Here is a 56,893-nt window from a genome sequence, read left to right as displayed (position 1 = left end):
TCAAGATCGACCTGAATTAGTTGAAGAGTACAGGGACCGATTTAACTTGGTAATGGCATTCGTTGAACGCGTGTTCCCTCACGGATTCCGCAAAACTGAGAATGCAAACACCACCCCGAGAGTTCGTTTCGAAGCAATCGCCATCGGTAGCTATCTCGCCCTCAAGGATCATCCAGAAATTGCAAACGGAGACATACCAGATGTTTCCGTTTGGCTCGAAAGTGAAGGGTTCAAGGAAGTTACAACCTCTGATGCGGCTAATGTGAAATCCAAGCTGCTGAGACGCTTAGAATTCGTTCGCAATGCTCTTGTGGAGGGGTGATGCCAGACGAACTTTCCGAGCGTTTTGAGGAACGGTTCTCTGAAATACTTGCTTACTTGGATTTCTTGGAAAACGTTCAGACCGCAGTGCAATCTGGTGTTCCTCAACTAGGCGGTGAGGACGGTCTAGTGGTAACCACTCTGCAACAGCGGATTCTCTATTCGGGCGTGTACTTACAGCTATATAATCTTGTCGAGTCGACCATGACGGGATGTTTGGATGCAGTAAGCAAGGCTGCGATACAACAGGCCCACTGGGGCCCGGCGGATTTGAGCACCGAATTGAGACGTGAATGGGTCAAATATGTGGCTCGAACGCACGTTGAAATGGGTTCCGACAAAAGACTTGAAAAGGCCATCCTGCTTTGTGACCATCTGGTCTCGGCGTTGCCGGTCGGCCCGTTTGACATTGAGAAAGGTGGAGGAGGCAATTGGGATGATTCATCGCGTCGCTCTACGAATTGGTTTCGATCTAAAGGTCAGCAAACGCTCGTTCAAAGATGTGAAAAAGATCGTACGAGATGATCTTGGATCAATGGCGTTGATTGTTAGCCTTCGAAATAAATTGGCTCACGGTTCAATGTCTTTCGCGGAATGCGGCCGATTTGATACGGTCAACGATCTAAAGCAGATATCAAAACGCGTCGCGGCTTATCTAAGAGAGGTGGTGGAGGCATTCATCACATATATAAAGGAACACAAATATTTACGACCGGAAGTCAGGCCACAGCAAGAGATACCAGCAAACTGACTCAGTGGAGAATATAACTTCTCCAGAGCGATCTTTGCTTATGTCGCGAATAGCGCAACGTGACACCAAACCGGAAATGGTCGTGCGACGATTAATTCATTCGTTAGGTTACCGGTTTCGTCTGCAAAGACGAGAACTACCGGGTACCCCCGATCTCGTCCTCCCACGATTTCGCAAAGTGGTATTCGTTCATGGTTGCTTTTGGCATCGCCATCCTGGTTGCAAATTAGCTTCATTCCCAAAAACAAAGATTGATTTTTGGCGCGATAAATTTTCGCGAAATATTGAACGAGACAATAGGAAAGAAGCTGAACTAATCGCTCTTGGCTGGGATGTCTTAACCGTTTGGGAATGCCAAACTCGGAAACCCGAAGCGCTACGCGTTCGGCTCCGTGATTGGCTCTCGGATTCCATTAATTGCAATAACAGTAATAATTAGCTGCCCCAACCGCCTCCGCCGCACCAACTCCGCCTTGCTTTCTCGCTGTGTCCTAATCAGCTTCCAACGCCGGTGCGTCGTTTTACGGGCTGACCGTCCACGTGCCCTCGACGCGGTCGTGGCACCGCCACCGATTATGGTGCCGCCCGGCCTTGCGACCATCATCGATATTCTAATGACGTCCGTTTCCCGACACATCGGTGGAACTTGACAGCGATGCAGAGCGTTTTGCGGTGATACAACATTGCAGGAGGACGTCATGAACGCTCATGCCAAGCCAACGAAGAACGAGATCGTCAACCTTGAGAAATCCTACTGGGACGCGATGAAGGCGAAAGATGGCCGCCGCACTTCCGAACTCTCGGGGAAGACCGCGCTCGTCACCGGCGCACAGGGGGTCATGCGTATCGAGAAAGAGAAAATGGGTAAGATGACCGAGGAAGGAAATTGGAGCCTCGACTCCTATGCCCTTGAAGATGTCGAAGTATCCACGCCTTCGCCCGATATTGCGCTCATTGCATACACAGTTCGGCAGAGCGTCACGATGAACGGCAAGTCGCAAGATCTGCGGGCAGCCGACAGCTCTGTCTGGATACGCGGGTCGAAAGGATGGGAGTGTCACGCCCACAGCGAGACATTCTTAAAGTAATATAGCGGGGCCGCCAGCGTATATCCTTGCGTGCGGCCCGCCTTGAGACCAACGGAGTTGGCTTCGTCGTCGTGGGCCTTGGAGCAGACACCGCCAGTATTGGCGTCTGGAACATGAAGCTCGCCATGGGAGCACCAATTGAGTTAGATTGGTGCGCGTTTTGTTTTCGCTATCCTTCTGTAGGAATATTCATGAATAGACCATCAACGGCTCTTCTTCCTTTGGTCTTGACTATCGGTTTGCATTCCCCGCTTGCATTTGCCCAAGAGGACAGTGCAGCGCAGTATACAACCATCAACAAGATCATAAGAGGCGAGGGAAAGCCCGGTGAATCCGCTACGGCCAAGAACGGGGAAGTTATTTACACCGTTCTGGAAGGTGGCATCGTTGAAATCAGGAATATACGCTACAACACCGTGCAACGTTTCAGTACGATAAAGCCGAACGATAACTTCAAGTCAAAATAGCGGCGCTCATGTCTGCCATTCGCACCATGGCATTCTGATGCGTGTACGTCAAAGTCAGCGGGGAACGATGAAACTGGGTTTTGTAGGAACGGGTGCCATAACCGAGGCCGTCGTCACCGGGTTGATGAAATCGAGAACGAATATCAGTGCAGTTACTGTCTCGCCTCGTAGTGCGCACGTCGCCTCCCGGCTGGCGGGGAAGTTTCCGCTCGTGCGCGTCGGCGTTGACAATCAGGATGTCGTGGACAGCGCCGACATCGTGTTTCTTGCGGTCAGACCACAGATCGCCGAGGAAGTGGTCAAATCACTCAGATTTCGTGAGCAACAGCAGGTGGTGAGTTTTATTGCTGCTGTCCAGATCGAGGCGCTTGCCGGCTGGATTGGCGTGCCCGTAACCATCACCCGGACAATTCCCCTGCCATTTGTCGCTGAGTTGCGGGGAGTGACGGCAATCTATCCGCCCAATGAGCAGGTAGCTGGGCTGTTCTCATCGCTCGGGACTGCGGTGCAGGCGGAGAACCTCAAGCAATACGATCTTTTCGGCGCGGCGAGCGCGCTGATGGCAACATATTTCGGCCTGCTGGAAACAAGCGCCCGTTGGCTCGAAGCGGAAGGAATGTCCTATGATCAGGCGAGTGCGTATCTGAAAGGGCTGTTTGGCGGCCTGTCCCATGTCACGGACGCCTCGAAGGAGCAATCGTTTGAGGCAATGGCTTCCGAGTTTTCGACAAAGGGCGGCCTGAATGAGCAGGTCCTTACGGAGTTTACCGGGAATGGTGGAACAAAGGCGCTGACGCTCGCTCTCGAGATCCGTCCTCAAGCGTATCGAACAGAGCTGAATTACCGGGCACCAACATCCGGCTGCGTACGAAACAGCAGCCAATGCTCGTCAATTGGATGAATTTGCGCCGCCGCGTCTCACCATCTCGGCCATGGCCCGTGCTTCCGCGGTGTGCTGATCGGCTTCGAGGCCCTCCGCAACGCCGGTACGGTCACTTTCCGGGCGGTTCTGGCTGACCTTCCACTTGCCTTCGATCGCGGCGATTTCGATCTCGATGCCGATGATGCCTTTCAGCTGGGCGTCGATATAGCTTGGCGGGGCGTCATCGACCGTCCACGGCGTGGCGCGCGGCGCCTCGTTGTGGCCGGTGAGGCTCGCAACCTGGCCGGCAAGCCAGGTGCGGTCGTCGATAACCTTCGCCATGCCGCGCACCTGTACGATGGCATAGTTCCATGTGGGGACGACCTTGCCGGTCTCGCGTTTCGTCGCATACCAGGAGGGCGTCACATAGGTCTGGGCGCCCTGGAAGACGATGAGCACACGCCCGTCCTTTTCGAGATCGCGCCATTGCGGATTGGCGCGGGCGAGATGGCCGCGCAGCGTGCCCTTGGGCGAAGCTTCCGAGTCGATCAGGAATGGAATGGCATTGGCGACCGGGCCATCCGCGCCGGTCGAGATCAGCAGGCCGAGCGGATGCGCCCTGATCAGGCCGTGCTGGATTTCGAGCCTGTCCTCACGGAAATGCGGCGGCTGGTACATGCGGTTACTCCCTGCGGTTGCGGCGGGAGTTTGCCTTAAGGCCAGGTTTTGCACAAGGTTCAGGAGAAGAGAGCGAAGCGCGGCTCCCGCGCTTCGCTGCGCGCTCAGGCCGCCTGCTTGGCGTAGGCGAGAATGAAGGCGACAAGCGCGGCGATGTTGGCGAGGGTGCGCACATGGTTCCACGGCAGCCACTCGGCGAGATAGCGGGTCCATAGCGTTACGCCTTCCGGGCTCGACGGCGCAACGGCAGCCAGCGCATCATTGAGCGGAACGTTGAACACCATGGTGACGCCGATGGTGCCGGCGAGGAAGATGAGGCTGCCGATGAGCAACCATGCCGAGCCAGGCTCGGCCCATCGCAGAATGCTGACAACGCCGAGACCGAGGCAAAGCAGGGCCGTGCCGAAGAAGGCGAGGCCGAAGGTGGCGTTGAGGATCGTCACATTGATCGAGTTCATGGCGGCGATCCCCTGTTCGGGCGGCAGCTTTGCCAGCGCCGTCATGATGAAGCTGGAGAAGGCGAAGAACAGCCCGGCCATGAGACCGCTGCCGACCGCTGCGATCAGGGTGAAGAGCGGAATCAAGGCGATCATTTCGCGTTCTCCCAGATGCCGGTTGCGGCGGTCTCGCGGGCATAGTCGGCAAAATCGCGCGGTTTACGGCCGAGCGCCTTCTGCACGCCGTCGGTCACGTATTCGTTGCGCCCGTCGAGCACCACGGTGAAGAGCTCGTTGACGAGCGCGGCGATGTCGGCGGGAACCTGTTCCTGTTCGAGGCCTTGCATGAATTCCTCCGCGGTGATGGTGCGGTAGTCTATGGTGCGCCCGCTGGCCTTGGCAATCTCGGCTGTGGCCTCGGCGAAAGTCAGCATGCGCGGGCCGGTTACCTCGTAGAGCTGGCCGACATGGCGGTCATCGGTGAGGGCGGCGGTGACGATATCGGCGATGTCATCGGCATCGACGAAGGGTTCGCGCACACTGCTGACCGGCAGCGACATTTCACCGGCAAGGATCGGGCCGAGCAGCATGCTTTCGTTGAAGTTCTGCATGAACCAGCTGGCGCGGACAATGGTCCAGTCGGCACCGGAGGCCTGCAATGCCTGCTCGGCGCGCTGGGCTTCCGGTTCGCCGCGGCCCGAGAGGAGCACGAGGCGCTTGACGCCTTTGCGTACGGCAAGGCGGGCGAGATCGCCGACGGCATCGGAAGCGCCGGGAACGGCGAGGTCGGGATAATAAGTGATGTAGGCGGCCGAAACGCCTTCGAGCGCAATTGCCCAGCTTTCCGGATTCTCCCAGTCGAAGGCGGGGCTGGCGCGGCGCGATCCAATGCGGATGGGTACACCCCGCGCAATCAGCCGCTCGGCAACGCGGCGCCCGGTCTTGCCGGTACCGCCGACGATAAGGACAGGGAATTTCGAAGCGTGAAACGTCGTCATTTTCATCTCCTATTAAACGTGAGTAATTCTCATATTTGCAAATGTGATAAATCCTCATATTATAAGAGTCAAGGAAAATGTGAGGATTATTCATGAACAAGATTGCGGCGGTTGAGAGCGAAGCGGGAGCGGTGCGCCGTGAACCGATACAGAAGCGCAGCCGTGAGCGGGTGGAGCGCATTCTCGGCTGCGCCTCGACCTTGATCGAGAAGAGCGGCAGCGATGCCATGCGCATGAGCGACGTGGCAGAGATGGCGGGGATTTCGATCGGCTCGCTGTATCAATACTTTCCCGACAAGGGCGCGATCATCCGCACGCTGGCGGACCGCTACAATGTGGCCGGGCAGGTCTGCATTGCGGAGGGTCTGGCGGACGTACAGGACCGGGAAGGGTTGCGACGGGCGTTCGGCGAGCTGATCGACGTCTATTACGCAATGTTCCTTGCCGAACCGGTGATGCGCGACATCTGGTCGGGCACGCAGGCCGACAAGGCACTGCGCGACATCGATCTCGCCGACAGCCGCCTCAATGGCGCCGTGCTGGCTGCGGCACGGGAGCGGGTCGATCCCAAAGCGGACCGCGCGGAGCTGGAGACATCGAGCTTCCTGATCATGCAGCTTGGCGAAGCGACGATGCGCCTTGCAATCTCGGTGGAGCGCAAGGAGGGCGATGTGCTGGTGGAGCAATACAAACGCATGGTGCTGCGCGAAATGATGGAGGGGTAGTCATGACCAAGGCCACGATCGACACCTGCGCCGAAATTTTCCTCAATGGCGAGACGCTGGTCGAGACCATCCCGGAGACCTATCTTGCACCAGGCGCGGCGCAGGGGCAGGGCCTCCATACGCGGCGGCCGTGGGCGAGGGATGAGGTGCTGTGCGTGCTCGACGGGCAGGTGGTCGAGGCGCACCGCTATCCGGTGATTTTGACCGAGATGGAGTGGAATGCCTTGCCGGATGAGATGCTGCTGGTTCGGCCCTTGCGCACCAGCTACGGCTTTATCAATCACAGTTTTGAACCGAACCTCCAGATCGGCCCTGATTACCGGACGATCCGGGCTGTGCGTGCGATTGCTGCAGGCGAGGAACTGACGCTCGACTATGCGGCACAACCGGTGCCCACAGGCTATCTGGAGCGGGATGACACGCAGTTCATGCGTAGATCCTAGTCAGCCGCACTGGTGTTCGCGATCTCGCGGCCAAGGCGAATTGTTTCCCGGATCAGCAGCTCCAGGTCGTCGCGCCGGGTTCGGTGATTGTTGATTGCGACGCGCAGGCAATGCTGGCCATGAACAGTCGTATCCGAAATGGCTGCCGTGCCTTCTTCCTGCAGGCGCAGCATGATCTCGGTGTTGAGCGCCTTCAACATGTCGCCATCCATTCCTTCGAGGTGATAGCGGTAGCAGACGATATTGATATTTGTCGGCGCCACCAGTTCCAGCAGGGGTTCGGCCTGGATGAGCGTGGTGAGGTACCTGGCCTGCTCGATGTTCTGGTCGATCAAACGTCCGAACTTTTCGATGCCATGCTCCTTGAGCGCCATCCAGACCTTAAGGGCCCGGAAGCCGCGGGTGGTCTGCAGGCCGAAATCATGCAGCCAATTGGCCGAGGCGAGGCCGCGCGGCGTCATCTCCAGATATTCCGGCGTGACGGCAAATGTCGCGTGGTGCGCATCGGCATCCCGGATGAGTGCACAACCGGCCTCGAATGGAGCATGCAGCCATTTGTGCGGGTCAAGTGCAATGGAATCGGCAAGCTCGATTCCGGCGACGCGATATTTGTTCTCGGGAGCGATAGTGATGAGCGCGCCGATACAGCCATCGACATGAAACCACAGGTCTTCTTCCGCAGCCAGTTTCGCCAGACCTTGCAGATCGTCAATGGCCCCGGTGTTTACGGTTCCGGCCGTTCCGATCACGCAAGCTGGTTGAAATCCCCCAGCGCGATCCTCGGCGATTGCCGCACGCAATGCGGTGATGTCGATCCGCAGGCTTGCATCGGTTGAAATGCGCCGCAGAGCCCGATTCCCCAATCCCAGCGCCTCCATTGCCTTGCGGTGGCAACTGTGGATCTGATCGGAGCCATAGAAGCGCAAGGGTTTCTCCATGGCAGCGAGACCCAACTCGCGCACGTCTACGCCGGCTTTCCGGTTACGCGCCACGGCGAGGCCAATGATGTTCGCCATCGAACCGCCGCTGACCAGGGTGCCGCTGGCCGAAGCGGGGAATCCCAGCATCTCCTTGCACCAGTTGACCACCTGCTGGTCCATATAGGCTGCAGCATGGTTGCCGCCGCCAAGGTTCGACCCCTGGATTGCCGCCAGAAAATCGCCGAGCGCCCCGGTAAAATTGCTCGAACCCATATACCAGGCCCAAAAGCGGGGATGAACGTTTCCCATGGGATAGGCCATCACATTGTCGACAACCTCACGATAGATTTCCGCCAGCGGCGCTGGCTCGTGTGGCAGAGGAGATTCAAAGAATGCCTTCACCTCCGCAGGAATTTCCTGCCACACGGGGCGATTGCGGATATCACGCAGATAGCGGACGGCATCGTCGACGACCTGATGAGACAAGGCTTGCACATCGGCCCAGTCATCCGGGTCGAGCGTTTCTTCGGCAGCAGCTTTCCGCAAAGTGTCCATTCGAACCTCTCCCAAACAGCGCCCTTTGCAGGGCGGCGAAGTGAAACCTTGGCATCGAGCGCAGAGGGGGCTCTCTCCCCGAAGCGCTTCTCCGAGCCAATCGGGTGGCTCACTATGGACCGTTTGGAGTGTGTTACAAATGAAAATCCGCACCGGAAGAACGTAGCCGATCCCCAGGAACCTCGATGGTTCAGCGCCAGACGGCGGATAGGCCTTCAACCGTACAGAACATCGCATCGCCCATAAATTTCATGCCCGCCATCGCCCGGTCCGCTGCCTCAGCTTCGCCGCCGCCACAGGCGTCCTCTACCACAATCGGGATAAGGCCAAGATCGGCGCCATGGCGGACAGTGGGTTCGATGCCGATTTCGGTGGCGATGCCGCAGATGAGAAAACTCTTCAGGCCGCAATCGCGCATGGCGATGGCAAGCGGCGTCCCTTCAAAGGCCGAGAATGTGATCTTGTCGAAAATCACCTCGTCGTCGCGAACTTCAAGTTCCGGGGCAAGGGCAAAGCCGGGGCTGTCGCGCAAGAACCAGGGGTTAACATCCTCGACCGATGATTTGCGCTGCCAGGCCATCATCTGCCGGAACTGAAAGACACCCGCCATCCGTGCCGGCAAGGACATGTGCCGCATGAAAAAGACGCGTATCCCGGCGGATCGCGCAAGCTGAAGGGTGTGCAATACACGCTCCAGGATAGCGGGCCCATTTTCCAGCTGGCGCAAAATCCCGATCTGCATGTCGTAGACGACAAGCGCCGTCGTCTCTGGCCTCGTTGCCTCGGCAATGGTTTCAGGAATAGCAAGACCGTGGATATTCTGCATTGGCCGTCCTCCTCTTGTCTCCAAGCGATCGAGTTCGAGTCGCTGTTCCCAGGGTCACGTTAGCACGACCACACCGGGAAAAAAGTGCGAGCTTCGCGGTCGGCTTATGGAGAGATCGAGCGCGGAATCGCCAGCATTTCCTCAATCTCACGTCATGCAGATTGAGAAACACTTGCCTCATCCGGCGGATTGCACTAGCCAATGTAAAGATATTTTTAGCTACGAATGACAGGCCAGCATGACTCTCGTTGATACCCGTACGCCCGAACCCAAGCGTTTCATTTCCGGTGCCACAGGCGATTGGGAGATCGTCGTCGGCATGGAAGTTCACGCCCAGGTTACATCCAATTCGAAACTGTTTTCCGGCGCGTCGACGACTTTCGGCGCCGAGCCGAATGAGAATGTGTCGCTGGTCGATGCGGCGATGCCCGGGATGTTGCCGGTGATCAATGAATGGTGCGTGCGCCAGGCGATCCGCACGGGGCTCGGCCTCAAGGCGCAGATCAACCTCAAGTCGGTTTTTGATCGCAAGAATTATTTCTATCCCGATCTGCCGCAGGGCTATCAGATTTCGCAGTTCAAGCAGCCCATCGTCGGTGAGGGCAAGATGATCATTTCGGTCGGCCCCGATAAGAAGGGCGAGTTCGAAGACATCGAAATCGGCATCGAACGCCTGCACCTGGAACAGGACGCGGGCAAGTCTTTACACGACCAGAACCCGACCATGTCCTACGTCGATTTGAACCGGTCCGGTGTCGCACTGATGGAAATCGTCTCCAAGCCGGATATGCGCTCGTCCGATGAGGCAAAAGCCTACCTTACCAAACTGCGGACCATCGTGCGTTATCTGGGCACGTGCGACGGCAACATGGACGAAGGCTCGATGCGCGCCGATGTCAACGTTTCCGTGCGCCAGCCAGGCGGCGAATTCGGTACGCGCTGCGAAATCAAGAACGTCAACTCGATCCGTTTCGTCGGACAGGCCATCGAGTACGAAGCGCGTCGTCAGATCGCGATCCTCGAAGACGGCGGGTCGATTGATCAGGAAACACGGCTGTTCGACCCGGTGAAGGGCGAAACACGCTCCATGCGTTCCAAGGAAGAGGCGCATGATTATCGCTATTTCCCCGATCCCGATCTACTGCCGCTCGAATTCGAGCAGGCATATGTCGATGAGCTGAAGGCCGATCTGCCGGAGTTGCCGGACGACAAGAAAGCCCGCCTGGTCTCTGAGCTGGGCCTGTCTGTCTATGATGCGTCGATCCTCGTGACCGAGAAGGCGATTGCCGATTACTACGAGGCGGTAGCCAATGGGCGGGATGGCAAGCTTTCCGCCAACTGGGTGATCAATGATCTGCTCGGTGCGTTGAACAAGGCTGGCAAGGGCATTGAGGAATCGCCGGTTTCGCCGACGCAGCTTGGCGCAGTGATCGACCTTATCAAGGAAGGCACGATTTCGGGAAAGATCGCCAAGGATCTATTCGAGATCGTCTGGAATGAGGGCGGTGACCCGCGCGAGCTGGTTGAAAGCCGCGGCATGAAGCAGGTTACGGACACCGGTGCGATCGAAAAAGCGATCGACGACGTTATTGCTGCCAATCCGGACAAGGTCGAGCAGGCCAAGGCAAAGCCCAGCCTCGCCGGCTGGTTTGTCGGACAGGTGATGAAATCGACGGGCGGCAAGGCCAATCCGCAAGTCCTCAGCGATCTGGTCAAGTCCAAGCTCGGGATCGTCGAATAGATGTGGGTCCGCAGCGCTACGAAAGAAGATCTGAATGCTGTGCGCGACATGCTGGTCGAAACCTGGCACGCGACCTATGACGATGTCTACGGGGTTGAGAAAGTCAACGCGATCACCGATCGCTATCACTCGCTGGACGCTTTGAAGAAGCAGTTGGCCAAGCCTTATTCGGAATTCATCATCGCTGACGATGGCGCCGACATTCTGGGCATGGCCTACGCATCCCAGAAGGATCACAAGCTGTCGATCCTCAACCAGCTCTACGTCCATCCCGAACATCAAAAGCAGGGCGTCGGATCGCTGCTTCTGGCCGAGGTCGAAAGTGCTTTCCCCGGCGTCTTTGCGCTGCAGCTTGAAGTTATCGAGCAGAATCAAAACGCTATCAGATTTTATGAAAGCAGGGGATTCGAACGCACCAATGGCCGCATCGACAATTGGGGCGAGCCGAATTCGGGCATCTCCGCCGTAGTGCTGGAGAAATCGCTGACCGGGTATGAGCTGGCACCGTGACAATTGATACGGAACTGATGTTTAGGCAGGCCGTGCGCAAAGATCTGCCGGCTTTAGTCGAGTTATTTGCCGATGATTCCATTGGAGGCCATGGTGATACGACTGATCCGGCGGCTTTACCGCTTTACGAAAGTGCTTTTGCAGCGATCCAGGCGAGCCCGAATGATCTCCTGTTTGTTGGCGTTCTAAAAGATGAAATCGTTGCTACCGCGCAGGTGACCTTCATTACCTCGCTTACCGGGCGCGGAACGAGGCGAATGGCCATCGAGGCCGTGCAAACGCGCGCTGACATGCGCAGCAGGGGCATCGGTGCGCGGTTGATCAACCACTGCCTTGATGTCGCTCGAGAGCGCGGTATTGCGCTGGTGCAATTGACATCAAATGCCAAACGTCCCGATGCGCACCGCTTTTATGAGAGGCTCGGATTTGAAAAGACCCATGCGGGTTTCAAGTTAAGGCTGGAACCTGCTCGCGCGTCAACTTGACCCTTGCTATCGCGCAATGATACGGCCATAAACCGTTGAGTTGCCATAGTAGTATGGATTGAACGACATCGTTCGAGGATTGCCATGAAGACCTTCTTTACTCAGTTTTTCACCTGGTGGAATGGACAGACGCTCGGTACGCGCTTCTTCACCTGGCGCAAGGGTACCAAGGTCGGCGAAGACCAGTTCGGCAACGTCTATTATGAAGGCACGTTCGATTCCGAGGGCCGCAAGCGCCGCTGGGTGATCTACAATGGCTACGCCGAAGCGTCGGCCATTCCTGCTGGCTGGCACGGATGGATGCATCACAGGGTTGAAACGCCTCCTTCCCGCGAAGACTACAAGCCATATGGCTGGGAAACGAATCACCAGCCTAATCTAACCGGCTCAGCAGCCGCATACCGTCCGAAGGGTTCGATTGCACATGGCGACAATCGCCCGACCGTGACAGGTGATTACGACGCCTGGACGCCCGGTTCTTGATCCGATCTTCTTCTGCCACAATTGGTCATTATCGACGGGCTGGAATCGCAGTCTCCCTTGGCAACAGCTGAAACCGGAAGTGAAATGATCCGTTCGACTCTGTCCTTTCTCTTCCGTCAGAAGATTCGCCTTGTTGCAGCCGGACTGATCGCTGGAATGATCCCCGCGACACTTGCGGCGCGGGCCTTGGCCGACGAAAAGATTACCAATCCAATTGCCGTCTTTTCCGGTCTCGACAAGATTACAGGCCGTATCACGACCTTCGACGTCTATATCGACGAGACCGTGCAGTTCGGTGCGCTGCAGCTGACGCCGCGCGCCTGTTATACGCGTCCCGATACGGAAGCACCGAAGACGGATACGTTTGTCGAAGTGGATGAAATCACGCTCGACCGCAAAATCCGCCGGATTTTCTCCGGCTGGATGTTTGCCGACAGTCCCGGCCTCAACGCCGTGGAGCATCCTGTCTATGACGTCTGGCTGAAGAGCTGCAAGCAGAAGTCCGACGTTCCCGCGCCTGACAAGGGGTAGGCCCCGCTACGCCGGTGCGGACCAGGGCCATTGTGAGGTGGCCCGTCAGCCGGCCTTCGGGCAGTTGACCATCCACGGTGTGCCGAATTGATCGACAAGCATGCCAAACCGTAGCGCCCAAGACGTTTCGGTGATCGGCAGTATGACGGTTGTAGCGTCCTTTGACAGCGCGGCGAACAGGCTTTCGGCCTCGCCTGGGGTGTCCGTGTGAAGGGCAACGCTCATGCCTTGTGCCTTCTGGAAATTGGGAGAAGGATCGTCCGATCCCATCAGAACGTTGTCGCCGAACTTCAGCGATACATGCATGATTTTCTTTGCGGATTCGGGCGAATGATCGCCGCTCTCCGGCATTTCGTCAAATCGGATCATGGCCTCGATCTTGCCACCTAAAACGTCTTCGTAAAACTTGAATGCTTGTTCGCATTGACCGTCAAAAAGCAGATATGGGTTGATTTTCACGGCAGGTCTCCTTTTGTGGTTGGGGTCTTCCCGGTCCAAGGACGAACGTCAGGCAGTCAGTCCGACATCCCGGCAAAAATTTATTGGATTGCACTAAGCGCTGGCGGGAATGCTCCAGGCTAGCACGGCAATGTGATGGTTATGTTGCTCTAGAATTCAGCCGGCTGGGCCAAAGCATTTTCCAGCATTTTCTGGTACTGCCGTCGCGGGATCTCGACCGCACCAAAAGTCTCCAGGTGATTGGTGGTGAATTGGGTGTCGAGCAGCGTGAAGCCTTTGTCGATCAGATGGCCGACGAGATGGACGAGGCAGACTTTCGATGCATCCCGTTCGCGTGAGAACATGCTCTCGCCGAAAAAGGCCGAACCCAAGGCGATGCCATAGAGCCCGCCGGCCAGCTTTCCGTCGTGCCATGCTTCGACCGTGTGGCAATAGCCAAGTTCGAACAGCTTGCCATACGCCTCGCGGATGGGGGCATTGATCCAGGTGCGGGCGCGTTCGCCGCTACCGCTGGCGCAGCCGTCAATGACGCCGGCGAAATCCGTATCATAGCGAATGTCGAAACGCGCCTGGCGGACAACCTTGCGCAGGCTGCGTGATACATGAAAATTCTCAAAGGGGATGATGCCGCGCTTTTCCGGACGTACCCAGAAGATTTCGGGGTTGTCTGCCTCTTCGGCCATAGGAAAGACCCCGGTTGCGTAGGCGCGCAACAGCAATGCGGGGTCAATTCTGAATATCTCTTCCGGGTCTCTACCCGACATACCTATTCTTCTGCTGTGTCAGCTGTATCGCCAGCCAGATATTTCTCGAGCCAATGAATATCATAATCACCGTTGGCAATGTCGGGATTGTTGATCAAATCCTGAAAAAGCGGCAGGGTCGTCTTGATCCCGTCGACAACGAACTCATCCAGGGCCCGCCGCAGACGCATCATGCATTCAACCCGGTTGCGGCCGTGGACGATCAGTTTGCCGATGAGGCTGTCGTAGTATGGCGGGATCTTGTAGCCCGTATAAACACCGGAATCGACACGAATGCCGAGACCACCGGGCGTATGGAAATGAGTGATCTTGCCAGGTGAAGGCGTGAAGGTCCGCGGGTCTTCGGCGTTGATGCGGCATTCGATGGCATGGCCGGAGAAACGGATGTCTTCCTGGGTTACCGACAGTCCGCCGCCGGAGGCGACACGGATCTGTTCGTGGACGAGATCAATGCCGGTGATGGCTTCGGTCACGGGATGCTCGACTTGAAGGCGGGTGTTCATTTCAATGAAATAGAACTCGCCATTCTCGTAGAGAAACTCGATGGTACCGGCGCCGCGATATCCCATGTCGGCCATGGCATTGGCGCAGATCATGCCGATCCGCTCGCGTGCATCGGAATTGAGGGCAGGTGAGTTGGCCTCTTCCCATACCTTCTGGTGGCGGCGCTGCAACGAACAGTCGCGTTCGCCGAGATGCACAGCCTTGCCATTGCCGTCGCCCATGACCTGGACTTCGATATGGCGCGGTTTCTGCAGGTACTTCTCGATATAGACCGCATCGTCGCCGAAGGCGGCACCAGCCTCGGAGCGCGCAGTCGACAGCGCAATCGACAGCTCGTCCTCATTCAGCGCGACCTTCATGCCGCGGCCACCGCCGCCGGCTGAGGCCTTGATGATGACCGGATAACCGATCTCGGCGCAGATGCGGGCTGCTTCCTTGTCGTCGGTGACGCCGCCATCCGAACCGGGAACGACCGGAATGCCGAGACGTTTTGCGGTCCGCTTGGCCTCGATCTTGTCGCCCATGACGCGGATATGCGCAGCGGTCGGGCCGATAAAAGTGATGTTATGGGCCTCAAGGATTTCAGCAAACTTGGCGTTTTCCGAAAGGAAACCGTAACCAGGATGGATCGCATCTGCGCCGGTAATTTCGCAGGCAGCAACAATCTGGTGGATATTCAGATAGCTTTCGCGCGAAGGAGGCGGGCCGATACAGACGCTCTCGTCGGCTAGGCGGACATGCATGGCGTCAGCGTCGGCAGTCGAGTGCACGGCGACTGTCTGGATGCCGAGTTCCTTGCACGCACGCAGGACGCGCAGAGCAATTTCGCCACGATTGGCTATGAGAATTTTCTGAAACATCACGCTCTCGATCTGGCCCTTACTCGATCACAACCAGCAACTCGCCGTATTCGACTGGCTGGCTATCGGTGACGAGGATGGCGGTAACAGTACCGGCGCGCGGCGAGGGGATCTGGTTCATTGTCTTCATCGCTTCGATGATCAGAAGCGTCTGGCCCTCCTTGACCTGCGTTCCAACCTGTATGAAGTCGCGCGCGCCCGGCGCGGGCGCAAGATAAACAGTCCCGACCATAGGCGACGGAATGGCATTCTTCGATGGATCGCTGGCCGGTGCGGCAGCCGCCGGAGCAACAGGAGCGGCAGCGGGGGCTTGTGCGTAGACCGCCTGAGGCGCTGCAGCCTGAACCGTGACCTGCCGCGAAACGCGAATGCGAAGGTCGCCCTGTTCGATCTCGATATCGGTGAGGTCCGTCTCGTTCAGGATTTCCGCAAGATCGCGGATCATGACCTTGTCGATCCCGGTGTTTCTGCTAGCCATGCTTTTTCAAGCCCCTTATTTCTATTTGGCGGTCTGCGCTATTGCGACGCCGCCAGCTTGATGAGTGCGCGCAGGCCCATCACGTAGCCATCGACCCCGAAGCCACATATCACCCCTTTAGCCAAAGGGGAAACGTAAGAGTGATGACGGAATGACTCGCGCGCGTGAATATTGGAAAGATGAACTTCCACCAGCGTGACAGCGGCCGCGCGGATGGCATCATGCAATGCGATGGATGTATGCGTGTAGGCGGCGGGATTGATCAATACCAATGCCTTCTGCTCGCCTGCTTCCTGAATCCAGCTGACCAGATCACCCTCATGATTGGACTGGCGAAAGATGATTTCAACCCCGAGGGACTCACCTTCTGCACGGCACAAAGCCTCGATATCGCTCAATGTCGCGGCGCCATAGATCCCCGGTTCACGCTTTCCAAGCATGTTGAGGTTCGGGCCGTTGAGGATGAAAATCTGCTGCTTCATGATGTACCGGACGGTTCGAGGTTCTGGTCCCATATAGACGGCTTATCGGCAAGCGAAAAGCCTGCAAAGTCACGTTATTGCTTGTCCACAAAGGGTTTTCGCAGGCAGAAGTAAATATTAACTCTATTTGTTGCGAATATGGCTGATCTTCTCGGCCAGCGCGTCGGCGCCAAGTGCACCAGGAACAACCTCATTGCCTACGACATATGACGGTGTGCCGGTGATGCTCAGGCTGTTCGCCAGGTCATAGTTGTCGCGGAAAGCCTGCGTAACCTCAGGCGACTTCATCTTCTCGCGTAGCTGTGCCTCACTGGCGCCAAGTTTGACCGCAATCGCCATCGCGGATTCTTCAGTCGCGCGACCCTCACCGCCCAGCAGATCACGGTGGAACTCAAGGTATTTATCTGGCATCACCGCCTTGAATGCCTTTGCAACAATATGCGCACGAGTTGAATCCGCACCAAGGATCGGGAATTCCTTCATGACGAAGCGCAGGTTCGGATCGCTCTGCAGTAGCGCATCCATGTCCGGCAATGCCTTTTTGCAATAGCCGCAATTGTAGTCGAAAAACTCGACGATCGTCACGTCACCATTCGGATTGCCGAAGACGGCGTCCATCGGCGACAGAAAGATCTTGTCCCTGTTTTCGCTGATAACCTGCGTCGAGGCTTCCTTCTGAGCTGCCTCCTGCTTGGCGTTGAGAGCTGTTTGGACTTCGATCATTACCTCGGGATTGTTGATGAGGTAGTTCCGCACGATCCCTTCAATTTCTGCCCGGTCTGTGGTCGCGGCCGTGATCGTTGACATGTCAGGTGCAGCGCTGACCAAGTCAGTCCGCCCCGCCTGGTAGCCGAGAGCGAGCGCAGCAACGCCGGCAAGACCGGCGGCTGCAGCAACCAGAGTGACTTTTGTCATAGTGAACTGTCCTTTTCAAATCCTGTTTTGCAACGAACGCGGACTGCCGCGTCTCACTTGCGCTTGGTCTTGGTGCTGATGATATCCTGAGCCTGTATCCACTCGGGTGAGCCACTTTTTCAAGCCACGCTGTGCGCGAGTAGCAAAGATTTGCGCTTCCTGGATCTTGCCGGAATAGTATTTTTCTTCCGCACTGGCCAGATCGGAACGGGGCATGTCACCCAGTTGGCCATAGGCTTGCGCCAGGTAACCGTAACCAGCAGGAGACTCGCGGTCCCGGCCGATACCTGCCTTGATTTCGTTAATCGACGCCTTCAGATTGGCTGGCGTTCCCGTTAGCATCAATGCCCGGCCATAGCTCATGCGGATCAGGCTGGACTTACGCAGAATCGAGTGTGCCGGCCTTTTGAAATGCTGTAGCCGCATCCGCCGCTTTATTTTGCTTCAGCAGAATTTCCCCCCCTTATTTCCTGGAAATAAGGGTTCTTCGGCTGTTCCTTGATCAGCGCATCGATCTTAGAAAGTGCTGATTGCGAAGAACCGTTGAGATACGTCGCAATAGCATCGCCGTAACGTGCGCCGATATTGCGCGGGTCCTTGCGGAATGTCTGCAGGACACTGGCTCCGCCACCGGTATAGGCGGCGATTTTGCCGCGCATGAGGTCGTGACGCTGTTGCAAGGCAGGGCTGTCCAGCTTGTCGAAGTAGGGACTCGCCCGCGCCAGTGTTTCAAGATTGGCAATGCGTTCTCGCGGCAAGGGGTGACTGATCCGATACGGATCCATGCGTGTACCGGTCAGCGACAGCGCGCTGGAAAAACGTTCAAACGTCGTCAGCATGCCCTTGGCGGATTGTCCGGTGCTTGCAAGGTAGGTGATGGCGGAACGGTCTGCCGCCATCTCTTCCGTCCGCTGATAGTTGAGCAAGCTTCGCATGGCGACTTCCGTACCACCCATGGCGGCGCCCGCGCCAGCCTGCGCGAGCCCGCCCTGGCGGCTGGCGGCACCGGCAACCATAGCGCCTGCTCCGAGCAAACCTGCCACGACAGCCATGGTCTTGGCATTAGCCAGTTGTTCTCGAAGCTTGAATTGGTGACCGCCGGCAAGATGACCAGTCTCATGCGCGAGAACACCGATGATTTCGTTAGGCGTTTCGGCCTGGAGCAGGGCACCGGTGTTAATGAAAATGCGGCGGCCGTCGACAAACGCGTTGAAACTGGGGTTGTTGACCAGGACAATGCGGATTGCCTGCTTGCCAAGGCCCGCCGTCTTGACGATGGGAGTAGCATAATCGGTGACCAGTGCCTCAATCTCCGCATCACGAACGATTGGCACGGATCTCGATTGAGCCCTGGCGACAGACGTTTGCCCGATAGCCAGCGCGCACGCGGTGAGTAGGGTAAGGAGACTGCGCATCGCCGCAGCAATCGATTGACTTGAACTGATCTTTTGGAATGCAATCATGTCCTATTCGTACCCAAATCGACATTTGAAAGAAAGAGAGGCTTGTAACGCTCCCCACTTTGTGAAGCCAGCCTATTCCGGCAAATCTGCGGCGTCAGCAAGCAATTGACAGATCTCGATAAAGAAGAACCGGCAATGATGCCGGTTCTTCATGTCGTTTATTCATGATGGGCTTTTGAAGCTCAAAAGAAGCCCTTCTTTTGCCACCAGCCACGCTTGGGCGCCGGTTCACCTTCGTTTTTCTTTTCCTTCGCGGTGGAGGAGGTAACAACTGGCTTGCTCTCCTCGACCTTCTTTGGTTCGGGCGCCGGTGCGGGTTGCTCCGGTTCCGGCTCAGGCTGCGTTTGCACAGGAGCTGTTTGAGGCGCTTCCACAGCGGAAGTCGCTTCGTCAGCAACTGCTTCAACGGCCTCTACTTTTTTTGCCGACTTGCGCGGTGCGCGTTTCGGTTTGGCCGGTGCTTTCAATTCCGCTTCGGCAAGGACCTCGGCGACGGCGATTTCGGCCGCTTCAATTGCCGCCTTGGCGCGAGACTTGCGTTTGACGGGTTTCTTCGCGGGAGCTTCGTCGATCACTGCTGGTGCGTCGGTGACAAGCGCCTCTGCGGTCACAAACACGGATGCTGCCTCTGCCGCATCGGCGATCGCTTCGATCGTCTTTGGCTTGGCAAAATCCGGCAACGGGATCGACACAAACACCGGCTCGGCGTCCGGAACGATCTTAGCGGCGACCCGGCTGTCCGTATCGTCGCCATCGCGCTTGTTCTTGCGACCGCCACGACGCCCGCGGCGGCGCTTCTTGCGACGCTCGTTTTCTTCCTCGCGTGCTTTGGTAGCAGCAGCATCCTCGCCTTCAACCGGAGGCTGGTCGGCATCATCGGCATCGTCGTCGCTACGGACTGACTGGCCTTGCTCCGCGCCGGCTGATTCCTGGCGATCGCGACCACCGCGACGACGCCGCTTGCGTCTGCGCTTACGCGATGCATCGTCATTGTCGGCGGTTCTCACAGGTTCGCCCGTCTGGGCTTCTGTGACGTCCTCATCCGCATCTTCGACGACCGGGTCGGTTTCATCGAAATCATCGGCGATGCCGATCGTCGGTGTCTCGGTCAGCGGAATGATCGGTCCGAGCGCCAGAGAACCCTTGTCGATGGCAAAATGCTGGGCACCGACGCTGTCGTCTGCTTCTATGCTTATGGTCAGGCCAAAGCGTGTCTCGAGATCGGCGAGGTTCTGTCGCTTGTGGTTGAGGACATAGAGAGCAGTCGCGACCGTCGTACGAACAATGATATTGTTCTGGGAGTGGCGCAGCAGATATTCCTCGATCGACCGCATGACGTGCAGAGCGATGGAGGACGCGGAGCGCACGTGGCCTGTGCCGCCGCACATGGCGCACACTTGGGTCGTGCTTTCAAGAACGCTGGCGCGGATGCGCTGGCGCGACATCTCAAGAAGACCGAAATGCGAGATCCGGCCGACCTGAATGCGGGCGCGATCATCTTTCAGACAATCCTTCATCCGCTTTTCCACCGCGCGGTTGTTGCGGTTCTCTTCCATGTCAATGAAATCGATGACGATCAGCCCGGCAAGATCGCGCAATCGAAGTTGACGCGCAACTTCATCCGCTGCTTCAAGATCTCGTCTGCAAGGCAGTGTCTTCGATGGAATGTTCGCGGGTCGAGCGGCCGGAGTTGACATCGATTGCCACCAGCGCCTCAGTCTGATTGATGATGATGTAGCCGCCGGACTTGAGCGTCACCTGCGGCTGCAGCATGCGGTCCAGCTGCGCTTCGATACCATTGCGAGCAAAGATCGGCGTCAATTCGCGATAGGGTTGAACGACCTTGGCGTGGCTCGGCATGAGCATGCGCATGAAGTCCTTGGCCTCGCGATATCCGTTCTCGCCGGCAACGAGGATTTCGGTGATATCCTTGTTGTAGAGGTCGCGGATCGAGCGCTTGATCAGACTGCCTTCTTCGTAGACGAGGGTAGGTGCAGTTGATGCGAGGGTGAGACTGCGGACGTTCTCCCACAAGCGCATCAGGTATTCGTAATCGCGCTTGACCTCCGGCTTGGTACGCATGGCACCGGCAGTGCGCAGGATTACGCCCATGCCCTTCGGCACTTCGAGATCCTTGACGATATCCTTCAGACGCTTGCGGTCCTGAATGCTGGTTATCTTGCGCGAAATGCCACCGCCACGTGCAGTGTTCGGCATCAATACGGAATAACGGCCTGCAAGCGAGAGGTACGTCGTAAGAGCCGCGCCTTTGTTGCCACGCTCTTCCTTGACAACCTGAACCAGCAGGATCTGCCGGCGCTTGATGACATCCTGGATATTGTACTGACGGCGCTGAAAGCGCTGATGCGTCGGTACCTCCTCCATCGCATCCTCGGCTCCAACGGACTCGACTTCATCAAGTTCGTCGTGCACCTCGTCCTTGTCTTCGTTAGAACGGCCCCTGGACCTTCTCGAACGGTGATCACCGGCGTCGGATGCGGGCCTTTCTTCGGACTCGCTCCCGGTTGCGTCATCCGCCTCGACAACGATGGCTTCCGAAATCACATCCGCGTCGATCGATGCTGCGCGTGTCTGGCCACTGCTCTCCCCGGACGAGCTGTCATCAGCCGATTCGTCCGCGGCGGCGTGTTCAGTTGCCCCGTAATCGTCGCCGGACTCACTGACGTTTTCCTCGTCGGAAGCTTCAAGCTTTACCGAATCGTCATTCTGCCTCGGACCACGACGGCCGCGGCGGCGATTGCGTGAGCTGCGATCGTTGCGATCACGGCTGCGCTGCTCGTTTGCATGCTCTTCATGATCTTCATCCTGGCTGGCAGCTTCTGCCTCGGCCTCTATCAGAGCCTGACGATCGGCGACTGGGATCTGGTAATAATCTGGGTGAATTTCGCTGAATGCGAGGAAGCCGTGGCGATTGCCGCCATATTCAACGAATGCAGCCTGAAGGGACGGTTCTACGCGCGTAACACGCGCCAGGTAGATATTGCCTTTGATTTGTTTCTTGTGTTCCGATTCAAAGTCAAATTCTTCAATCCGGTTGCCGCGAACCACGACAACGCGTGTTTCCTCCTGGTGGGAGGCGTCGATTAGCATTTTGTCCGACATTATAATTCTTCTCCCCGGCTAAAACGCTGTCGACGCGGGGCAGCCAGGACACCCGTAAGGTTCCTGGAGCCGCGTCTTCACATTTGCCGGATTTATTAAAGTTCGCAGAAACAGACAGACACGGCATCGCGCGGAGCTGCCCTCGGGCAGCCGCGGCTTGCAAGCCGGTTAAAATCACGTCTGTACCAAACATTCCTGTTCCTGACGAAACGACCTCACGAATGGCACGCTTGTTTGCAATGCCGACCCAGTTACTGCGCCGTGCGTTCTTTTTTGGACGCACAAAGGACGCAATAACAATTAACGTTGCGCATAATCCTTATCCAAAAATCGGAATGATTCTTGGGGTTATGCGTTAACACCCTCGAAAGGGCTGGCTCCACGCGCCTTGTCTGCGCGATCTGCCGTTACAAAAGCGCTGCTGACAATCCCTGTCCGCTCGCGCCAAATTCTTTATCGGTTACCTACAGCGAAGCTTCGCATCGCCGCTCCGTACCTCTGCCGTCGGTGTCAACCGGTCGTTCGCCGTGACATCAAAGAGCCTGATTCCGGGGGCGGAAAGTAACCCACCTTTGCTTTTAGGAGGTGTGTCGCGTAATGACAAGGCCTTCTTCATAATCGTGTCATCGACGCGCCCGCCAGATAAGCTTGCATAAGACATTATTAACCATGGTTCCTTACCTAATAGTCATAGATAGTATGTCCCGGGCAGAGTGCCAATGCGTGCCCGGTCTGATACAAGGTGTGCATCGGGAAACGCCTGCCCGATAGCTTCGAACGACAAAGAGGTGAGTGTGATCTGTCGAATATTCATGGCTGCATTCTTTGGTTTTCTTGCCTTTGCACAGGCGGGGAATAACGGACATGCAGCCGATGATCTGGCGGCTCTGACCTATCAGGCCGCTGGCGACGAGCTGCGTACGCGCGTTGTCATCAATTTCGATCATGAACCCGAAGTATCGACGATGCTGCTTGGCGAGCCGCACCGATTGGCGATTGATCTGCCGAAAACCGTTTTCGCCTTCGACAAGAAATCAATCGAGTCGCGTGGTCTGATCACGGATGTGCGCTATGGCATGATCGACGATTCACGTTCCAGACTGATCTTCACGCTCAAGGGCCCATTTGTGGTCGAGCGGCTTGACGTGATCAAGAATGACAATAGCCCCGGCTATCGGCTTGTGGCCGACCTCGTGGCCTCGTCGGACCAGAAGTTCGCGGACGCCCTGAAGGCACAGAACCAGACGACAGCTTCAACGGTTGTGGCTCCGAAAGGTGACCGCATCGCGAGCGCCGCCGCCAACGAGGTCAGCAAGGGACCGAAGCCGTTCACGGTTGTCGTTGATCCGGGACATGGGGGTATCGATAGCGGCGCGGAAAGCGGCAGCGGGAGTCTTGAGAAAAATGTCACACTGATGTTCGCGCAGCAGTTGCGCGATGAACTCGGCAAGTTACCTGGAATCCGCGTCGAAATGACTCGCAACGACGACACATTCCTGCGGTTGTCGGAGCGTGTGCGAATTGCCCGGCAGTACGAGGCCGATCTGTTCATTTCGATACATGCCGATACGATCAATCGGGGCAGCATTCGCGGTGCTACGGTTTACACAGTGTCAGACAAGGCTTCCGATGCCGAGTCGCGGGCCATGGCGGATCGCGAGAATCGAGCAGACGCGGTGGCCGGTATCACTTTCGACAATGAAACACCGGAAATTGCGGATATTCTTATGGATCTGACGCGCCGGGAGACGCACACATTCTCATTAAGCTTCGCCAAGACGGTGGTGAAGTCCCTCAAGAAAGACGTCACCATGATCAACAATCCGCATAGGTTCGCCGGTTTCCAGGTCCTGCGCGCGCCGGATGTTCCGTCCGTTCTGGTGGAGATCGGTTATCTCTCCAATCAGGAAGATGAGAAACTGATGCTCGATCCGGCCTGGCGCAGCCATGTTGCGCAACGACTGGCGGCTGCTGTCGGTGAATATGCCGGGATGAAGACGGCCGGTGCGCTAAACTGAGGATTCCTGCACGTTAGGGTTGTGAAAAAATCACAGGCCTCTCCGTTGCCGAAACTCCACATTTGGTATTTAAATTGTAAAGGGAAACGAGTTTTCCTTGCCTTTGTCACATTTGTCGCTCAATTGCATCGACGAGCTTTCGGCATTGCACTAAGTGGTTGCCGGACCGGGAAAACCCTTAAGGTTGGTCATTCCCGCATCGCAATCTGCATGGATCGAGAGCATGCATTGATTTTATACGTGCCAACAGGTGAAATGGGTTCCGGATACAAATGATACGCTTGATCGGATATTTTTTCGGAATCGGCACAGTGATGGCGCTGCTGGGAGCAGCTGCCGTTGCGCTTTACGTCGTCAGCATATCGAAGGATCTGCCTGATTACGAGGTTCTGGCGAAATACGAGCCGCCAGTGATGACGCGCATCCATTCATCGGATGGCCAGCTTATGGCGGAGTTTGCGCGCGAGCGCCGGCTTTACTTGCCAATTCAGGCTGTGCCGGACCGGGTAAAGGCTGCGTTCATTTCAGCGGAAGACAAGAACTTCTACCAGCATCCGGGTGTTGATATCGGCGGCCTTGCCCGCGCCGTGATGACCAATATCCAGAATTGGGGTTCCCGGCGGCCCGTGGGGGCATCGACCATTACCCAGCAGGTGGCGAAGAACTTCCTGTTGAGCAACGACCAAACCATCGGACGCAAGGTCAAGGAAGCGATTCTGTCCTTCCGCATCGAGCAAGCCTATTCCAAGGACCGCATTCTCGAACTCTATCTCAACGAGATTTTCTTTGGTCTGAATTCCTATGGCATCGCCGGCGCTGCGCTGACTTATTTCAACAAATCGGTCAACGAACTGACTGTCGCCGAGGTTGCCTATCTTGCCGCGCTGCCCAAGGGGCCTTCCAATTACCACCCGTTCCGCCAACCCGAACGGGCGGTCGAGCGCCGCAACTGGGTCATCGATCGCATGGCTGAGAACGGCTATGTAACCATGGAGGAAGCGAAAGAAGCAAAGGCAGAGCCTTTGGGCGTCACGCCGCGCCATACCGGCAACTATCTTTTCGCTTCGGAGTATTTCGCCGAGGAAGTACGCCGCCAGATCATCGCCCGCTACGGCGAGAATGCCCTTTATGAAGGTGGATTGTCAGTCCGCACGACCCTCGATCCGAAAATGCAGGTTCAGGCCCGCGCAGCGCTTCAACAAGGTCTCTTCAAATATGATGAGGCGCGGGGCTACCGGGGTGCCTACAAGACAATTTCGACCAATGGCGATTGGGGAATTCCGCTCTCTGAAATCAAGGCATTTTCCGACGTGCCGGATTGGCAATTGGCCGTGGTCCTGGAAGTCACGCCGGAACAGGCGATTATCGGCCTGCAGCCGGAACGGGAAACCTCGGACAAGCTTGTCAATGAACGCAAGAAGGGCACTATTGATGCCGCGGACATTAAATGGGCGTTCCGATTGCTCAGTAATGAAAAGCGCACCACGGCTAAAACGCTGGAAAATATCTTCAACGTCGGCGATGTGATTTTCGTCCAGAAGAAAGAAGGCAGCGATACGGCGTTTGATCTCCATCAAGTCCCGAAGATCGAGGGCGGCGCGGTAGCGATGGATCCGCATACTGGTCGCGTGCTGGCCATGGTTGGCGGCTTCTCGTTTGCCGAATCAGAATTCAATCGGGCAACGCAGGCGATGCGTCAGCCGGGCTCATCTTTCAAGCCGTTCGTCTATTCCGCGGCACTCGACAATGGTTATACGCCGGCTTCGGTGGTGCTCGATGGACCGATCTCGGTTGACCAGGGCGGCAGCCTCGGTATTTGGGCTCCCAAGAATTATGGTGGAAAGTTCGCCGGTCCATCGACATTGCGTTATGGCATTGAGCAATCGCGCAATCTGATGACCGTTCGGCTTGCCCAGGACATGGGCATGAAGCTGGTCGCCGAATATGCCGAGCGTTTCGGCATTTATGACAAGATGCTGCCCGTGCTTGCAATGGCGCTCGGTTCGGGTGAGACGACTGTTCTGCGCATGGTCACCGGCTATTCGATCATCGCCAATGGCGGGCGCAAGATAACGCCGTCGATGATCGATCGAATCCAGGACCGGTATGGCAAGACCGTCTTCAAACACGACGAGCGCAAGTGCGAGAACTGCTCGGCCGCCGAATGGAAGGATCAGCCTGAACCGGAACTCATCGACGATCGCGATCAGGTGCTTGATCCGATGACGGCCTATCAGATCACCTCGATGATGGAGGGTGTCGTTCAGCGCGGTACTGCGACTATCCTTAAGAGCCTCAATCGTCCGATCGCCGGCAAGACCGGCACCACCAATGACGAAAAGGATGCATGGTTCATCGGTTTCACGCCGGATCTCGTTTTTGGTGTCTATCTTGGTTACGACACGCCCGTTCCGATGGGCAAAGGCTTTACCGGTAGCGGTCTTGCTGCTCCGGTGTTCAGGGACTTTGCAGAGGCTGCGCTCCAGGGCCAGCGTTCCGTTGATTTTCGCGTTCCGGAAGGCATGACAGTTATTCCGATCGACCGAAAGACGGGCATGCGCGCATCTCCTGACGGCCCGAATGTCATCATGGAAGCGTTCAAGCCGGGTACGGGACCTGCGGACAGTTATTCCGTAATCGGCATGGATACATTCTCAGAAGGGTCGCCGGTTGGGGTGCAATCTCCCAACGTCAATCGTGCCCTGCAGGGTGGCGGCGGCGGGCTGTTTTAGCCGCTTCCCTTCCGCATTTCGTGGAACGCTGAAGACTTTACATCGAAGCGGACCAGTCAATATGGTCCGCCGAAATCTGAAAGCCATAAAAAGACAAGAAGGAACGGACAGCCAATGCGCGCCGAAATTGAGACGCTGGTCGACGAGATCAAGCAGGCCATAAGCCTGCTGAGGAGGCATCTTTGACTGGGATACCTCAATCAAACGCTTAGGCTATCTGAATCAGCTTGCCGAAGACCCATCTCTCTGGAATGACGCGCAGGAAGCCCAGAAACTGATGCGCGAGCGCCAGCAGCTGGAAGACAGCATCAACTCAATCCGTGCCTTGACCCAGTCTCTGGAAGACAACATCGAACTCATCGCCATGGGCGAGGAGGAGGATGACAAGTCGATCGTCGCCGAGGCGGAAGAAGCCATTCGCAGCATCAAGCAGGAGGTCGATCGCCGTCAGATCGACACACTGCTTTCCGGCGAAGCGGATGCCAATGACACTTATCTCGAAGTGCATTCCGGTGCTGGCGGCACGGAAAGTCAGGACTGGGCATCGATGCTCCTGCGCATGTATACGCGCTGGGCCGAACGCAAAGGAATGAAGGTCGAACTGCTCGAAGTGCATTACGGCGAAGAGGCGGGCATCAAGTCCGCGACCATTCTCGTCAAGGGACACAATGCCTACGGCCTTCTGAAGACGGAGTCCGGCGTGCACCGGCTGGTGCGTATTTCGCCATACGACTCCAACGCGCGCCGGCATACTTCGTTTTCGAGTATCTGGGTTTATCCGGTCGTCGACGACAATATCGATATTGCGGTCACGGAAGCTGATGTGCGCATCGACACCTACCGCGCGTCCGGTGCCGGCGGCCAGCACGTCAACACGACCGATCTCGGCCGTTCGCATTACCCACATCGCAACCGGCATCGTCGTACAGTGTCAGGCAGAGCGTTCGCAGCACAAGAACCGCGCGACCGCATGGTCGATGTTGCGCGCACGTCTCTATGAGGCGGAGCTTGAGAAGCGCGAGCAGGCGGCGGATGCAATTTCAGCTTCCAAGACCGACATCGGCTGGGGTCACCAGATCCGTTCCTACGTGCTGCAGCCCTACCAGCTGGTGAAGGACTTGCGCACGGGCGTTGAAAGCACGAGCCCGCAAGATGTGCTCGACGGCGATGTCGACACGTTCATGGAGGCCGCGCTTGCACACCGCGTGCATGGCACGGATGCGGAAGTGGAAGACATCGCCTGACGTGCGTCAGGCGGCTCCCAGCTCAACATGATCCCGGCAGCCCTTGTGTTTCTGCTTCAGCCTAAAGTTCCGCCGCGATTTGCCGTCCAATCGTAAGATAGCTGGCGGGGTTGATCGCATTGCCATTCTTGCGAACCTCGTAATGCAGGTGAGGGCCGGTGGACCGGCCGGTGCTGCCGACCTTACCGAGAACATCGCCCGAATTGACGTGCTGGCCGGCACTCACGAGGATCTGGCTCATATGGCCATAGCGCGTGGACAGGCCGTTGCCATGGTCTACCTCGACCATATTGCCATAACCGCCGGTATAGTCGGCTGCCGTCACTGTCCCGTTGGCCGTGGCCAGTACAGAACTTCCGGAAATAGCGCGGAAATCCATGCCTGAGTGGAACGCCATCATGCCGAGAAGCGGGTCTCTTCGCGCGCCGAAGGGGCTTGAGACCGGCATGCCGGGGACCGGATTGGCGATCGGCACGGCCTTCGCCAGAGCCTTGGCTCCTTCAAGTCGTGCAAGTGCTTCATCAAGGTCCACAAGCTTGGTGTCAAATCCGGCTACGGGACTTGTGCTGGCAAGCAGCAACGGACCGCCGGCGCCCCACTTGTCATCATCCAGAACCGGTTTGACGCCGGTTGCCGCCAGCGCTTCCATGATCTTGTCGGCGCTTTCATAGGCGTTATTCGATAGCGTCTGTATTTGTTTGGCTTGCCGGTATTCGATCGTGTTCAGGGAATGGTCGACGGAATCCAGAATCTCGGCCTTGTCTATCCCGGTTCTGGCTTTGTTATCGCGCGGCGGCGGCTTGCGCGTTGAGGTGGTCGGTCCCGTAATGATCGGATCAATGCCGTAGAAGCCATCCGGTTCTTCGGAATGCACGATGCCCTGGCCGTCCCGATCCATGACAAGGTTGGTTTCTGGCTCTATCGGCAAGGCTGTTCCGGCGCGCTGAAGCACGGGCGCAAGCTTCTCGTGCCGTTCGCTCAGGGTCTTTTGCCGTTGGACAAGTTCGGCAACTTTGCCATCCATCAATTTCTGGTCGAGCAATTGCCGGCTCGTAACGCGGTCGAGCTGTGTGCGCAGGGCTGCAATACGGTCCTCATACGCCTGCTGCAGGCGGGCCTGCCTCGCGACACTGCCGCTGATGAGGTCGTCACGGAAGACAAGATACGAGGTCGCGAGCAGATAGCTGCCGGCGAGGCCGAGGGCGAGGGTGCCGCCAAGAAGCGCCGCCCAAGGCCTGACAGTGAAATGACGGATCGTTTCGCCCCGTGCGATGATAATCGTGTGAGGTTCTCTCGTGGCGCCGAAGATGCTGGGATATTTGACCTTCTTCATTGCGGCTACGCCCGTCGATTTTGCAGCTTCAATTTGTGAAATCATTACACTCCGTTAGGGTTAATAAACCCTGACAAAGGTGAGATTCTCATCCGAATTTCAACTGAAACATGCAAACTAGGCCCGGAGCGTCCTGGTTGCTTCGAGCACCTCGGCCGCATGACCCGGAACTTTGACCTTGTTCCAGACTTTTGCGATCTTGCCGTCCGAATCGATCAGGAAGGTTGTCCGCTCCACGCCCATATATTTGCGGCCATACATGCTCTTCTCAACCCAGAGCCCGTAGGATCTCGATGATGGCCTTATCCTCGTCGGCAACCAGCTCAACCTTGAGGTCGTGCTTTGTCTTGAACTTGTCGTGCTTCTTGACGGGATCCGGCGACATGCCGATGACTTTTGCGCCAAGCTTTTCAAATTGTGGTTTGAGCCCGGAAAACTCGATCGCTTCCTGCGTGCAGCCGCTGGTATCGTCCTTGGGATAAAAATACAGGATGACCGGATTTCCGCGTAAACCTGAAAGGGTAATCGTGCCGCCGCCGTCGCGGGGCAAGGTGAAATCGGGGGCTTTGCTGCCGATATCCAAAGCTGTCATAGGAATGCCTTTCTTTCATTATTGAATGCGAGCCTCAGTTACGCAACTATAGAGAGGCACGGGAATCGTCTACGGTTTCCCAATTGATTCCTCAATTGGCTTGGGAATTTGACAGAGAAACCGGAAAAAGTCCGTTTCACAAAGCGAGACTTCACAAAACTGCACCATTACCCTTCGGCTTTCGAACAAAGCGAGGTTCCCGTGGTGATGCCGCCAAAGCGGTCCCGTCTGCGGTTTGCCTGCGGTGCAGTTTCCTCATTTCTTATTTTGATTGCCGTTCTTGCTGGCATAGCCTTCGTGGTTCTGCGCGTCGGCGTGGGCGGCGAAGCGCTGACGCAGCGCACACAGCTGGCGCTCAAGACAGTGCTTGGGCCGGAGGCTGATGCGACGATCGAATCCGCACAAATCTCCTTGGATCAGCGCCGCCACGTGGCCCTCGAGGCGCGAAACGTCAATATTGCCGACACGAAACGCGGCATTGAAATCAACGATGTCCGCTCGGTGCGTATCGGATTGGCTACGCTGCCTCTCCTGCGCGGCGATGTGCGGGTCGAGCGACTCGAACTCGATGGTGCTCACATCAGGGTTACCTCGCAGGTTCCATTCGATTTCATGTCGCTGGTGCCCATGGATGACCGCGGTCTGGTCAATCTCGATGGTGCAACGGATGTGATTTTCGCCGGTCTCGAAGGTGCAGTCTCCCTGCTCGATCAGCGCGAGACACGCGACATAACGATTTCAGATACGTCGTTTGATTTCACGGTTGCCGGCGCACCGGAACGCCTGCGTATCGTCAAACTCGACCTCTCGGAGACGGGCGGCCCGGTAGCTATCAAGGGCACGGTGGAATGGCGCGGCAAAGAAGTCGAGGTTTTCGCCCAGGCGGATCGGTCGGCGATTGGTGCCAAAGTTGAGGCCTTTTCCCTGGCGATCAGCGAGATTCCACTGAGCGGCAAATTTGGCGTTGCACCTGTTCCGGATATTGACGGCATCAAACCGGATGGAGCGTATCTTGCCTATGATAACCAAGCCGAGGTGAAGCTGGACGGAACCGCCGCTACCATATCCGAACCGGCGCGCATACGAGGCACGATCAATGTGGGCCAGGGCCCGGTTACGATCGGCAATGTTGACGATATGGTGGTGGAGTCGCAGATCAATTTCGAGCATGTATCGGGCACGGACAAAGTCGAAATCAAACCTTCCAATATCCATTTCGGGGCGTTCAAAGGTGTTGTCGAAGGGGCAGTGGGACCGGAGCCCCGCTCCACGGATGGCGCCGCGCCGGCAAACGCCGGCTACCGGTTCGAATTGATCACGCAGCAGGCCACCTCGGCCCCGCAGGATTCCACCGAGCCGGCACTTGCGTTCAATGCGCGGGTTGCCGGGCGGTATGACCAAGCACATAAGCAGCTTGACGTTTCGGAAATTGCCGTGCGCACCAATGCCGACAGCGAACTGTACGGACAGGCGGGTGCGACATTTGGCAAGGGATCGCCGGCCATGACGCTGGCGCTGCGCATTCCCAAGATGCCAGTTGCGCATGTCAAGCAGCTATGGCCGATCTGGGTTGCCACAGGTGCACGCCGCTGGGTGCTTGAAAACCTTTATGGCGGTACGGCAAAGGATAGCAGGATCGATGTGATTTTCCCCGCCGGCCGGTTCGATGGTCCGGGAAAACCGCCGCCGCTAAAGGCTGACGAGGTTCAGGTTGATTTTGCGGTAGAAAATTCACGCTTCGATATCGTTGGTGATCTGCCACCTGTCCGCAATGCGGATGGCAAGATCAACGTGCGCGGTGCCTATACGACCATCAATCTGGAGAAAGGCTCATCCTTTACCCCAAAGAACCGCGAAGCGCGGATTGTCAACGGCACGCTCATCATTCCCTGGGGACCGCAGCGGCCGGTTTTGTCCGAGCTTGATCTCAATCTGGAGGGCGATGCCTCGGCGGTGGCCGAAATTATCGGCTTCAAGCCGATCAACGGCCTGAAGAATCTTCCATTCGCACCGGAAGACATCAAGGGCAATGTGAAGACCCATGTGCTGGTGACGTTCCCGGTGACTCGCCGTTCGCCGAAAGGCAGTTTGAAGTGGTCGGCGGAGATGGCTCTGTCCGATGTTTCAATCGCCAAGAAAATTGACGGGCAGACAATCACGGACGCGGATGGCACGCTGTTCGTCACCGAAGACGAGGCACGCATCGATGCAAAGGCGCAGCTCAATGGTATTCCTGCTGAAGTCAAATTGTTTGAACCATTGGGAAGCAACACAGCCAAACGCGAACGGAACGTAACCCTCCAGCTCGACGACAAGACACGCAATGCGCTGTTTCCAGCGCTCGACCCGCTGCTTTCGGGGCCGATATCGGTTGATATCGACAAGGCCCCGGATGGCTCGCGGCTTGCCATCGCCGATCTGACCAAGGCCGAAATCAAGTTGGCCCAGTTGGGTTGGACCAAGGGTGCTGGAGTCAAGGCGAGTGCCAAATTTGCGCTGCAGCAGGACGGAGACAACGTCAATATCCGCGATCTGGATGTATCTGGCGACACGTTCCGCCTGCGCGGCGACGTAAAGGTCGTAGGCGGTGACCTGACTTCCGCCGATTTCAGCGATGTAAGGCTCAACCGCGGTGACAATATTGCCGTCAAGGTCTCCCGGACCAAGTATGGCTATCGTGTGGATGTGAAGGGCGACTCGTTTGATGCGCGGCCGTTGCTCAATCAGATCACGGACAAGAAACAAAAGAACGCCGATAGCGGTGGCAAGCAGCGTATCCTGGTCAATGCGGACATTGGCGAGGTAGCGGGCTTCTATTCGGAAAGCTTCAGCAATGTTTCACTTTCCTATGAAGGAGTAGGCTCGAACGTTTCCGGCCTTGCCTTTAACGCGATAACGAAATCCGGGCAAAAGGCGATTGCCACGGACAGTTCTGAAAGTGGCGCACGGTCCATTAGTCTTCAGTCAAAAGATGCCGGCGCGGTCCTGCGGTTCTTCGGCTTCTATGACAAGATGTCGGGCGGCACCATCAGCGTCGCGCTGGATTCCAAGGGCGACGGTCCGTTGCGAGGTCAAGTTGATGCGCGGAACTTCACGCTGGTCAACGAGCCCCGTCTTGCAAAACTGGTCTCAACATCGCCAAACGGCACGAGCCTGAACGATGCGGTGCAGAAAAACATCGACGTTTCTACAGTGACATTCGATCGCGGTTTCTCGCAGATCGAAAAGGGTTCGAACTATACCAATCTCGCCAATGGCGTCATTCGTGGCTCGACCATTGGGACAACGTTCCAGGGCGTGCTCAGCGATCCACAGGGCAATATGTCCCTGACTGGTACATTCATGCCCGCCTATGGCATCAACCGCATTTTTGGCGAGTTGCCAATTCTCGGGCTTTTGCTTGGGAACGGACGGGACCGCGGGCTGATCGGCATCACCTACAAGTTGTCAGGCCCGCTGAAGCAACCGCAGATTACCGTCAACCCGATCTCGGTGATTGCGCCCGGCATTTTCCGCTCGATCTTCGAGTTTCAGTAGAGAGCCAAACTTATCTCCCCTTTGTGGAGGAGAAAGCGATTTCAGCATCTTAGCCCTTGCTAAGTGCTAGAAATCGCCAGAGAGGGATTCAGCGCGATAGATGCAATCCCCTCACTTGGATTTTCAAGAAAATCCTTTCTCCCCCACAAGGGAGAGATGGGCATCAATCGTCGTGCTAAACCGGCCGAACCAAAATGTGCTTCTTCTTGCCGAGAGAAAGCTTGACCACGCCGTCAGCCGTAACTTCGGACGTTCCGACCTTCGCCTTTTCGTCGGCAATGCCGATGTCGTTTAGCCGCACCGCGCCGCCCTGGATATGACGGCGCGCTTCGCCGTTCGATCCGGCAAGCCCTGCCTTGACGAGAAGTGTCAGGATGCCGATCCCGGCCTCGAAGTTCACTGGTGGCGATCTCGATGGTCGGCAGATTGGTCGCCAGAGCGCCTTCCTCGAATGTTTTGCGCGCGGTCTCCGCCGCTTCTTCCGCCGCCTGTCGCCCGTGAAGCAATGCAGTGATTTCAGTCGCCAGGACCTTTTTTGTCTCGTTGATCTCCGCACCGCCCGAGGAGGCAAGCCGTGCAATCTCGTCCAGCGGCAACGTGGTGTAGAGTTTGAGGAAACGCTCGACGTCGGCATCTTCCGTGTTGCGCCAGTACTGCCAGAAATCATAGGGGCTCAGCAGTTCGGCATTCAGCCAGATTGCTCCATTCATCGACTTACCCATCTTGGCGCCCGATGAGGTGGTCAGCAGTGGTGAGGTGAGGGCGTAGAGCTGCGGTGTCCCCAGGCGATGGCCAAGGTCGATGCCGTTGACGATGTTGCCCCATTGGTCTGACCCACCCATCTGCAGGCGCAGGCCGTAGCGCTTGTTAAGCTCGACGAAATCATAGGCCTGCAGGATCATGTAGTTGAATTCGAGGAAGGATAGCGACTGTTCGCGGTCGAGCCGCTGTTTGACGCTATCGAAGGACAGCATGCGGTTGACCGAAAAATGCTGGCCGACATCGCGCAGGAATTCGAGGTAGTTGAGCGGCAACAGCCATTCGGCGTTGTCGACCATCAGCGCGTCTTTCGGACCATTTCCGAAGTTCAGATAGTTGGAGAAGACCCGCTTGATGCCATCGATGTTGTTCTGGATTGTTTCCGGCGTCATAAGTTTGCGCGCCTCATCCTTGAACGAGGGGTCTCCAACCATGCCGGTGCCGCCGCCCATCAGGGCGACTGGACGATGACCGGTCTTCTGCATCCAATGCAGCATCATGATCTGCAGCAGGCTGCCCGCATGCAAGCTGGAGGCAGTCGGATCAAAGCCGATATAGGCTGACACGGTTTCCCGGGCGAAGAGCGCATCCAGACCCGCATCGTCGGAGGTCTGATGGATGAAGCCGCGCGTGGAAAGCGTGTGCAGAAATTCGGATTTGAAGGCAGACATGAACATTTTCCTGATTGAATCGGCGTGCACGAAATGCGTGCCGTGTGAGACGGAGCCGTTAAGAGCAAATTTTGTCCATATGAAGCCAGTTCTGTTTCTCGGCTGGCGGCCAACCACTTTGTCAGGCGGCGTCGTCCGATGGAAACACATCGGCCTCGCCAAATCCCTCGACCTTGAACCAAATTCCCTCCAGCAGAACGGCTTCCTATAGACAAAACTTGCTCTAACATCATTCTCTATCGAATCACAAGAAAGGCAGTGTCTTGGCGGCGATACGGCGTGCAATCGGCCTGATGAGCGGAACGTCCATGGACGGAATCGACATCGCCCTCCTCGAAACCGATGGCCGCGCCGAGGTACGGCGGGGTCCTTCGGACTTCATGCCATATGAAACTGCGTTCCGGCGCCAGATCGAAGCTGGACTTGAGGATGCGAAATCGATCAGGACGAGAGATCAGCGCCCCCGAGAGCTGACAGCTGTCGAAAAGGAACTGACGAAGCGCCACGGCGACGCAGTGCTCAAGTTCCTGTCAGACTGCAAGATCAGCAAGGATGATATTGATATCATTGGCTTTCATGGACAGACAGTCCTGCATCGCCCACTGGAGGGCCTGACCGTTCAACTTGGCGACGGCAAGATGCTGACGGAAATGACGGGCATTCCGGTCGTCTATGACATGCGGGCCAATGACATGATACACGGCGGGCAAGGCGCACCGCTCGTGCCGGCCTATCATCAGGCGCTTGCCGCACGCGTTCCATTCGAGCTCAGCAAGGGCAAGCCGGTCGTCTTCGTCAATATTGGCGGCATTTCCAACATCACGATCATTTCAGACGGTGAAGACCCGATCGCTTTCGATACCGGACCAGGAAACACGCTTATCGATCAGTGGGTGTCTGACAAGGCCGGGATCGCCTACGACGCGGGCGGTTCGATCGCCAGCGAGGGGCAGATCATTGCCAATATCGTAACGCGCTACCTGGCGAAACCATTCTTTGACCTGAAACCGCCCAAGTCGCTGGACCGCAACGATTTTACCCTGGCGGATCTTGGCGATCCCGAACTGGCCGATGGAGCGCGGACCCTGGCGCGCGTTACAGCCGAAGCGATCCTCATGGCCGGTGCCTACGCGCCGGACAAGCCATCGCTCTGGATCATTTGCGGCGGCGGCCGCAAGAACACCACGATCATGAAAGATCTCGCGGAAGGCGCTGCGACCATCAGGGCAAGTGTCGTCGTCGCGGAAGATTTGGAGTTCAACGGCGATCTGATGGAGGCCGAAGCCTGGGCCTATCTTGCGGTGCGGGCGCTGGATGGATTGCCGCTGACATGGCCGACCACAACCGGCTGCAACGCCCCCGTGTCCGGGGGCGTGCTGGTAAAGCCCTTTTAGCGCAATCGCTTCGGCTTCGCTTCGACCAACTCGCCATTCAGGCGGCGGTCAAGATAGTCGGAGCATTCAGCGATGACTTCGTCGGTCATGCCGGAGAAGAAGTGGTTGGCACCGACCATCGTCTTCTGTGTAATGGTGATACCCTTCTGCGTCTTCAACTTGTCCACAAGACCCTGAACGTCCTTGGGTGGTGCGACCTTATCCTGATCCCCGTGAAGGATCAGGCCGGACGAGGGGCAAGGTGCAAGGAACGAGAAATCATAGGTGTTTGGCTGTGGCGCCACTGAGATGAAGCCTTCGATCTCCGGCCGGCGCATGAGCAGCTGCATGCCGATCCAGGCGCCGAAGGAATAGCCCGCGACCCAGCAGGTCTTGGAGTCCGGATGCAGCGACTGCACCCAGTCGAGAGCACCAGCGGCATCCGACAACTCGCCTGAGCCATGATCGAATTCGCCCTGACTGCGGCCAATGCCACGGAAGTTGAACCGCAATGTCGTGAAGCCGCGTTGCTGGAACATGTAGAACAGATCGTAGACGATCTTGTTGTTCATGGTGCCGCCAAACTGGGGATGCGGATGGAGGACGATCGCAATCGGGGCATTTTTTTCCATTGAAGGCTGATATCGGCCCTCAAGGCGTCCCGCTGGTCCATTGAAAATAACTTCAGGCATGTATACTCCACTCTTCGCTATGGGGCTCTTCTTGACACGCCGGGCTTGACGGCAATCAACAGCACCCATAAAACCAGTTTAGAACCGTTCAAAACTGGTATAGAATTTTATCTCGGAACGGCTTAATAGGCTGGTCCGAGGCGGAATTTCAAGAAAATTGCGCTTTTCGACGGCGCAGAGTTCAAAAGAACAGGATTGAGAAGCAGGCATGGCCCGAAATCGCGCCTATCTGGACTACAATGCGAGTGCGCCGCTTGTCCCGGCAGCGCGCGATGCAGTTGTCCATGCTCTGATGCAGATTGGCAATCCGTCTTCCGTTCATCTGGAGGGCCGTGCCACAAAGGCGATTCTTGAGGCAGCGCGCCGCGATGTCGCTGCTCTCGTGAATGCCAAGCCCGATTATGTGGTGTTTACATCGGGTGCGACCGAGGCAGCTTCAACTCTTCTGACCCCGAACTATGTGATGGGGCGGGCGCCGATGCGCATGTCCCGGCTTTATGCAGGCGCCAGCGAACATCCATGCATCCTTGCCGGCGGGCAGTTTTCTCCAGAACAGATCGACAAAGTGCCGGTGGATGGCAATGGCTTGCTCGACCTTGAGCGATTGCGCGCTCTGCTAACTGCACACGACCGCAGTCAAGGTTTACCCTTGGTTGCCGTGCAGGCGGCCAACAATGAAACGGGCGTTTTGCAGCCAGTCGAAAAAATTGGCGCGCTGGTGAAGGAATTCGGCGGGCTGTTCGTGGTTGATGCGGTTCAGGCAGCGGGACGTATTCCACTCGATATTGCAATATGTTCTGCCGATTACCTCATCCTGTCTTCGCACAAGATTGGCGGACCGAAAGGCGTCGGCGCAATTATTGCCGTTTCCGATCTGGTGATGCCGAAGGCGCTGGTTCGCGGCGGCGGACAGGAAAAAGGCCATCGCGCCGGCACGGAAGCCCTGCCGGTGATTGCCGGTTTTGGCGCGGCTGCGCGTTTGGCGCGCGAGTGCGTGAGTTCTGGTGGCTGGCCGGCGCGAACTCGCGAGACTATAGAGCACGGAATTCACGCGATCGCACCCGACGCCATAATCTATGGTGAGACTGTGGAGCGGCTTCCGAACACCACTATGTTCTCGATGGCGGAAATGAAAGCGGAAACCGTGCAAATAGCTTTCGATCTTGCCGGAATTGCGCTATCGGCAGGGTCTGCCTGTTCTTCGGGAAAAGTCGGCCCCAGCCATGTGCTGGCGGCGATGGGATATGGCGATGGGATGGGAGGTCTGCGGATCTCCACAGCGCCTGAAACCAGCGAAGAGGACATCGCGCTTTTCCTCGACGCGCTGAAAAATATCGTCGCGCGGCGCGACCGGCCGAAGCCGCCTGCCGCTGATGCGGCGTAGAGAATTTCGATTATCGGCAAATTATAGCCGGTAATTGCAAAAAATCCGGTGAATGCCGGTGTTAAATCGTGCAATTGCACATTACATAGAAGGCAAATATTCAAGACGACATACGCCTTGACGTTTGCAACTGCGGGGCCTTGACCCCCGCGTGGATGGAGAACGCCAATGCCTGCCGTGCAGGAAACTATTGATCGTGTCCGTACGCTGGATGTGGACCAGTACAAATATGGCTTTGAAACCCTTATCGAAATGGATAAGGCGCCCAAGGGCCTGAACGAAGACATTATCCGCTTTATCTCTGCCAAGAAGAACGAACCGGAATGGATGCTGGAATGGCGTCTGAAGGCTTACGAACGCTGGCTGACGATGGAGGAGCCCACATGGGCACGCGTCAATTATCCGAAGATCGACTTCCAGGATATGGTCTACTTCGCCGGTCCAAAGAACCAGACTGGCCCGTCTTCGCTTGCTGATGTGGACCCGGAACTGCTGCGAACCTATGAGAAGCTTGGAATTCCGCTGAAAGAGCAGGAAATTCTTGCTGGCGTGCGCAAGGTCGGCGAACCGGGCCCGGATGATGAAGAAGAAGCCAGCGACAACGTCTATAAGTCAGGCCGCGTCGCGGTGGATGCCGTATTCGACAGTGTCTCGGTTGTGACCACGTTCAAGGCGGAACTCGCTAAAGCCGGCGTCATCTTCTGCTCGATCTCGGAAGCGATCTCGCGAACATCCCGAGCTGGTGAAGAAGTACCTCGCCACGGTTGTCCCGGTTTCGGACAATTTTTACGCGACGCTGAATTCGGCAGTCTTTACCGACGGCTCGTTCGTCTATGTGCCGAAGGGTGTGCGCTGCCCGATGGAGCTGTCCACCTATTTCCGCATCAATGAGCGGGATACGGGCCAGTTCGAACGGACGCTCATCATCGCCGAAGAGGGCGCTTATGTGTCCTATCTCGAAGGTTGCACAGCGCCGCAGCGCGACGAAAACCAGCTGCATGCAGCGGTCGTCGAGCTGATCGCACTGGACGATGCCGAGATCAAGTATTCGACGGTGCAGAACTGGTTCCCCGGCGATGCGGAAGGCAAGGGTGGCATCTACAACTTCGTCACCAAGCGCGGCGATTGCCGCGGTGTCAATTCCAAGATTTCGTGGACCCAGGTCGAGACCGGTTCGGCGATCACCTGGAAATACCCATCGGTCATCCTGCGCGGCGACAATTCACGCGGCGAGTTCTATTCGATCGCCGTATCGAATGGTCATCAGCAGATCGATAGCGGTACAAAGATGCTGCATCTCGGCAAGAACACGTCGAGCCGCATCATCTCCAAGGGTATTTCAGCCGGCAAGTCGAACAACACCTATCGCGGCCAGGTTTCGGCGCATCGCAAGGCTGAGAACGCCCGCAACTTCACCCAGTGCGACTCGCTGTTGATCGGCAATGATTGCGGAGCGCATACGGTGCCCTATATCGAGGCAAAGAACGCCACGGCGCAGTTCGAGCACGAGGCAACCACCTCGAAGATCTCCGAAGATGCGCTGTTCTATGTGATGCAGCGCGGTATTCCGGAAGAAGAAGCAATTGCGCTGATCGTCAATGGTTTCGTCAAGGAAGTCATTCAGGAGCTGCCGATGGAATTTGCGGTTGAAGCGCAAAAGCTCATCGGCATCAGCCTCGAAGGCTCAGTCGGTTAATGGCCCCGGTCATGAAGGAAGAGCTCGACAGACTTCGCCGGCGCTACAAGGAGCTGGGCGAAGTCATCGACGACCTCACGGATACGTTGGGTCATGCTTCCTCCGCGACCGAAAGCGTCCTCGAGCCAGAGCTGATTAGGGCGCGCAAGGAGCTGTCATCAGTGGTCGAGCGGCTAAAGAGCCTGAGCGGCGAGACCTGATAATTTGGGCGGCGTGCGCCATCGACTGACAGGATCAACATTTATCATTGGGATCGCCAAGGCTGATCCCCGGAATTCGAAAAGGTAGTACCTATGCTGGAAATCAGAAACCTTCATGCGAAGATCGCAGACACCGACACCGAGATCATCCGTGGTCTGAATCTCACCGTCCAGGCTGGCGAAGTCGCGGCGATCATGGGGCCGAATGGTTCGGGTAAATCGACGCTGTCCTATATCCTCGCGGGCCGCGAAGATTACGAGGTCACAGAAGGCGACATTCTCTACAACGGCGAGTCCATTCTCGAGCTCGACCCATCAGAGCGCGCTGCCAAGGGCATCTTTCTGGCATTCCAATACCCGATGGAAATACCCGGCGCCGCTACAATGGAATTCCTGAAGGTGGCGATGAATTCGCAGCGCAAGGCGCGCGGTGAAGAGCCGCTGAAAATTCCGGAATTCATTTCTCGGGTGAAGACCGCTGCCTCGTCGCTGGACATGGATATTGCCATGCTCAAGCGCCCGCTCAATGTCGGTTTCTCCGGTGGTGAGAAGAAGCGTGCTGAAATCCTGCAGATGAAACTGCTGGAACCGAAGCTTTGCGTTCTCGATGAGACCGATTCCGGGCTCGACATCGATGCCCTCAAGATCGTCGCCGATGGCGTCAATGCCTTGCGTTCGCCGGACCGCGCCGTGATCGTGATTACGCATTATCAGCGCCTGCTCGATTATATCGTGCCGGACAGCGTGCACGTTCTCTACAAGGGTCAGGTGATCAAGTCGGGCGACAAGGACCTTGCACTGCATCTCGAAGAGAATGGCTATGCCGATATTATCGGCGAGGCAGCCTGAGGATCGCTATGATGAATGTTCATACAGGACGCCAGCCCACAGCCGCTGAATCGGCGCTGGTCGACGCTTTTGTCGACCGGATGGGCGACCTACCCGGGAACAGCGAGATAACCAGTGCCCGCGACAACGCCATAGAGGCGTTGAAGACACAGGGCCTGCCGTCGCGCCGTGTTGAGGCCTGGCACTATACGGACCTGCGCACATTGCTGCGCAGTGTTGCCGTCTATGACGAGACAGCAGGAACCAATGCCTTGCCGCCGGTTATCGCCGGTTCGGCGGTGGCTACCGTTTCCAATGGTGTGGCTCTTGTTGCCCCGCGTGTTGAAGGCATTGAATTCACCAAGTTCAGCGACAAGCTGATCGATGGCTCGGTTATCAGCCAGCTTGCCATTCGTGATGGCGACGATGCGATCGGCCAGATCAATGCGGCCTATGTGACCGATGGATGGGCGGTATCGTTTGCCGATGGTCTGCAGCTGGAGGCACCGCTCGAATTGCAGAACGCGCAGCTGCGCGGGCAGGGGCATGTGCGTTTTCCGGTCAAGTTCGGCAAAGGCGTCAAGGCAACGATTATCGAACGGCAGACCGGCGGCGAGGGCGAAGGCTTTTCGACGAGCGTCAGCAACGTAACCGTTGCCGACAACGCGGAAATTACCTGGATCATCCTGCGCGAGCAGGGCATCCATGCCACCCAGCTGGCCCAGTTCACCGCGACGCTCGGTGCCAACGCCAGGCTGACGCTTTATGTCGTCAATGCCGGCGGCAAGCTCGTCCGGCAGGAAGTCCATGTGCTGGTGAAGGGCGAAGGCTCTGACTTCCAGCTTCGCGGAGTGAATCTGCTCGGCGGCGACAGCCACACCGATGTGACGATGACACTTGGCCATCTGGTCGAAAACACGACATCGGTGCAGATCATCCGCAATGTGGTGACGGACCAGGCACGCGGCGTGTTTCAGGGTCAGATCAAAGTTAACAAGATCGCCCAGAAGACCGATGCCCGTATGGCGTGCAACACACTGCTGCTTTCTGACGATGGCGAATTCGATGCCAAGCCGGAGCTCGAGATCTTTGCCGACGATGTGGCTTGCGGCCACGGCGCGACTGTTACCGAAATCGATGGCAACCACCTGTTCTATCTGCGGGCGCGCGGCATTCCGGAAAACGAAGCGCGTGGCCTTTTGATCAAGGCTTTCGTTGCTCAAATCGTCGAAGAGCTGGAAAACGAGCCACTTGTCGAGGCGCTGGAGGCGATTCTCGAAAAATGGCTCGCCGCACACGTCTAGTCGGTCGAACACAGCTAAATCTGCACGGGAAAGCGCGGCAATATGGATACGAAGATCATTCAAAGCAGCTACGACGTAGAGGCGATCCGCCGCGACTTTCCCATCCTGTCGCGTGAAGTCTATGGCAAGCCGCTGGTCTATCTCGACAATGGCGCTTCGGCTCAAAAGCCGCAGGCTGTGATCGACATGATCACGCATACCTATCGAGAAGAATATGCCAACGTGCATCGCGGCCTGCACTTCCTGTCGAACGCAACCACCGATGCCTATGAAAAGGCACGTGAAAACGTTCGCCGGTTCCTGAATGCCGGTTCTGTTGATGAGATCGTGTTCACGAAGTCTGCGACGGAAGCGATCAATACCGTCGCCTACGGCTATGGCATGCCAAACATGGGCGAAGGCGACGAGATCGTGCTTTCGATCATGGAGCACCATTCGAACATCGTGCCGTGGCATTTCATTCGCGAACGTCAGGGCGCAAAGCTCGTCTGGGTGCCTGTCGATGATCAGGGTGCATTCCACATCGAGGAATTCGAGAGCCGGCTAACAGAACGCACCAAACTCGTGGCCATCACCCATATGTCGAACGTGCTCGGCACCGTGACGCCGATCAAGGAGATCGTCCGCATCGCCCATGCGCGCGGCATTCCCGTGCTGGTCGACGGCAGCCAGGGCGCCGTGCACCTCCCGGTGGACGTGCAGGATCTCGGCTGCGACTGGTACATTTTCACCGGACATAAGATTTACGGTCCATCTGGCATTGGCGTGCTTTATGGCCGCAAGACCATGCTTGAAGCGATGCGGCCTTTCCAGGGCGGCGGCGAAATGATCGAAGAGGTGACGGAGGATATTGTCACCTACAATCACCCGCCGCACCGCTTCGAAGCGGGCACCCCACCGATCGCCCAGGCGATCGGACTTGGTGCGGCGATCGAGTATGTCGAGAAGATCGGTCGCGCCGCCATTCTCGCGCATGAGGAAAATCTTCGCGACTATGCGCATGAGCGGTTGCGGCAGATCAACTCCTTGCGCATTTTTGGCGATGCCAAAGATAAGGGCGCGATCATTTCCTTCGAACTGGAAGGCATTCATGCGCACGACGTATCAATGGTGATCGACCGTGCCGGCGTTGCCGTGCGGGCAGGGACACACTGTGCTCAACCGCTCTTGAAGCGCTTCGGCGTCACTTCGACATGCCGTGCCTCATTTGCCATGTATAATACGAGAGACGAGATTGATGTTCTCGCCGATGCGCTGGAAAAGGCGCGGAAATTCTTTGGGTGATGACGATGACCGACAAAGTCGAGACACTGGAAAAAGACGAAGCGACGCTCGCTGACGCCGGTTCCGTGCATACCGGGGTTGGGACAGCGTCCGCATCTGCCATTCCGGCCGAAGAACTGGCACGCATGACCGATGATATCATCGGGGCACTGAAAACCGTTTATGATCCGGAAATTCCGGCCGATATTTATGAACTTGGCCTCGTCTACAAGATCGACATCGAGGATGATCGCTCGGTGAAGATCGAGATGACATTGACGGCCCCGGGCTGTCCGGTTGCTGGCGAAATGCCCGGATGGGTGCAAGATGCGGTTGGCGCCGTCGAAGGCGTCAGCTTTGTCGATGTCACCATGACCTTCGATCCGCCCTGGACACCGGACCGCATGTCTGAAGAGGCGCAAGTCGCCGTCGGCTGGTACTAGGGCGCTTCGCAGCCTTCCGGCACGCTCTCCTCGAAGGGTTTTTCGGATTTCTCCAGCGTTCCATCGAGGATCGATAGCGGTACATAGGGTACGCCCTGAATCGCCGGGTTGGCGAGCCTCAGGCGATAGCAGCCGTTAAAGACCGTGGCAGTACCGTCCTTGGCGGCGGATTTGATCGCCAGCGGCTGGCTCCAATAGGCGGAACCGGCTGCGCCTTCGCCCACGGCCTTTCCGAACCGCACCTCCACCGAGGCAGTGTTTTCGTAACCTGCCTGGAATTGCGGGAAGGGCTGCGGCGGATTGTCGGGAGAATAGTAGCTGTAGGCGCGGGCGTATTCGCCTCTGTTGATCGCGTTGTAGTAGGATTGGATCAACGTTTCCGGTGTGCTGCGATTGTCGAGGTATTCCGGCGGTGTCTGGGGGGCTGCTTCCGCTGATTGCTTTGGCGCCGGTGTTTCTGCGGGTGCTGTTGCTTCAGGCTGTTTGGTTTCCTGAGCCAGCAATGGTGAAAGGTCAAGCGCCAGCGCGGCTATGCTGCAAAGAACGAGATGGCGATAATGCATGATTTCAGCCTTCTGCCGGTCGTGTTTGTGGGTCTGAAGCAGTTTGAACACTTGCAGTGACGGTTGTGTAACATTAACTATGGTACTGAGTGATCGTTCCGCGATCTCGAACAAGAGAGATGAGAAATGGGTCGTTTTTCTGTCATGACGTTGACTGACGCCGCCGCACAGCGCGTAAGCGAGATTGTGGCGACGCGCGAGAATGCGCTCGGCATTCGCGTCGGCATCAAGAAAGGCGGCTGCGCCGGCATGGAATACATGATCGACCTCGTCACGGAAGCGAAAGCTGGCGACGATGTCGTCGAAAAGGACGGCTCGAAGGTCTTCGTCGCGCCCGAAGCCGTTCTCTACCTCCTCGGTACGCAAATGGACTTCGAAGTGACGAAGTTGCGCACCGGCTTTGTCTTCAACAATCCTAACCAGACATCCGCTTGCGGCTGCGGCGAATCGGTCGAACTGACGCCGGCAAAGCCTGAAGCGATCGCTTCCGCCGCTTCCTGACGTTTCGCCATGGACAATGATGCGATCGAGGATCTGTTTTCAGGCCTCGGCCCTGTCACCATCAAGCGTATGTTTGGGGGCAAGGCGATATATTTCCAAGGGTTGATCATCGCGCTTGAAGTGCAGGATGAAATTCTCCTGAAGGCCGACGAAGTTTCGGCGCCCGCTTTCCAAGCTGCCGGCTCCAGGCAATGGCGTTATGAGCGCAAATCGAGAAAACCCGTCGATATGCCGTACTGGTCCATCCCCGAAGATGCTTTCGACGACCCGGACATCATGACCGAATGGGCCAGGCTTGCCCGCGAGGCATCATTGCGCCGGGCAAAGTAAGGCTCACGCCAGACCGCGCTGCCGAACCAGATCAATGGCGTGAAGTGTCGGCAAGGTCAGGCGTTCCGGTAGTTCGTCGAGGGAGAACCAGTCTATCCCGCCGTGCTTGTCGGGTTCGAGCAGTTGCATCTCACCGGAATAACTCTGCGCCAGGAACAGGACACCCAGCCAATGCTGCCGTTCGTCATGGAAGAGCTGCTCGCTGAGGCCGAGGAGAGCGATTGCTCCAGCCCGGAGCCCGGTTTCCTCGAGGGCCTCGCGGCGAATAGCCTGTTCGGCGGTTTCGAGAAAGTCCACTTTGCCGCCGGGGATGCCCCAGGCGCCGGCCTCAGGGCTTTTCTTGCGTTTCAGCAGGAGGATATGGGCATCTCTCAAGAATACGATGCCGCATCCAACGCCGGGTGACTGCACGAGCAAGCCTCAGATTTTGGTGTCGATCAGCATGAATGCCGGAATTTCGTCACCGAAACCGACCGGTGCCGAGCCCATGTCGTCGCGGTCGCGGCGGTGGTCTCGGCGCGGTTCGGCATGCGGGACGCGAGCGCGGCGCTGCTCGTTTTCGGCCTTGATAGCAGCCTTTTGCGGCTTCTCCGCCGTGCGGATGACCGGCTGTTCCTCGACTGGCTGAACGTCGGCTTCCTTTGCCCTCTCGGCAGCAGCGATGATGTCGATTTCCGACTGCGGCCGCTCGCGTTCGCGGCCTTCATTGCGCGGCCGGCGTTTCGGCTCGGCTTTACCCCGGGCGCGACCACGGCGCGGCGCTTCGTCCGGCTCCGTCGAGACGGGCAGGGTGGAAAAGATCGCCATCGTGCCAGATGATATCCTCGCCAATCAGCTTTTCGATCGACGCGAGATATTTGGTATCGGCCGGCGTCACCAGGGTGAACGCCTTGCCGGAACGTCCGGCGCGGCCGGTACGGCCGATACGGTGCACGTAATCTTCCGAATGGATCGGCACGTCGAAATTGAACACATGGCTGACGTCGGGAATATCGAGACCGCGTGCGGCGACATCTGAGGCGACGAGAAGCTTGAGCTTGCCGTCCTTGAAGTTCGCCAGCATCGTGGTCCGGGCACGCTGATCCATGTCGCCATGCAGGGCGCCGGCATCGAATTCATGCTTCACCAGCGAGCGGAACAGCTCGGAGACATCCTTCTTGCGGTTGCAGAAGATGATCGCGTTCTTCAGGCCTTCGTCCTCGGCGCGGATCAGGTCGCGCAGCACGGCGCGCTTTTCCCAATCCTTCTTGCCGGATTTGACCAGCTTCTGTTCAACCGTCTTGGCGGTCGTCGCCGCCTTGGCAACTTCGATGCGGACGGGCGAATGCAGGAACTGTTCCGTCAGTTTTGTGATTTCCGGCGGCATGGTGGCCGAGAAGAACAGCGTCTGGCGGGTGAAGGGGATCAGCTTGCAGATGCGCTCGATGTCCGGGATGAAACCCATGTCGAGCATGCGGTCGGCCTCGTCGATGACGAGAATATCAACAGCGCTCAGGAGCAGCTTGCCGCGCTCGAAATGGTCGAGCAGGCGGCCGGGCGTTGCGATCAGCACGTCGGCGCCGCGTTCGAGCTTGCGCAACTGATCGTCGAAGGACACGCCGCCAATCAGCAGCGCGACATTGAGACGATGGTTCTTGCCATATTTGACGAAGTTTTCCTCGACCTGCGCTGCGAGTTCGCGCGTCGGCTCGAGGATCAGCGTGCGCGGCATGCGGGCCCGGGCACGGCCCTGCTCAAGCAGCGTCAGCATGGGCAGTACGAAAGAAGCGGTCTTGCCGGTACCGGTCTGCGCGATGCCAAGGACATCCTTGCGTTGCAGCGCATGCGGGATGGCGCCAGCCTGGATCGGTGTCGGAATTGTATATCCTGCTGCTTCTACAGCATTGAGCACTTTCGGTGAAAGGCCCAGATCGGCAAAGGTGGTCAAAGGAGGTTTAACTTTCTATCTGCAGTCATTGCGGTGCGGTCCGTCCTCGGCCAAAGCGTCAGACGCTCGAATTGCACAGCGTTTTGCTGCAATGGCGTTACGGCGCGAACCAGCAAAAGTCAACTCTCAGGTGAGGACACATTTAAGAGTTTGTTACAATTGTCCGCCATTTTATTCTAATGTTGTCAATAAAGGAACTGTTCCTTGAGAATTCGTTCGTTCCAGGAATGGTTCTTGTCAAACAGAATGGTCGCCCGCAAATGAGATGCTTCCTCGACCGTGACGGATAGAACGGACTTTACTTCCGTGTGATCGGCGACCGCATTGACCGGCCGCTTCTCCGGTTCGAGAATATCAAAACGCACAGTCACCCGGTTTGGCAGGAGCGCACCGCGCCAGCGCCGGGGGCGAAAGGCGGAAACCGGGGTGAGGGCCAGCAGCCGCGCATCGAGGGGGATTATTGGCCCCTGCGCGGAGAGGTTGTAGGCGGTAGAGCCGGCGGGGGTTGCCACCATGACGCCGTCGCAGATCAATTCTTCCAGCCGCACCTTGTCGTCGACGGTGATCCTGATCTTCGCTGCCTGGTAGGACTGGCGCAGCAGCGAGACTTCATTCAGCGCAAACGCCGTAAACTCACCGTCTTCGACGGACTCCGTAACCATCTTCAAAGGCCGGATGGTCTCGGCATGCGCTGCCTCCACGCGTTCCTTCAATCCGGTGCCGCTGTATTCGTTCATCAGGAAGCCGACGGACCCACGGTTCATGCCATAGATCATCTTGCCCTGGTTCATGTAGTTCTGCAGCGTCTGCAGCATGAAGCCATCGCCGCCAAGCGCAACGATGACATCGGCATCCCGCGCTTCGGCGCCACCGTAGATCCGGGTCAGTTCATGCTGCGCCTCGTCGGAGTCCGGCGTGCCGGAGGAAAGAAAAGCAAATGTTTCGATTTTCCGGTTCATGGCTGCCTGCATGCGCGAATGACTGAGGACCTATCGCCTAGCACGCCATGACCCATCTGGCAAAACGCGGGGCGATCAAAAAAACTGTAAAATTATCGCGCAGGGCTGTTTTTTCGTTTTACAGATCGGAGGTTTGTGCTAATCGGACGCCGCTGCCCTTGTAGCTCAGTTGGTAGAGCATCTGATTTGTAATCAGAGGGTCGGGAGTTCGAGTCTCTCCGGGGGCACCATTTTTCCTCAATGAAATTTTGACTTGTCAGGAACCTGCAGGCGACCCGGTTCGCTTGTGGGCTAAATTGAGCACAGCGCCGATTTTCGCAGGCGGAATAACAGCCGCCCCGAACCAAGCAACCGCCGACATCGCGCCAAAAATGATCGATACCCAAACCATGCTAATCTCCTCTCCATTGTGCAATCCGCGCTATCGCCGCGTAGGGATCTCGCGCCCAAGGAACTTGGCAACCTCGTCAATGGTTTCCACCACACCGTAAGTCTTGCCGTCGATGGTATATTGCGGTGATATTCCGTTAAAACTCGTTATTGAGTTTTCCCTATAGATTGGTCCGCGACGACGACTCAGTTCTTGCTTTGCGAAAGGCATTCGAAGGTTTTCAAGTTGCTTTTTCCTCTCCTTGATCGTCTTACCTAGATCAGTCGTGAAGCAGGCTGTGTGCTGATCCATCGTCCTGAGAACCTCGTATGCTCCAAGCGTCCAAAACCAAAAGAAGTTGTAAGCTTTCAAGAACTCCGATGTGCTGGCCGCGGTGTTCGGACCTATAGCGTTACTCAGCATCGTTTGATTTCTTCGCCCATCTCGCCCACTGCCCGGGCTTGTGTGTTTGTGTAGACTGAAAACTTCATGAGCGGATTATCGTTCAGCATTTTCTCCATTGCCGCATTCTGATGGTCCGTGGTGTTGCTCATTCCTTGTCGCTCACCGCCCTGATGGCTCGTTGGAATCGCAAGCATTTGCCGATGAATGATCACACCAAGCTGTGGATGAAATCGTATATCTATCCCATGCATTGACCAAGTTGTGTGTTAGTACCATCGTCAAATCTATCGATGACTCGGGCCGACTATAGTGCTGCAGCCGAGATCTCGAACAGGGTCGACACCGTGACCGACGACAATATTAATCGCTTGAAATTGACCTTCGAGCAGGCAGAGGGCGTTGCCCCGCTGCCACGACAGTTGGAGTTGCAAGAAGTTTCGCCAGAGCTGCGAGCACAGCTTTGGCAATACATTCACGATTCAATCGTGAGCGCGATGAAGTCTGGAGAATACGGCCTATATGTCGGCGGAAGTTGGCAATCGATTTTGCGTTCGATGCATGTCGATCACTACCATCGTATGATAGACGATTTTGTTAGCGATTGGGGCGTTCATAAGAAGCTGCTGCGACGCGTTTTTCAGGATGGCTCTTACACGGCAGTCTTCGGATTTCTGCAGTGGATACTACGGCATCGAACGCAGCCAAGCCACAATTTCTCTAGCGAAATTGATGCTCGCTTAGCTCGGTGTCGATCGGCCTATCGTGTCGTGAATGGCAACACGATTGTTCCGGTCTCCTCACCAGAAGAAAAGCAAACACTGGACCGCGCATTCGCCGACCTCGCTTCCACAGAGTTCAACGGGGCACGCCAGCACTTGAAATTAGCTGCTGAGCGGGCAACGGCGGGAGACTGGGCTGGAAGTGTCCGGGAAAGTATCAGTGCGGTGGAATCAACCGTGAAGTGTATCGACCCAGATGCGAAAGAACTCCGGCCCGCGCTCGCTGCGTTAGAAAAGCAGGGCACCGTTCATGGTTCGCTAAGGCAAGGGTTTCTCAATTTGTATGGGTACACGAGCGATGAAAAAGGCGTCCGTCACTCGCTGTTAAAAGATGATGCCGCGAAAGTGGATCAGACCGAAGCGCTCTTTATGCTCGGGGCCTGTGCAGCATTCGTCTCATACCTGATCAACAAAGGCCGAGGATCGGGACTAATCAGCAAGTAGCGCCCTCCAAAGCGGGTATAAAGACGTGCTGTTGCCTGAAATCCGGGCCCGTCGCTTGGTGGTTTGATCCTTTTGGCCACTCCATCTTGCAAAATTCCTGGCCTCGCGCTTGGATAGGATAGCATTTGCCGCTCAACGGGAATTATTTGCGGTTCCCGTTGCGAGAGCAGTTCGCGGGTTTTCTCTGCGCGAGCCCGCCCTATCTTTGTGATCCAGGACAAGGAGACCGCCATGTGCCGCAACATCAAAACGCTGTTCAACTTCGACCCGCCAGCGACCCAGGAAGAAATAGATGCTTCCGCGCTGCAATTCGTGCGCAAGCTCTCCGGCTTCAACAAGCCGTCGCAGGCCAACGCGGAGGTGTTCGACCGGGCTGTCGCGGAAGTGGCGGATGCGTCGCGGCGTCTGCTTTCATCCCTGCACACGCATGCGCCGTCGCGTGACCGGGATGTCGAAGCCGAAAGGGCACGCGAGCGCTCAAGGGCAAGGTTCGCATAAACAAGGGTAAGCCGGGGGTGAATGGTCCGCCGGTGCGCTATGATAGTCCCGAAGCCGCCTATCCGCGGACGTTTCTCATGCTGACGAGATACAGCAGCCCGTAGGTCAGGGCGAAGGAGGCTAAGCTGGGAAGCAAATAGTCAATCATAATGCTCATCTTGCCCTAACTATATTGGCGAGAAAATGTTCCATTTTCACTATAGCATAAATGCAAAAGGTTGGGTTTCGGTTTACGCCTTCCTTTATCCTATAAATATTTTGGTGGGCTTGCGCCAGCCTGGAAAGCCGAAAATCCACATCGAAAGCGAGTCGGGCGAAGCACGGCCGCCTTTAACGGATTGGCGCGATCTCGAATGTGTTCCTGCCTTCACCTGCCGGGGGCCGAAGGCGGGTGGACACGCGGCACGCCCGGGAGCGATGCCGGCATCTTACCCAAGCCGGATCCTTGGAAAGTTCAAACGGGATAACTTCGCAATGATCTCTCCATGGTGGAAAAGCATCCGCCTCTCCGTCATCCTCGGGCTCCTCGATCTCCGTCATCCTCGGCTCCTCCTTCTCCGTCATCCTCGGGCTTGACCCGAGGACCCACGGCAAGGGTGCGCCTTCCATGAACCACGCGATATGCATTCCCGAGAATTGCTAAGATCAATGAAGCGTGCCGCCGGAACTATCACTCCGCTGGATCCCGCCGAGTTTTGTGCAAATGTACCCCTCCTTTGCCGTGGGTCCTCGGGTCAAGCCCGAGGATGACGGAGAAGGATGTGCCCTGCAACTACGGAGAAGGCCCTGCAACTACGGAGGGATGTGCCCCGCAACTGCCGGAGAGAGGCGCTCGCCGAACAATGCACAATGGGACACAGTTCACCAGGAACGCAGCGCAATCAAAAATAATCCCGCCAACTTATCCACGTCTTCCAAACCTCGTTTATGCTAACCCGGTCCTTTTCACGGGGAACTGCTTCCGGAGCCGTTCGAAGCGGGGAAAGGACCGGCGCCTCCGATGGCGGGAAACGGACCCGCTGTCCGGGGACGTTCTGTCCAAGGGTTCCCCTGCCGGTACTAGGACCGGCGCGTGCTGGACGAGCACTCTAAGGGGCACGTAGGTGACGCATGGACTCAGAGAATGAGGGCGTGGCGGGGGGAGAAACGTGACGGCCTTTTCGACGTTCTTGATCACTTTCTCGATCTGAACTTGCCGAAGTCCGGCTTTTGACAGACAACGTTGACGTAAAGGTAATGCGAATCTGCTCGTGTTGTCAGGCAATTGGAATTGGGAGGTTTCCATATGGCATATGATGCGGACGCCATCGTCATCGGCGCCGGGCTGGCGGGGCTGGTAGCGGCGACGGAGCTGGCCGATGCCGGAAAACGGGTGATCATCCTCGATCAGGAACCTGAGCAGACCCTTGGCGGACAGGCGTGGCGATCCTTTGGCGGCTTGTTCTTTGTCGATTCTCCCGAGCAGCGGCGCTTGCGCATCAGGGATCTGCGCGCGCTTGCCCTGCAGGACTGGATGGGCTCTGCAGCTTTCGACCGGGACGAAGATCACTGGCCGCGCCGGTGGGCAGAGGCCTATATCGACTTTGCCGCCGGCGAAAAGCGGTCCTGGCTGCATGCGCAGGGCATGCGCTGGTTTCCCGTTGTGGGATGGGCCGAACGTGGCGGATCGCTGGCCACAGGGCATGGCAATTCCGTGCCGCGCTTTCACATCACCTGGGGAACGGGAACCGGCGTGGTCGAGCCATTCATTCGCCGTGCCCGCGAGGCCGAACAAAACGGGCGCATTTCCTTCCGCTTCCGGCACCGGGTGACAGCGCTCGTCACCAACGCGGGATCGGTTGATGGAGTCGAGGGTGAAATCCTTGTGCCAAGTGATGTCAAACGCAGCGAACCAAGCTCACGCATCGTCGCTGGTTCTTTCCGCTTGAGGGCACAGGCCATCATTGTCTCGAGCGGCGGCATTGGCGGCAATCATCATCTGGTGCGCAGGAACTGGCCAAGGCGGCTGGGCACGCCGAAACATTTGATCAGCGGTGTTCCGGATCATGTCGACGGGCTGATGCTCGGCATCGCGGAGCGGGCGGGCGCCCATCTGATCAATGGCGACCGCATGTGGCACTATGTCGAAGGTGTACACAATTGGGATCCGATCTGGACGAAACACGCGATCCGCATCCTGCCCGGGCCGTCCTCGCTCTGGTTCGACGCCGACGGAAATCGCTTGCCGGCGCCATGCATGCCCGGTTTCGATACGCTGTCGACGCTCGATTACATCATGAAGTCCGGTTACGATTATTCCTGGTTCGTGCTGAACCAGACGATCGTCAAAAAGGAATTCACGCTTTCCGGGTCGGAACAGAATCCCGATTTTACCAGCAAAAGCTGGCGGCAGGTGGCGAAACGCGCCCTGGGCGGCGTGCCCGCGCCGGTCCAGGCTTTCCTCGACAATGGCGAGGATTTCATCGTCGAGAAAGAGTTGCCGGATCTTGTGTGGCGCATGAATGCGCTGACCGGGGACAATCTCATTGATGAGCGCCGGCTGAGGGCCCAAATCGAAGCGCGTGATCGCGAAGTCGATAACCCCTACACCAAAGATGCACAGATCACGGCGATCCGCGGCGCCCGCAATTATATCGGCGACAGGCTGGTGCGCGTGGTTCCGCCGCACAAGATCCTTGATCCGAAGCACGGGCCCCTAATTGCAGTTCGGCTCAACATTCTGACGCGCAAATCGCTCGGCGGTATCGAAACAGACCTCAGCGCACGGGCGTTGAAGGCGGATGGTGAGCCGCTGGCGGGTGTCTATGCGGCAGGCGAGGCGGCCGGGTTTGGCGGCGGCGGCATGCACGGCTATAATTCGCTGGAAGGCACGTTCCTTGGCGGCTGCATCTTTTCAGGCCGGATAGCGGGCAGGGCGGCGGCGAAGTCCGTGTAGGTTCCAGGCAGGTTTGATCAGGCAGACAGGCGCATTGATCGAATGACGTTCGACAACACCTGGCTTACGGGCGATCAACAGGTATTGTTCCAGATAGATGCGTCATGAACGCTGGCCACGGATAATCATGTCGAACTGCACAACGTTCGAATAGATCGGCGTGCCGACATCCATGCCATAGCGTGAACGCATGACCTTGCCCTGAACATGAAAAGTGATCGAGTTCTTTCCATGGTCGGACAGATTGGCTTGAAAACTCGCCGGGCTGCTCTTGCCGCGTGCCGTCAGGATACCTGCCACTTCGGCTGTATCGGGGCTAGTCTGGGTGATCTGCGTGGACTTGAATGTGATCGTCGGAAAATTGGCGCTATCAAAAACCGCGTCGGACCGCAGGAAACTCTCGACACGGGCCTGTCCGGTGGAGACACTTTCCGGATAGAGCGTGAAGTTGATGGTTGACCGGCTAATATCCGAATTGTTGAGGGAGAACACGCCCGAGAATTTCTTGAAATTGCCGTTAATGCCGCCACCGCCGACCTGTGTCACGGTGAACGCGACGCGAGACGATGGCTGGATATTGTAGCGCCCTGCAACTTCGGACAGGGTGTCAGCTTGGGCACCCACCGGGGAAGCGGCAAGGAGCGCTGCAATACCTGCCCGGAGAACAGTCGAGAACAAACCGCTCGTGGTGCTCATGATGATTTTCCTGTCAGTTTGATTGCCTGGTGCCGTCTTTTGGCTGCATTCGGTCTCAGCATGCGTATCAGGACTGTATCTCGCTTCCAGAAATGGTGGTGCAGGGCGGCAAGGATATGCGCCACCGCGATGACGGCGGATAGGTAGGCAAGCCAGGCGTGGCTGGCCGACCAGAAAGCTTCGGCGCTGTCCGATATTGCGATTGGCAGCTGCGGGATCACCACCAGATTGAACATGAATGTCGGTATCTGCAGCGGCGAGCTCGATGCCACAGCCCATCCGGTCAGAGGCACAATGAACAGACTGGCATAGAGGGCAATGTGGGCCCCATGTGCCGCTACTCGTTCCATTTGGCCCATTGATGCAAGATCACGCGGTCGAGCATTCGCGGCTTTCCAGAGAAGGCGGAAGGCAGAGAGGCCAAGAACGAGGAAACCGAAGGATTTGTGCCACTGGTAGAGGCTAAACTGGAGGGTGAAATCGCTCACCCTGACCATCAGGTAGCCAAGCGCGATCTGGCCAAGGAAAATGAAGCCGATAATCCAGTGAAACAGGATCGACACTAAACCAAACGAATCCTTGGTGTTTCGCAGCATTTGTGCACTCCATCGCGCAGATCGACCTCATGAGATAGGGCCTGCCATGTGGTGAACACCGCTGGTTCGAATAATATTCGAACGTCGTTTTTTCTTTATTGTTTGGCTTTGGAGCTCAGGTAACGCTGCGCTGCATAAAGGGAGATTGCGGCCGCATTCGACACATTGAGCGATTTGATGGCACCGGGCATGTCGAGCCGCGCGAGGTGGCTTACGGTTTCTCGTGTTTTTTGCCGCAGCCCCTTGCCCTCGGCGCCGAGCACAAGCGCGATGCGGCCCGCCGCCATCGTGTGCTCCAGTTCGAGCGGGCCTTCCGAATCAAGGCCGATTGTCGTGAACCCGAGTTCGTGCAGTTCGCCGATCGCATCGGCAAGATTGCGTACTTCAATATGGGAAATGAGTTCCAGGGCGCCGGAAGCGGCCTTCGCGAGAACGCCGGTTTCCTGCGGGCTGTGCCGTGCCGTGGTGATGATGGCACCTGCACCAAAGGCAACCGCGGACCGCATGATCGCGCCGACATTGTGCGGATCAGTGACCTGATCGAGAATCAGCAGCAGCGAACTATCCTGCAGTGCCTTGAGCGACTGAGCCTTCAGCGGCTTGGCCTCAATCATCACACCCTGATGCACGGCCTCTGAACCGGTTTCGCGGTCGATGGCGCGCGGGTCGACAATTTCGACGTCGAAGGGCAGGGCATCCGAATCGGTAATCTCAAGCCGGTCGAGTGCGTTCTTAGTCACCAGCATCCGCTTGATCTGGCGCGCGGGATTGTCCAGCGCAGCGCGTACGGTGTGCAGACCATAGAGCCGCACGAGGCCCTCTGGCGCTTGTGTGCCCTCGACAGCCGGGCGTGACGCGCGCTGAGCCTGCGGCGGCCCGCCTGCCTTTTGGTCGCGGAATTGGCGGCGCAGAGTCGCATAATGTGAATCTTTGGGGGTACGGGAAGGTTTTTGATCGGTCATGGCGCGACATATACTCTTTTGACCCGCTATGCGATACAGACATATCGCGAAAATTGAAGCCGCAGGCGGCTCTACCGTGAATATTTCTTTAGCCTATTTCCACAAGCCATTCATTTTCTGAAGTGAAGTGTTGACACCACGTGGGCTAGTCGGCATAAGGCCCTCCGCAAGCAGCAGCCGGGAAATGAAGTCCGGTAAGCTGTGTGCAGAGTGCCAGATGGCGCGGTTCTATCGGCAGTGACCGGAGGAGTGCCCGAGTGGTTAAAGGGGACGGACTGTAAATCCGTTAGCTTGGCTTACGTTGGTTCGAATCCAACCTCCTCCACCACTGCCGGAACCGAACGCCTGGCGCACCAAGATGTGCGGGTATAGCTCAGTGGTAGAGCAGCAGCCTTCCAAGCTGAATATGCGGGTTCGATTCCCGCTACCCGCTCCAGTTTCAAGAGCACCGCATACACGCGAGCGAGCGCGTATAGGTGCTCTTCGATTTTTGTCTTGAGCATTGTACATTCGCTCATGTGTTTCCATATGAACGAGCAAGCTCAGGCAATTCAAACCCGGTCGATTTTTTTCGATTGAGCGGGTGACTGTGCTGACGGACGGCTCGCTGTCTCGTCTGAGCGACAAACATGGTACCGGCGCAAGACCGGTTATGATGACGAGAGAACGACAGCTATGGCTAAGAGCAAGTTTGAACGTAACAAGCCGCACGTCAACATTGGCACGATTGGTCACGTTGACCATGGCAAGACGTCGTTGACGGCAGCGATTACGAAGTATTTCGGAGAGTACAAGGCGTACGATCAGATCGACGCAGCGCCGGAAGAGAAGGCGCGCGGGATCACGATCTCGACGGCACACGTCGAGTATGAGACGCCGGCGCGTCACTATGCGCACGTCGATTGCCCGGGCCACGCCGACTATGTGAAGAACATGATCACGGGTGCGGCGCAGATGGACGGTGCGATCCTGGTTGTCTCGGCTGCCGAC

At 57.1% G+C, this 56,893-nt stretch carries 50 protein-coding genes, 3 tRNA genes and 7 pseudogenes (2 of these 60 only partly in view); 35 read left to right on the top strand and 25 right to left on the bottom strand.

Going from position 1 to position 56,893, the window contains the following annotated elements:
• From N8E89_RS17255 to N8E89_RS17230, 7 genes are all read left to right on the top strand, one after another.
• Window positions 1-322, top strand: the final stretch of a protein-coding gene (locus N8E89_RS17255; protein ID WP_262260579.1) for a DUF262 domain-containing protein. The gene continues 752 nt to the left of window position 1, outside the view; the window shows 322 of its 1,074 coding nt (coding positions 753-1,074); its start codon lies off the left edge, out of view; its stop codon occupies window positions 320-322.
• On the top strand, window positions 322-846 hold the full coding sequence (locus tag N8E89_RS17250) for an MAE_28990/MAE_18760 family HEPN-like nuclease (protein WP_262260577.1): 525 nt from the start codon (window positions 322-324) through the stop codon (window positions 844-846). The genes N8E89_RS17255 and N8E89_RS17250 overlap by 1 nt, the downstream gene beginning before the upstream one ends.
• Window positions 758-1,072 carry an MAE_28990/MAE_18760 family HEPN-like nuclease gene (locus N8E89_RS29375; protein WP_410010319.1) on the top strand — a complete coding sequence of 105 codons (315 nt, stop codon included), beginning with the start codon at window positions 758-760 and terminating at the stop codon, window positions 1,070-1,072. The genes N8E89_RS17250 and N8E89_RS29375 overlap by 89 nt, the downstream gene beginning before the upstream one ends.
• Before the next feature lie 40 nt (window positions 1,073-1,112).
• Window positions 1,113-1,511: a very short patch repair endonuclease gene (locus N8E89_RS17245; RefSeq protein WP_106663154.1), complete on the top strand. Its 399-nt coding sequence runs from the start codon at window positions 1,113-1,115 to the stop codon at window positions 1,509-1,511.
• Between the two features lie 259 nt (window positions 1,512-1,770).
• Window positions 1,771-2,160: a nuclear transport factor 2 family protein gene (locus N8E89_RS17240; protein WP_106663155.1), complete on the top strand. Its 390-nt coding sequence runs from the start codon at window positions 1,771-1,773 to the stop codon at window positions 2,158-2,160.
• Window positions 2,161-2,186: 26 nt separating this feature from the next.
• On the top strand, window positions 2,187-2,627 hold the full coding sequence (locus N8E89_RS17235) for a hypothetical protein (RefSeq protein ID WP_146147754.1): 441 nt from the start codon (window positions 2,187-2,189) through the stop codon (window positions 2,625-2,627).
• 67 nt (window positions 2,628-2,694) lie between these two features.
• Window positions 2,695-3,528 (top strand): pyrroline-5-carboxylate reductase, encoded by an 834-nt coding sequence (locus N8E89_RS17230; protein ID WP_262260574.1) that lies wholly within the window; start codon window positions 2,695-2,697, stop codon window positions 3,526-3,528.
• On the opposite strand, the gene N8E89_RS17225 is transcribed toward N8E89_RS17230, so the two are convergent.
• The 3 genes from N8E89_RS17225 to N8E89_RS17215 form a co-directional block, all read right to left on the bottom strand.
• Window positions 3,517-4,167, bottom strand: a complete 651-nt coding sequence (locus N8E89_RS17225) for an FMN-binding negative transcriptional regulator (protein WP_106663158.1) — start codon at window positions 4,165-4,167, stop codon at window positions 3,517-3,519. The two genes, N8E89_RS17230 and N8E89_RS17225, sit on opposite strands and share 12 nt — an antisense overlap.
• Before the next feature lie 104 nt (window positions 4,168-4,271).
• A complete protein-coding gene (locus N8E89_RS17220) occupies window positions 4,272-4,760 on the bottom strand; it encodes an anthrone oxygenase family protein (RefSeq protein WP_106663159.1) in 489 nt (162 codons plus the stop codon).
• On the bottom strand, window positions 4,757-5,602 hold the full coding sequence (locus N8E89_RS17215; RefSeq protein WP_106663160.1) for an NmrA family NAD(P)-binding protein: 846 nt from the start codon (window positions 5,600-5,602) through the stop codon (window positions 4,757-4,759). The genes N8E89_RS17220 and N8E89_RS17215 overlap by 4 nt, the downstream gene beginning before the upstream one ends.
• A 92-nt stretch (window positions 5,603-5,694) precedes the next feature.
• Between N8E89_RS17215 and N8E89_RS17210 the strand changes: the two genes are divergently transcribed.
• Together N8E89_RS17210 and N8E89_RS17205 are read left to right on the top strand one after the other, a co-directional pair.
• Complete coding sequence (locus N8E89_RS17210; protein ID WP_106663161.1) at window positions 5,695-6,327, top strand: TetR/AcrR family transcriptional regulator; 633 nt, start codon at window positions 5,695-5,697, stop codon at window positions 6,325-6,327.
• Between the two features lie 2 nt (window positions 6,328-6,329).
• Entirely contained in the window at window positions 6,330-6,770 is a 441-nt protein-coding gene (locus N8E89_RS17205; RefSeq protein WP_106663162.1) for an SET domain-containing protein-lysine N-methyltransferase, read from the top strand.
• Here N8E89_RS17205 and N8E89_RS17200 read toward each other — a convergent pair.
• Together N8E89_RS17200 and N8E89_RS17195 are read right to left on the bottom strand one after the other, a co-directional pair.
• The gene (locus N8E89_RS17200; protein ID WP_106663163.1) at window positions 6,767-8,245 is read right to left on the bottom strand and encodes a pyridoxal phosphate-dependent decarboxylase family protein; all 1,479 of its coding nucleotides are present in this window, start codon (window positions 8,243-8,245) and stop codon (window positions 6,767-6,769) included. The two genes, N8E89_RS17205 and N8E89_RS17200, sit on opposite strands and share 4 nt — an antisense overlap.
• Before the next feature lie 190 nt (window positions 8,246-8,435).
• Complete coding sequence (locus N8E89_RS17195; protein ID WP_245448639.1) at window positions 8,436-9,071, bottom strand: cysteine hydrolase family protein; 636 nt, start codon at window positions 9,069-9,071, stop codon at window positions 8,436-8,438.
• A gap of 238 nt (window positions 9,072-9,309) precedes the next feature.
• Between N8E89_RS17195 and gatB the strand changes: the two genes are divergently transcribed.
• The 5 genes from gatB (at window position 9,310) to N8E89_RS17170 (ending at window position 12,821) form a co-directional block, all read left to right on the top strand.
• Window positions 9,310-10,812, top strand: coding sequence for an Asp-tRNA(Asn)/Glu-tRNA(Gln) amidotransferase subunit GatB (gene gatB / locus N8E89_RS17190; RefSeq protein ID WP_106663164.1), 1,503 nt, complete (start codon window positions 9,310-9,312; stop codon window positions 10,810-10,812).
• On the top strand, window positions 10,813-11,322 hold the full coding sequence (locus N8E89_RS17185; RefSeq protein ID WP_106663165.1) for a GNAT family N-acetyltransferase: 510 nt from the start codon (window positions 10,813-10,815) through the stop codon (window positions 11,320-11,322).
• A 17-nt stretch (window positions 11,323-11,339) separates the two neighbouring features.
• Window positions 11,340-11,807, top strand: coding sequence for a GNAT family N-acetyltransferase (locus N8E89_RS17180; RefSeq protein WP_106663350.1), 468 nt, complete (start codon window positions 11,340-11,342; stop codon window positions 11,805-11,807).
• Window positions 11,808-11,891: 84 nt separating this feature from the next.
• On the top strand, window positions 11,892-12,290 hold the full coding sequence (locus N8E89_RS17175; protein WP_106663166.1) for an NADH:ubiquinone oxidoreductase subunit NDUFA12: 399 nt from the start codon (window positions 11,892-11,894) through the stop codon (window positions 12,288-12,290).
• Between the two features lie 156 nt (window positions 12,291-12,446).
• On the top strand, window positions 12,447-12,821 hold the full coding sequence (locus tag N8E89_RS17170) for a DUF2155 domain-containing protein (RefSeq protein ID WP_262261946.1): 375 nt from the start codon (window positions 12,447-12,449) through the stop codon (window positions 12,819-12,821).
• 45 nt (window positions 12,822-12,866) lie between these two features.
• On the opposite strand, the gene N8E89_RS17165 is transcribed toward N8E89_RS17170, so the two are convergent.
• The 8 genes and pseudogenes from N8E89_RS17165 to N8E89_RS17130 form a co-directional block, all read right to left on the bottom strand.
• Entirely contained in the window at window positions 12,867-13,280 is a 414-nt protein-coding gene (locus tag N8E89_RS17165; RefSeq protein ID WP_106663168.1) for a VOC family protein, read from the bottom strand.
• Window positions 13,281-13,429: 149 nt separating this feature from the next.
• A complete protein-coding gene (aat, locus tag N8E89_RS17160) occupies window positions 13,430-13,963 on the bottom strand; it encodes a leucyl/phenylalanyl-tRNA--protein transferase (RefSeq protein WP_245448660.1) in 534 nt (177 codons plus the stop codon).
• 83 nt (window positions 13,964-14,046) lie between these two features.
• Window positions 14,047-15,408, bottom strand: a complete 1,362-nt coding sequence (gene accC / locus N8E89_RS17155) for an acetyl-CoA carboxylase biotin carboxylase subunit (RefSeq protein ID WP_106663170.1) — start codon at window positions 15,406-15,408, stop codon at window positions 14,047-14,049.
• Between the two features lie 19 nt (window positions 15,409-15,427).
• On the bottom strand, window positions 15,428-15,886 hold the full coding sequence (gene accB / locus N8E89_RS17150; RefSeq protein WP_106663171.1) for an acetyl-CoA carboxylase biotin carboxyl carrier protein: 459 nt from the start codon (window positions 15,884-15,886) through the stop codon (window positions 15,428-15,430).
• 38 nt (window positions 15,887-15,924) lie between these two features.
• Window positions 15,925-16,368 (bottom strand): type II 3-dehydroquinate dehydratase, encoded by a 444-nt coding sequence (aroQ, locus tag N8E89_RS17145; RefSeq protein WP_106663172.1) that lies wholly within the window; start codon window positions 16,366-16,368, stop codon window positions 15,925-15,927.
• Between the two features lie 123 nt (window positions 16,369-16,491).
• A complete protein-coding gene (locus tag N8E89_RS17140) occupies window positions 16,492-17,283 on the bottom strand; it encodes a DsbA family protein (RefSeq protein WP_106663173.1) in 792 nt (263 codons plus the stop codon).
• Window positions 17,284-17,336: 53 nt separating this feature from the next.
• Window positions 17,337-18,746: pseudogene (locus tag N8E89_RS17135) on the bottom strand (M48 family metalloprotease).
• A 182-nt stretch (window positions 18,747-18,928) separates the two neighbouring features.
• Window positions 18,929-21,869, bottom strand: a pseudogene (locus tag N8E89_RS17130) (ribonuclease E/G).
• Between the two features lie 812 nt (window positions 21,870-22,681).
• On the opposite strand from N8E89_RS17130, the gene N8E89_RS17125 reads away from it, so the two are divergent.
• The 3 genes and pseudogenes from N8E89_RS17125 (at window position 22,682) to prfB (ending at window position 27,863) form a co-directional block, all read left to right on the top strand.
• Window positions 22,682-23,887, top strand: a complete 1,206-nt coding sequence (locus N8E89_RS17125; RefSeq protein ID WP_106663176.1) for an N-acetylmuramoyl-L-alanine amidase — start codon at window positions 22,682-22,684, stop codon at window positions 23,885-23,887.
• A gap of 272 nt (window positions 23,888-24,159) precedes the next feature.
• Window positions 24,160-26,619, top strand: coding sequence for a penicillin-binding protein 1A (locus N8E89_RS17120; RefSeq protein ID WP_106663177.1), 2,460 nt, complete (start codon window positions 24,160-24,162; stop codon window positions 26,617-26,619).
• A 114-nt stretch (window positions 26,620-26,733) separates the two neighbouring features.
• A pseudogene (gene prfB / locus N8E89_RS17115) lies at window positions 26,734-27,863 on the top strand (peptide chain release factor 2).
• A 61-nt stretch (window positions 27,864-27,924) separates the two neighbouring features.
• On the opposite strand, the gene N8E89_RS17110 reads toward prfB, so the two are convergent.
• On the bottom strand, window positions 27,925-29,196 hold the full coding sequence (locus tag N8E89_RS17110; RefSeq protein WP_262261943.1) for a M23 family metallopeptidase: 1,272 nt from the start codon (window positions 29,194-29,196) through the stop codon (window positions 27,925-27,927).
• A 117-nt stretch (window positions 29,197-29,313) separates the two neighbouring features.
• Window positions 29,314-29,788, bottom strand: a pseudogene (bcp, locus tag N8E89_RS17105) (thioredoxin-dependent thiol peroxidase).
• A gap of 108 nt (window positions 29,789-29,896) precedes the next feature.
• Here bcp and N8E89_RS17100 point away from each other — a divergent pair.
• Window positions 29,897-33,325 carry a YhdP family protein gene (locus N8E89_RS17100; protein WP_262260568.1) on the top strand — a complete coding sequence of 1,143 codons (3,429 nt, stop codon included), beginning with the start codon at window positions 29,897-29,899 and terminating at the stop codon, window positions 33,323-33,325.
• Window positions 33,326-33,500: 175 nt separating this feature from the next.
• On the opposite strand, the pseudogene tyrS reads toward N8E89_RS17100, so the two are convergent.
• Window positions 33,501-34,755: pseudogene (gene tyrS, locus N8E89_RS17095) on the bottom strand (tyrosine--tRNA ligase).
• 308 nt (window positions 34,756-35,063) lie between these two features.
• Between tyrS and N8E89_RS17090 the strand changes: the two are divergent.
• On the top strand, window positions 35,064-36,149 hold the full coding sequence (locus tag N8E89_RS17090) for an anhydro-N-acetylmuramic acid kinase (RefSeq protein ID WP_262260566.1): 1,086 nt from the start codon (window positions 35,064-35,066) through the stop codon (window positions 36,147-36,149).
• Here the strand turns inward: N8E89_RS17090 and N8E89_RS17085 are convergent.
• Window positions 36,146-36,820, bottom strand: a complete 675-nt coding sequence (locus tag N8E89_RS17085) for an alpha/beta hydrolase (RefSeq protein WP_106663184.1) — start codon at window positions 36,818-36,820, stop codon at window positions 36,146-36,148. The two genes, N8E89_RS17090 and N8E89_RS17085, sit on opposite strands and share 4 nt — an antisense overlap.
• 208 nt (window positions 36,821-37,028) lie before the next feature.
• On the opposite strand from N8E89_RS17085, the gene N8E89_RS17080 reads away from it, so the two are divergent.
• From N8E89_RS17080 to N8E89_RS17050, 7 genes and pseudogenes are all read left to right on the top strand, one after another.
• Complete coding sequence (locus tag N8E89_RS17080) at window positions 37,029-38,204, top strand: cysteine desulfurase family protein (protein ID WP_106663185.1); 1,176 nt, start codon at window positions 37,029-37,031, stop codon at window positions 38,202-38,204.
• A gap of 168 nt (window positions 38,205-38,372) precedes the next feature.
• A pseudogene (gene sufB / locus N8E89_RS17075) lies at window positions 38,373-39,900 on the top strand (Fe-S cluster assembly protein SufB).
• Between the two features lie 11 nt (window positions 39,901-39,911).
• Window positions 39,912-40,100 carry a hypothetical protein gene (locus N8E89_RS17070; protein WP_262260563.1) on the top strand — a complete coding sequence of 63 codons (189 nt, stop codon included), beginning with the start codon at window positions 39,912-39,914 and terminating at the stop codon, window positions 40,098-40,100.
• A gap of 93 nt (window positions 40,101-40,193) precedes the next feature.
• Window positions 40,194-40,949: a Fe-S cluster assembly ATPase SufC gene (gene sufC / locus N8E89_RS17065; protein WP_262260561.1), complete on the top strand. Its 756-nt coding sequence runs from the start codon at window positions 40,194-40,196 to the stop codon at window positions 40,947-40,949.
• An 11-nt stretch (window positions 40,950-40,960) separates the two neighbouring features.
• Window positions 40,961-42,232, top strand: coding sequence for a Fe-S cluster assembly protein SufD (sufD, locus tag N8E89_RS17060; RefSeq protein ID WP_106663352.1), 1,272 nt, complete (start codon window positions 40,961-40,963; stop codon window positions 42,230-42,232).
• Window positions 42,233-42,274: 42 nt separating this feature from the next.
• The gene (locus N8E89_RS17055) at window positions 42,275-43,516 is read left to right on the top strand and encodes a cysteine desulfurase (RefSeq protein ID WP_106663189.1); all 1,242 of its coding nucleotides are present in this window, start codon (window positions 42,275-42,277) and stop codon (window positions 43,514-43,516) included.
• Between the two features lie 5 nt (window positions 43,517-43,521).
• The gene (locus N8E89_RS17050; protein WP_245448641.1) at window positions 43,522-43,938 is read left to right on the top strand and encodes an SUF system Fe-S cluster assembly protein; all 417 of its coding nucleotides are present in this window, start codon (window positions 43,522-43,524) and stop codon (window positions 43,936-43,938) included.
• Here N8E89_RS17050 and N8E89_RS17045 read toward each other — a convergent pair.
• Window positions 43,935-44,501, bottom strand: a complete 567-nt coding sequence (locus N8E89_RS17045; RefSeq protein ID WP_113172853.1) for a Cif family virulence factor — start codon at window positions 44,499-44,501, stop codon at window positions 43,935-43,937. The genes N8E89_RS17050 and N8E89_RS17045 overlap by 4 nt on opposite strands.
• 126 nt (window positions 44,502-44,627) lie before the next feature.
• Between N8E89_RS17045 and sufA the strand changes: the two genes are divergently transcribed.
• A complete protein-coding gene (gene sufA, locus N8E89_RS17040; RefSeq protein ID WP_106663191.1) occupies window positions 44,628-45,002 on the top strand; it encodes a Fe-S cluster assembly scaffold SufA in 375 nt (124 codons plus the stop codon).
• Window positions 45,003-45,011: 9 nt separating this feature from the next.
• A complete protein-coding gene (locus tag N8E89_RS17035; RefSeq protein ID WP_106663192.1) occupies window positions 45,012-45,332 on the top strand; it encodes a TfoX/Sxy family protein in 321 nt (106 codons plus the stop codon).
• A 3-nt stretch (window positions 45,333-45,335) separates the two neighbouring features.
• Here N8E89_RS17035 and N8E89_RS17030 read toward each other — a convergent pair whose 3' ends face one another.
• The 3 genes and pseudogenes from N8E89_RS17030 to N8E89_RS17020 form a co-directional block, all read right to left on the bottom strand.
• On the bottom strand, window positions 45,336-45,743 hold the full coding sequence (locus N8E89_RS17030; RefSeq protein WP_106663193.1) for an NUDIX domain-containing protein: 408 nt from the start codon (window positions 45,741-45,743) through the stop codon (window positions 45,336-45,338).
• 9 nt (window positions 45,744-45,752) lie between these two features.
• Window positions 45,753-47,259: pseudogene (locus tag N8E89_RS17025) on the bottom strand (DEAD/DEAH box helicase).
• A 185-nt stretch (window positions 47,260-47,444) separates the two neighbouring features.
• Window positions 47,445-48,218 carry an NAD kinase gene (locus N8E89_RS17020; RefSeq protein WP_106663195.1) on the bottom strand — a complete coding sequence of 258 codons (774 nt, stop codon included), beginning with the start codon at window positions 48,216-48,218 and terminating at the stop codon, window positions 47,445-47,447.
• Window positions 48,219-48,372: 154 nt separating this feature from the next.
• On the opposite strand from N8E89_RS17020, the gene N8E89_RS17015 reads away from it, so the two are divergent.
• Window positions 48,373-48,448, top strand: a tRNA-Thr gene (locus N8E89_RS17015).
• A 191-nt stretch (window positions 48,449-48,639) separates the two neighbouring features.
• Here N8E89_RS17015 and N8E89_RS17010 read toward each other — a convergent pair.
• The gene (locus N8E89_RS17010) at window positions 48,640-49,011 is read right to left on the bottom strand and encodes a hypothetical protein (protein WP_106663196.1); all 372 of its coding nucleotides are present in this window, start codon (window positions 49,009-49,011) and stop codon (window positions 48,640-48,642) included.
• A 326-nt stretch (window positions 49,012-49,337) separates the two neighbouring features.
• Here N8E89_RS17010 and N8E89_RS17005 point away from each other — a divergent pair, with 326 nt between their 5' ends.
• The 3 genes from N8E89_RS17005 (at window position 49,338) to N8E89_RS16995 (ending at window position 53,649) form a co-directional block, all read left to right on the top strand.
• Window positions 49,338-50,216, top strand: coding sequence for an AbiJ-NTD4 domain-containing protein (locus tag N8E89_RS17005; protein WP_106663197.1), 879 nt, complete (start codon window positions 49,338-49,340; stop codon window positions 50,214-50,216).
• Between the two features lie 231 nt (window positions 50,217-50,447).
• Window positions 50,448-50,714, top strand: a complete 267-nt coding sequence (locus N8E89_RS17000) for a DUF2277 domain-containing protein (RefSeq protein ID WP_106663198.1) — start codon at window positions 50,448-50,450, stop codon at window positions 50,712-50,714.
• A gap of 1,285 nt (window positions 50,715-51,999) precedes the next feature.
• Window positions 52,000-53,649 carry an FAD-binding dehydrogenase gene (locus N8E89_RS16995; protein WP_262260558.1) on the top strand — a complete coding sequence of 550 codons (1,650 nt, stop codon included), beginning with the start codon at window positions 52,000-52,002 and terminating at the stop codon, window positions 53,647-53,649.
• A gap of 102 nt (window positions 53,650-53,751) precedes the next feature.
• Here the strand turns inward: N8E89_RS16995 and N8E89_RS16990 are convergent, their stop codons facing one another.
• The 3 genes from N8E89_RS16990 to rlmB all read right to left on the bottom strand — a co-directional run bounded on the left by N8E89_RS16990 (window position 53,752) and on the right by rlmB (window position 55,903).
• Window positions 53,752-54,345 (bottom strand): YceI family protein, encoded by a 594-nt coding sequence (locus N8E89_RS16990; RefSeq protein ID WP_106663201.1) that lies wholly within the window; start codon window positions 54,343-54,345, stop codon window positions 53,752-53,754.
• A complete protein-coding gene (locus tag N8E89_RS16985) occupies window positions 54,342-54,941 on the bottom strand; it encodes a cytochrome b (RefSeq protein ID WP_106663202.1) in 600 nt (199 codons plus the stop codon). Before N8E89_RS16985 ends, N8E89_RS16990 begins: the two co-directional genes overlap by 4 nt.
• Window positions 54,942-55,036: 95 nt before the next feature.
• Window positions 55,037-55,903, bottom strand: coding sequence for a 23S rRNA (guanosine(2251)-2'-O)-methyltransferase RlmB (gene rlmB, locus N8E89_RS16980; protein WP_106663203.1), 867 nt, complete (start codon window positions 55,901-55,903; stop codon window positions 55,037-55,039).
• A gap of 243 nt (window positions 55,904-56,146) precedes the next feature.
• Here rlmB and N8E89_RS16975 point away from each other — a divergent pair.
• From N8E89_RS16975 to tuf, 3 genes are all read left to right on the top strand, one after another.
• Window positions 56,147-56,231: transfer RNA gene (locus N8E89_RS16975), tRNA-Tyr, on the top strand.
• A gap of 34 nt (window positions 56,232-56,265) precedes the next feature.
• Window positions 56,266-56,339 (top strand) — tRNA-Gly (locus N8E89_RS16970).
• Window positions 56,340-56,578: 239 nt separating this feature from the next.
• Window positions 56,579-56,893: the 5' portion of an elongation factor Tu gene (gene tuf, locus N8E89_RS16965; protein ID WP_106663204.1), read on the top strand. It continues 861 nt past the right edge of the window; the window shows 315 of its 1,176 coding nt (coding positions 1-315); it begins with the start codon at window positions 56,579-56,581; the stop codon falls past the right edge of the window.

It is taken from the genome of Phyllobacterium sp. A18/5-2, assembly GCF_025452215.1.
Taxonomy (GTDB): Bacteria; Pseudomonadota; Alphaproteobacteria; order Rhizobiales; family Rhizobiaceae; genus Phyllobacterium; species Phyllobacterium sophorae.
This window is presented reverse-complemented; position numbering and strand designations above follow the sequence as displayed.

Excerpts from the sequence above, each read along its gene's own strand:
- N8E89_RS17250 (WP_262260577.1), top strand. The coding sequence starts at position 322 with ATGCCAGACGAACTTTCCGAGCGTTTTGAGGAACGGTTCTCTGAAATA.
- N8E89_RS29375 (WP_410010319.1), top strand. The coding sequence starts at position 758 with ATGATTCATCGCGTCGCTCTACGAATTGGTTTCGATCTAAAGGTCAGC.
- N8E89_RS17245 (WP_106663154.1), top strand. The coding sequence starts at position 1,113 with ATGTCGCGAATAGCGCAACGTGACACCAAACCGGAAATGGTCGTGCGA.
- N8E89_RS17240 (WP_106663155.1), top strand. The coding sequence starts at position 1,771 with ATGAACGCTCATGCCAAGCCAACGAAGAACGAGATCGTCAACCTTGAG.
- N8E89_RS17230 (WP_262260574.1), top strand. The coding sequence starts at position 2,695 with ATGAAACTGGGTTTTGTAGGAACGGGTGCCATAACCGAGGCCGTCGTC.
- N8E89_RS17225 (WP_106663158.1), bottom strand. The coding sequence starts at position 4,167 with ATGTACCAGCCGCCGCATTTCCGTGAGGACAGGCTCGAAATCCAGCAC.
- N8E89_RS17220 (WP_106663159.1), bottom strand. The coding sequence starts at position 4,760 with ATGATCGCCTTGATTCCGCTCTTCACCCTGATCGCAGCGGTCGGCAGC.
- N8E89_RS17215 (WP_106663160.1), bottom strand. The coding sequence starts at position 5,602 with ATGACGACGTTTCACGCTTCGAAATTCCCTGTCCTTATCGTCGGCGGT.
- N8E89_RS17210 (WP_106663161.1), top strand. The coding sequence starts at position 5,695 with ATGAACAAGATTGCGGCGGTTGAGAGCGAAGCGGGAGCGGTGCGCCGT.
- N8E89_RS17205 (WP_106663162.1), top strand. The coding sequence starts at position 6,330 with ATGACCAAGGCCACGATCGACACCTGCGCCGAAATTTTCCTCAATGGC.
- N8E89_RS17200 (WP_106663163.1), bottom strand. The coding sequence starts at position 8,245 with ATGGACACTTTGCGGAAAGCTGCTGCCGAAGAAACGCTCGACCCGGAT.
- N8E89_RS17195 (WP_245448639.1), bottom strand. The coding sequence starts at position 9,071 with ATGCAGAATATCCACGGTCTTGCTATTCCTGAAACCATTGCCGAGGCA.
- gatB (WP_106663164.1), top strand. The coding sequence starts at position 9,310 with ATGACTCTCGTTGATACCCGTACGCCCGAACCCAAGCGTTTCATTTCC.
- N8E89_RS17185 (WP_106663165.1), top strand. The coding sequence starts at position 10,813 with ATGTGGGTCCGCAGCGCTACGAAAGAAGATCTGAATGCTGTGCGCGAC.
- N8E89_RS17180 (WP_106663350.1), top strand. The coding sequence starts at position 11,340 with ATGTTTAGGCAGGCCGTGCGCAAAGATCTGCCGGCTTTAGTCGAGTTA.
- N8E89_RS17175 (WP_106663166.1), top strand. The coding sequence starts at position 11,892 with ATGAAGACCTTCTTTACTCAGTTTTTCACCTGGTGGAATGGACAGACG.
- N8E89_RS17170 (WP_262261946.1), top strand. The coding sequence starts at position 12,447 with ATGATCCCCGCGACACTTGCGGCGCGGGCCTTGGCCGACGAAAAGATT.
- aat (WP_245448660.1), bottom strand. The coding sequence starts at position 13,963 with ATGGCCGAAGAGGCAGACAACCCCGAAATCTTCTGGGTACGTCCGGAA.
- accC (WP_106663170.1), bottom strand. The coding sequence starts at position 15,408 with ATGTTTCAGAAAATTCTCATAGCCAATCGTGGCGAAATTGCTCTGCGC.
- accB (WP_106663171.1), bottom strand. The coding sequence starts at position 15,886 with ATGGCTAGCAGAAACACCGGGATCGACAAGGTCATGATCCGCGATCTT.
- aroQ (WP_106663172.1), bottom strand. The coding sequence starts at position 16,368 with ATGAAGCAGCAGATTTTCATCCTCAACGGCCCGAACCTCAACATGCTT.
- N8E89_RS17140 (WP_106663173.1), bottom strand. The coding sequence starts at position 17,283 with ATGACAAAAGTCACTCTGGTTGCTGCAGCCGCCGGTCTTGCCGGCGTT.
- N8E89_RS17125 (WP_106663176.1), top strand. The coding sequence starts at position 22,682 with ATGGCTGCATTCTTTGGTTTTCTTGCCTTTGCACAGGCGGGGAATAAC.
- N8E89_RS17120 (WP_106663177.1), top strand. The coding sequence starts at position 24,160 with ATGATACGCTTGATCGGATATTTTTTCGGAATCGGCACAGTGATGGCG.
- N8E89_RS17110 (WP_262261943.1), bottom strand. The coding sequence starts at position 29,196 with ATGAAGAAGGTCAAATATCCCAGCATCTTCGGCGCCACGAGAGAACCT.
- N8E89_RS17090 (WP_262260566.1), top strand. The coding sequence starts at position 35,064 with ATGGACGGAATCGACATCGCCCTCCTCGAAACCGATGGCCGCGCCGAG.
- N8E89_RS17085 (WP_106663184.1), bottom strand. The coding sequence starts at position 36,820 with ATGCCTGAAGTTATTTTCAATGGACCAGCGGGACGCCTTGAGGGCCGA.
- N8E89_RS17080 (WP_106663185.1), top strand. The coding sequence starts at position 37,029 with ATGGCCCGAAATCGCGCCTATCTGGACTACAATGCGAGTGCGCCGCTT.
- N8E89_RS17070 (WP_262260563.1), top strand. The coding sequence starts at position 39,912 with ATGAAGGAAGAGCTCGACAGACTTCGCCGGCGCTACAAGGAGCTGGGC.
- sufC (WP_262260561.1), top strand. The coding sequence starts at position 40,194 with ATGCTGGAAATCAGAAACCTTCATGCGAAGATCGCAGACACCGACACC.
- sufD (WP_106663352.1), top strand. The coding sequence starts at position 40,961 with ATGAATGTTCATACAGGACGCCAGCCCACAGCCGCTGAATCGGCGCTG.
- N8E89_RS17055 (WP_106663189.1), top strand. The coding sequence starts at position 42,275 with ATGGATACGAAGATCATTCAAAGCAGCTACGACGTAGAGGCGATCCGC.
- N8E89_RS17050 (WP_245448641.1), top strand. The coding sequence starts at position 43,522 with ATGACCGACAAAGTCGAGACACTGGAAAAAGACGAAGCGACGCTCGCT.
- N8E89_RS17045 (WP_113172853.1), bottom strand. The coding sequence starts at position 44,501 with ATGCATTATCGCCATCTCGTTCTTTGCAGCATAGCCGCGCTGGCGCTT.
- sufA (WP_106663191.1), top strand. The coding sequence starts at position 44,628 with ATGGGTCGTTTTTCTGTCATGACGTTGACTGACGCCGCCGCACAGCGC.
- N8E89_RS17035 (WP_106663192.1), top strand. The coding sequence starts at position 45,012 with ATGGACAATGATGCGATCGAGGATCTGTTTTCAGGCCTCGGCCCTGTC.
- N8E89_RS17020 (WP_106663195.1), bottom strand. The coding sequence starts at position 48,218 with ATGAACCGGAAAATCGAAACATTTGCTTTTCTTTCCTCCGGCACGCCG.
- N8E89_RS17010 (WP_106663196.1), bottom strand. The coding sequence starts at position 49,011 with ATGCTGAGTAACGCTATAGGTCCGAACACCGCGGCCAGCACATCGGAG.
- N8E89_RS17000 (WP_106663198.1), top strand. The coding sequence starts at position 50,448 with ATGTGCCGCAACATCAAAACGCTGTTCAACTTCGACCCGCCAGCGACC.
- N8E89_RS16995 (WP_262260558.1), top strand. The coding sequence starts at position 52,000 with ATGGCATATGATGCGGACGCCATCGTCATCGGCGCCGGGCTGGCGGGG.
- N8E89_RS16990 (WP_106663201.1), bottom strand. The coding sequence starts at position 54,345 with ATGAGCACCACGAGCGGTTTGTTCTCGACTGTTCTCCGGGCAGGTATT.
- N8E89_RS16985 (WP_106663202.1), bottom strand. The coding sequence starts at position 54,941 with ATGCTGCGAAACACCAAGGATTCGTTTGGTTTAGTGTCGATCCTGTTT.
- rlmB (WP_106663203.1), bottom strand. The coding sequence starts at position 55,903 with ATGACCGATCAAAAACCTTCCCGTACCCCCAAAGATTCACATTATGCG.